Genomic DNA, 56,740 nt, shown 5'->3' on the forward strand with positions numbered 1-56,740 from the left:
GGTGCGGATCCCAGCGCGCGTGAAGTCGATGTCCTTGGTGTGATCCTCGCCGTCGAGGCGTGGGGATAGCAGCCGAACGAGGTGCATGACCGACGGGCAACCATAGGAGGCGAGTTCCTTGAACATCGGATCCTCGCGTCGCTCCTCCGGGACGAGTTTGCCCATTTCGCGCACGACGTGCCTGAGCCGATGCAGTTGCTCCTGGCGGGCGACGTGGCTTCTGCCACGGCTGGCGTATTGGAGATCTTTCTGCCGCCCCATGACTTGCCATATCGATTTTGGCTCGGAGCCCCGCGGCTGCCACATGTTGACCGCGAAGATCAGCGCATCGCGACGCGGTCGCGCGTCGAGCACGACCTCTATCGGGGTATTGGAATAGACCCCGCCGTCCCAATAGGGCTCGCCGTCGATGCAAACCGCCGGAAAGGCCGGCGGCAAGGCGCCCGATGCCATGATGTGGGCCGCCGACAGCGGCATCTGACTGCTGTCGAAGTATCTGAGTTCGCTGGTGTTGACGTTGACGGCGCCGACTGTCAATCGCGTATGGCGCCGGTTGAGATAGTCGAAGTCGACCAGGTCGCCGAGTGTCCTCTTCAGAGGATCCGTGGAGTAATAGGAGGCGTTCTCAACGCCCACTTCCCGGTTGATCCCGAACAGCGCGCTCGGGTTGGGTTCGAAGAAGCCCGGTATCCCTCGCATCAGCGTGGTCGTATTGGCGAAGATGTTGCTCGGGACCATCATCCGAAAGAACTCGTCGATTGGGCTGCTCCGGCTGACGCCTTCCCAGAATTCCCGCAGCCTGGGGAGTCGATCTTGCGGTTCGTTCCCGGCAATCAGCGCGGCATTGATGGCGCCGATCGACGTGCCGATGACCCAATCCGGTTCGATGCCGCCTTCGACGAGCGCCTGGTAGACGCCGGCCTGATAGGCACCAAGCGCACCGCCGCCTTGAAGGACAAGCACGGTCTGGCGTTTGGCCTCGCCTTGGCTTGTGACCTCGACTGCCGGCTCGGAAACGGGCTGGTTTCGCGTGAACTTGTTCATGGCTTTCGCTCCTCGTGCCGGTCTAATGAGCTGTCCAGCCGCCTTCGATCGGCATGATGGCGCCGGTGATCGAGGCCGCGTCGTCCGACGCCAGGAAAAGGCAGAGCGCTGCGACCTGCTCCACCGTCACGAACTGCTTGGTCGGCTGCGCAGCCAACAGAACATCCTTGATCACCTGCTCTTCGCTGATCCCGCGGGCCCTGGCCGTATCCGGGATCTGCTTTTCGACCAGCGGCGTGAGCACGTAGCCGGGACAGACGGCATTGACCGTTATGCCCTGTTCGGCAACCTCGAGCGCGACCGTCTTGGTCAGGCCGGCCATGCCGTGCTTGGCGGCGACATAGGCGGATTTGTATGGCGAGGCGACAAGGGCGTGGGCGGACGCGACATTGATGATGCGGCCCCATTTGCGCGCCTTCATCGCCTGCAGAGCACGGCGGATCGTGTAGAAGGACGAAATGAGGTCGATCGCCACGACCGCTTCCCACTTCTCGATCGGGAAATCATCGATCGGCGCCACGTGCTGAATGCCGGCGTTGTTGACCAGGATGTCGACCGCGCCGAATTCGGCGATGGCCTTGTCCATCATCGCGGTAATCGCCGCGCCTTTGCTCATGTCGGCATTGTCGTAGCGCACGGTCACCCCGTGGTCGGCGGCGAGCCTCGACCGAAGCAGCTCGATCTCGGCGGCATCGCCGAAACCGTTCAGAATGACGTTGCAGCCCTTGGCCGCGAAGGCCTCGGCGATGCCTTGCCCGATGCCGCTGGTCGAACCTGTGATGAGAGCCGTCTTTCCTGTGAGCATCATCGTTTCCTTCTGTCGAAGCCGTGGCCGCAGTGAGCTGCCACCGGTTGCGAACGACGGACGGCAAGCCCACCGTTCGTGGTTCTCGCGATCAGTATGGCGAGCCTCCCGAAGCTGCGGAAATGCCGTTGAGACATGGATTCGATAGCTGGCGGTGTGATCGGCGTGGCCACGAGGCAGCTCCGCAAGCTGGGTTGTTTGACCTTGGGGCAGCTAGTAAGATCGCCCGGCAACGCGGGCCGTGCGGCAAGCACGTTCCAGGGGAAGCGTGCAGTGGAAATCAGCCAGGTCAGATATTTCTTGGCCGTCGCCAAGGAGCTGAATTTCACCAGGGCGGCCGAGCAGTGCAACGTCACGCAGCCGGCGCTTTCGCGCGCCATCAAGCTGCTGGAGGATGAATTCGGCGGGGCGCTTTTCCACCGCGAGCGCCGCTTCACCCATCTCACCGAGCTCGGCCGCATGGTGGAGACGTATCTCGAGGGCGTGTTCGAGAACTCCCGCCAGGCAAAGCAGATTGCCGAGCAGTATGTGAACCTGAAAAGGATGCCGCTCAGGCTTGGCATCATGAGCACGATCGCTCCGGACGAAATCATCGAACTGATCGCGGCTGTTCGTGGCCATCACCCCGGCGTGGAACTCCACCTTTGCGATTCAGACGCCGCGAGCCTCCGGCGAAGGCTGCTCGAAGGCGATCTCGAGGCCGCCATCTACGCATTGCCTTCGGACGTTCCCGACGAGGAAGTGCACGCGCTGCCGCTGTTTCGCGAGCAGATGGTGATGGCGGTCCATCTGGCTCATCGTCTGGCCAATCAGCGGGTCGTGCGGGTGAAGGACATGAGCAATGAAAGCTACATTCACCGCAACAACTGCGAATTTGCCGGCTACGCTGATGCCATCCTTGCCCAGCAGGGCGTCACGGTCAGCCCCGTCTATTGGAGCGACCGCGACGACTGGACACTCGCCATGATCGCGGCCGGACTCGGTTTCGGGTTCATGCCCGAGCACACCGCCAAGCACCCGGGCGTAGCGGCATTGCCGATCACCGAGCCGGAATTCTGGCGCGACGTCAATCTCGTCACGGTGCGCGGCCGCAGGCATTCGCCGGCGGTCGGCGCGCTGGTCCGCGAAGCCACCCAGAAGAAATGGTTCGGCGAGCGGGCAAAGGCATTATCCGCCGCCGAGTGACTTCGCCGCGCGATACAGGCAGCCTCGCAGGGTTCGAAGGACTTCCAGCGCGTCGCGCCGATCAGTTTTTCCTGATCGACGAGGTCACGGACTGAATGACCTCGGTCGCCATTTTGAACTGCGCACTGCGGTCGGTGATGCCGTGCCGTTTAGCAATCCAATCGAAATCGCTGTAGGCGGCGTAAACCGCGCCGTTTCCGGTCTGGTAGACCAGCACGCGCACCGGCCAGTCCAGGCCGGCCTCGGGATTCGAGGTGATGAAAGTCGTGCCGAGCGCCGGATTGCCGAACATCACGAGCCGCGACGGCTTGACGTCGTTGCCGGCTTTGTTGCCGAGCTTTGCCTGGTCGATCACGCCGAAGAACATGAGGCCCTTCTTGAGGACGTCCTTCTTGATGCGGGCGACGGTCTCGGCGACGGAATAGTCGCTCTTCACCGTGACGACGCCGTCCGAGGCGGCCGCCGGGAGGACGACCGCCATCAGCATGGCGGCACCGGTGATCAGGGTTTTCAGGTAGGTAGTCATCTCAGTCTCCGTTGGGGTCAGTGGTTGGCTAGTTCATTGAGATTCTTTGCGCGATCTCGCCAGAGCGGATGGCCTCACGGCCGATCGCTTTCCGATCGTCATGTTGTTGGTGTCTTCAGTGCCCGCGCGACCGCAATCGCGGCCACAAGGACTGCCGCCAGCGCGGCCACGCAGGCCGTCCAGCCAATCCGGTCATAGATCTGTCCGATGACGAAGCTGCCGGCGAGCCCTCCCGCATAGTAGGACGCGAGATAGATCCCGCTTGCCGCGGCGCGGTCGCGCGATGCCGTTCGGCTGACATGTCCGGTGGCGATCGCCTGCGCCAGGAAGGTGCCGATGGCGACCAGCGCCATCCCGGCAAGGACAATGGGAAGTTTGGGTGTGAGCAGCAGAAGCAGGCCGGCAATCGCCAGCCCAAGCGTTGCGCCAACCCCTACCCTCGGACCGAGACCCGAGGCCACACGCCCGGCGAGCGGAGTGGTCAGCATCGACGGCAGGAAGACGAAATAGACCGCGCCCAGCGCCATCGGAGTCAGCGACAAAGGCGCCGCAACCAACTGGAAGTTCACATAGGTGAAAGTTCCGATGAAGACGAACAGAATGAGGAAACCGATACCGAAGCAGGCGCGCAGCTCGGCGTTTGCCAAAAGGCCTTTCCAGGCACTGCGTGAATGGCCGCCGTCGACGCTCGCGCGCATCATTCGGGAAGTCTTTTGCAGCGTCGCCCAAACAAGCGCCGCGCCGATCAGGTTGAGGGCGGCGAATGTGAGGAAATTCGTGGAGATGCCGAACGTGTCGGCGACAGCGGCGGACATAAGCCGCCCAAAGAAGTTGCTCGCGACATTGCCGGTCACATAGGCGGCGAGCGCGCCTGTTGCCTGCCGCGACGAGAAATGCTCGGCGAGATAGGCCATCGTCAGCGTGAAGGCGGTCGACATGCACAGGCCTTGCGCCACGCGCAGCAGGGCGAAGACGACGACGCTGTCGGTCTGCGACAACAGCGTCGTCGGGACAGCCAGTGCCACGAGGCTCATCCAGATGCCGTTGCGGCGATCGAGCCCTTGCCCGAAAAGCGCGACTGCGATGCCGGCGAGCGCCATGCCGAACGTGCTGGCGTTGACGGCAAATCCCATGGTGGCGCGGCTGACGCCGAACCTGACCACCAGCGAAGGCAGAATGGCCTGGGTGGCGAAGAGATCGACAAGCGTCAAAAATGCGATCATCGCAATGATGCCGAAACGCCAGCCGTCTGCGGCTGCCATGCGCAGCGCTGTCGGTTCGGTGTGTTCGGTTGTCGTCATGGCAGCACTCCGTTTCGCCACGTCCCCAGGCGATCGCCCGAGGACGCGCTTTCGATTGCGGTCGGGAAGAGTTCGCCCAAGGCGGGGATCACATCATGTGATCGTTGTGCATCGCAGGCGGCAGGATGTCGGCGGAATAGAGCACGGCCGGAACCTTGCCGTTGTTCTTCCACCAGTGGGCGAGCTGACCGAACTCGGCGGTCACGTCGCCGGCCGCATGCTCGATGCCGACCTTGCAGGTGCTGGCGTACTCAGTGATCGAGCCTTCGACGACGATGATGTTGGCGGGACGAACCGTGTGCTCATGCCACGGCACGACGCCGCCCGGCTGAACGACGAGCTTGCGCAGACGCAACATGTTGCCCTTCCAGGCTTCGCCGTTCGAGCTGAGATCGATTGCGGAAAGGACCGTATCGGTCACGCCGACCGGCTTGCTGGGATGGTCCTGGATGTCGGCCGTAGCGGCCTGACCGGCGGGGCAGTCGCCGGCGGAAGCCGGGGCTGCGGAAAACGCAGCGGTCGCGGTAAGAAGCCCGAGTGTCAGCGCCAGCTTCAGCGGCGCCTGCAATGCAATAGTCCTGGAAGCCATGTCTATTTCTCCTTTTTCGGTGCCCAATCGCGGGAGGCGGGGCATGGCAAGGAGAGTGACTGGAGCCTCGGAGAAAGAGAAATGCTGACTGGCTCTTAAATCGATACCTGAAAACTATAGCGGGTGACCGCACCAACGCGATCATCTCCGCAACGAAGTCAGTCGCGGATTTGGACTTTCACTTCGATCTGCTAAAGCGCGTCGCGATCCTTCGGATTCGCTCCCCGCTTTAGGCTTTTGATTTTGCGCATGCTTTGTCCCGAAACCGGTTCCCACTTTCGGGAGACATGCTTTACGCAGCGGTCTTCCTGACCGACAGGTCGATGCCGCTTTCCGGCCAGCTGTGCGCCTTGACGCTGTTCACGAAAGTCGACGTCGCCGGCGAGAACCGGCGCCCCGCCACGACGACCAGCGAGACCTCCCGCCAGACTTCAGGATCGATGACGGGCCTGATTTGCAGACCTGGGATAACGGCGCTGAACTCCGGGATGAAACAAATCCCGAGCCCGCCGGAAACCATGTTCTGGATCCAGTCCTCGCGTTCGCTGGCGTAGGAAATCCTGAGCTTCACGCCACGCTCATTGCAGAGGCCGGCAAGGTAGTCCCGATACTCGCAGTTCAGGCGTCTCAGATAGTTCTCGCCGTCGAGCTCGGAGATGGCGACATTGTCGTTGCGGGCCAGCCGATGGCCGTTGGGGAAGGCCAGAACGAACCGCTCCCGATAGAGCGGAGTGACGTCGAAGCGTTCCGGAAAACTGTTGCTGGACGCCATGATGGCAACATCGATTTCACCCGCTTCCAGCAATTGCGACAAAGAGGCTGGCACGCCTTCCACCAGTTGCAACTGAATGCCCTGCTGGCGCCTGTTGAAGTCCGCCAGCAGACCGGTGAACCGACGCGGGCCAATGGTGCACATGACCCCGACCTTCAGATTTGCGTTTTCCAGGCACAGGAACCTCGATGCCTCCTGCCGAACGCCGGTCACCTCGTCGAGTATCTGCTGAAACCGTGGCCGAAGAAGCGCACCCAGATCCGTCAGATGTGTCAAGTTTCTTTCGCGGCGAAACAGCAAGCCGCCGACTTCATCCTCCAGCTGTTGGATTGCGCGAGACAGCGCCGGCTGGGTGACGTTGCACTTCTCGCCGGCGCGCGTGAAGTTTCGTGTCTCGCACACGGCCAGGAAGTAGCGGATGTGATGAATGTCCATGCGGGTCGTCCCTCAACTGCATCGGTGCATCTGCTGGCTCGAACCCTGCCGCAATGCATTCCATCACGCCAATGCAGGGGGGCTATAAAGTCGATAGCGTTTCGTCATGACAGATGGCGGAACAAGAGACCCGCCATCGAAGCGTCCGATAATGGTCACCGTCCGGGAGTATCAGCTGTGGTGGCCGAGGGCGAAGAGCTGGGCGCAGAACTGGGCGTGCGGTTTGCTCATGGCGGCGTCGTTGCATTCCTTCATCATCGCGTCCTGGGTGGTCTTCGGCGTGGCTTTCCACGCGACCTCGAAATCGGCACTCGACTTCATCGTCTGCATGCCGGAATCGGTGAAGAAGGGCTGCATGTTGGACGGCTCGTCGAGCGCGCCGGCGAACGCGACGCCGCCGAGCATGGAAAGTGCAAATGCGCCGATGCAGATAGCTTTGATATTCATGGTTGGATCCTTCTTAGGAGTTGTGCAATCGCCCCTTTGACGACCGCGCTGATGACCGGCAGCATTTTTGAACTCTATTGTTCCCGCTTGCCGAGATGGACTTTGCTTGACCCGGCGCTCAACTCGCCAATGCCATCTGAGAATGGAGTTTATGCCGGGTCTGCATTCCGAGGGTGCTCGGCGAGCACCGCTAATTGGCTCCGCCCAAAGCAAGCACATTGGCGCAAAACCGGGCGTGGGGCTTGCTCATCGCCGGGTCGTTGCACGCCTTCGTCATCTTGACGCGGTCGTGCTTCGGCATGGCGAACCAGGCCTTCTTGAACCCAGTCATAGGTTTCATCGTCTTCATCGCGGCGTCCGTGTAGAACGTCGGCAATGCGGCAAGATCGCTGAAGGGGTCGGCGGACGCCGGATTTGCGCCAAGACTCATGGCAAGCGCCGCCATGCAGGTGAGTTTTGCTCTCATCATTTGTCCTCCGGTTCCAGGCCGCGGCTCCAGCAACGGCGCCAAAGCAACGTTCATCGTCTGGCCTGATCGGAGGAAGAGTGCGGCGCGCGAGGACCGGCAGCCAATGCAATCTGCCTATGGACTTCATGCCACCTTGGCATTTCGGCTGAACAAGAAGATGCGGCAGTCTCTCTCCAGTCGCCTTGTCGACGATCTTGGGATGGAGACCAAACGATGCTTACCCAGCCCGCAATGAGAACAGACCAGGCCATCGCGTCAGTCGCGGATCTTGGTGTGGAAAACCGGACGATCGACATCGTGCTGGCAAACGATGCACATGGCGCTTTCGTCTGGGGCGTGCTCGATCGCCTGCTGGACGAGCCGAGCTGCAGCGTCAGCGGCGTCACCGCGTCGGGCTTTGCAGCGATGGAGGCGGCGGTCTTTGCCTATGGCTTGAGCGTCGGCGGCAGGCGCGGCGCGCGGACGGCACTCGCCAATTTCTGGCGGCGCGTCAGCCACGCCTCGATTTTCGCCGACGGCAGAGCCAGCCTGCTTCGATCCGTCCTGGAACAGTCAATCGACCTCGAGCAAATCCGTGACGAAGACTGCCCGGTGAAACTTGGCGTCATGGTCGTCAACGCGCGCACGGATGCGATGAAGGTATTCACAAGCGACCAGTTGTCCATCGATGCGATCGTGGCGGCGGCTACGATCCCCTTCCTCTCGCTGCCTGTCGAGATCGACGGCGACATTTATTGGGGTGACGGCGACGTTTTGCAGTCGCCACCTGTCCTATCACCTGAAGCTCGCCATCGCCTGGTTGTCACCGGCAGACCGTCCGTGTTCACCACACCGTGTCCGGACCGCAGCCTCGCAGCCAGTCATTGCGTGACCAAATGTGCGCCGGTTCACACCATATTCGACAGTCGATACCGTGCCGGAGCTCCGCTGCTCCTGCGGCCGTGGATCGACTGGGGCGAACTGACCGACATGCGCGACAGGGGGCGGCAGCGTGCAGCAGACTGGCTTGCCGACGATCCCCTCCGCACCGATGCAACCTCGGCCGCAGGCTGCGAAAGACGATACGTCTAGGCGCCTCGCTCCCGCCTAGCCGCGCCTGCTTCGCATACTCCCGAATGCAGGCGCCAAGCCCTCCGGTGTCTCCCGCCGGAGGGCTTTTTCGCGTCGCCTCCCGGGACATAGTGACTGCGTATCAATTCCATGCCGAGACAGCATTTCAGCTCGGCATCGCGATCGGAGAGACTGATTTTGCAGACAGGCCCGAAGGCCGGTCTTTCCCTCGAAACGCCAACCAGGAGACAAGCCTGTGATCAACACCAAGACCCTCATCGGATCGGCCCTCGCGGCCGCCACTTCGCTTGCCGCGACGGCGGCCTATAGCGGCCCCGCCGCCAAGCCCAGCTTCGCCTTCGAGAAGTGCTACGGCGTCGTCAAGGCGGGCCAGAACGACTGCCAGACCGCGACGCATTCCTGCGCCGGCACCGCGACCGCCGACAACCAGCCGGATTCCTGGCTCTACGTGCCCGCCGGCAGCTGCGCCAAGATCGCGGGCGGCAGCGACAAACCGAAAGCCTGAACGATCCAGACTTCTTGCCAACCCTCCAGAATGGAGCAGACCGATGTCCCGTGCGTTTCAGCCCCTCGCGATCCCCGCATCGGCGGGCATCGGTCTTCGCTCCCCCCACATCAACGAAATGCTGACGCGGCGGCCCTCGGCCGGCTGGCTGGAGGTTCATGCCGAGAACTACATGGGGGACGGCGCGGGCGTCGAGGCGCTGGAGCGGCTGCGCCAGACCTATCCGCTCTCGGTGCATGGCGTCGGCCTGTCGCTGGGCAGCGCGCGAGGCTTGGACCGCGATCATCTGGAGCGACTGCGCAGGGTCTGTGAGCGCTTCCAGCCCGATCTCGTTTCCGAGCATCTGGCCTGGAGCGTCGCCGACGGCGCCTATCTCAACGATCTGCTGCCTCTGCGCTACGACGAAGAAGCGCTGGAGATCGTCGCGCGCAATGTCGATGCCGTCCAGGAAACGTTGAAGCGGCAGGTGCTGATCGAAAATCTGTCTGCCTATGTCGCGTTTGCGGACTCCTCGATGAACGAGGCCGAGTTCCTGGCCGAGCTCGTTGAGTGGACCGGCTGCGGCCTGCTGCTGGACGTCAACAACGTCCATGTTTCGGCGCACAACCTGCAGTATGACGCCAAGGCCTTCATCGACGCGCTGCCTGAGCAGGCTATCGGTGAAATCCATCTCGCCGGCCATGCGACCAACCGGGTCGGGGCCGACACGGTGCTCATCGACGACCATGGCTCTCGCGTTCCACCGGTCGTTTGGGCTCTCTATGAGCACGCCATAGATCGGCTCGGGCCGCGCCCGACGTTGATCGAGTGGGACACCGACGTTCCGGTTCTCGATGTGCTGCTTGGCGAAGCCATGTGGGCCGACATGCTGACCGCTTCGATCATGTTCAATCGCAGGCAGGCAGCAAGACAGGCCGCGGCAGCCACGCCCCGACCGGTGTCCCCCACTCCCTTTGAAAACGTGACGACCAGCATGCCTGTTCTCGCGGCATTCGCTGCCGCCAAGGCCGGACCTGCCATGTCGAACGCCTTAACGCCGATAGAGGGAAGATACGATGTTGCCGCTTGAATATCTGCAGACCACCATGGCGCGCTCGGTGCTTGCCACCGAACCGATAATTTTCGCGAAAATGCTGACTGCCGGCAAGGCCGATCCACTGGCGCGCCTGCGCATCTACCAGAACAACACGCGCAGCTCGCTCACCGCGGTGCTGATGGCGGTGTTTCCTGTCACCGTTCGCCTGGTGGACGAACGGTTCTTCCGCTATGCGGCGAGCGAGTTCATTCGACGCCATCCGCCGGTTGAATCGCGCCTTGCGCGCTATGGCGCCGGCTTCCCGCGCTTCCTCAAGACGATCGACACGCTGTCCGACATGCCGATCGTCGCCGAAACGGCAAGGCTCGAATGGGCCATCGCCGAGGCGCTCGATACGGCTTCGCTGCCGGCCCGCAGCCTCGCAGAATACGACAACACCGACCTCGGGCTCTCGCCGGATATCCTGCTCCAACCCTCGCTGCGCCTGATCGTCTCGCACCGGTCGATCCTGTCGGTATGGATGGCGCATCAACAGGAGACGGCGGTCGACGAAACCATCACCTGGGTAAGGCGCCCCGAACGCGTGGCGTTGTGGCGATCGGGAAACTACGTGCGGCTTTTTCTGCTCGACCGCGCGAGCTTCGCCTTCTGGCATTCGCTGAAGCACGGTTTGGGCCTCGAGCATGCCACTGGCCGCGCCTTGGCCCTCGACCCGGCCTTCGACCTGGTTTCGGCCCTTGTGCGTCTGTTCCGCGACAGGCTCGTCACCGACGTGCGGGTCGCCTCGAATTCCCCCTCAAACTGACGGAGACGGTCATGACCGCAATATCGGAGCAATCCTCGTCCAACCCAGCCGGCTTTGTCGGCCTCTACAGGCGTATCATCAAGCTGCCCGAACACATTCCGTTCTCATTGGTTCAGCTCGCCGCGCGCGTGGCGGTGGCCCATGTCTTCTGGCAATCGGCGCAGAGCAAGCTGGCATCCTGGCCGGTGACGCTGCAGCTGTTCGCCAACGAATACAATCTGCCATTCATCGATCCGTCGATCGCGGCGCCATTGGCGACCGCCGCCGAACTCACGGGCTTGGTTCTGGTCTTCTTTGGGGCCTTCTCGCGTCTCGGCGCGCTGATGCTGATCGGCGTGGTCTCCGTCATCCAGATCTTCGTCTATCCAGAGAACTGGGCGGAGCATCTGCTGTGGGCGTCGCTGCTGCTTCTGGTGCTGGCACGCGGCGCCGGTGTCTTCTCGCTCGACTATGTCGCCGAGCGAGCCCTTTCGGCATCCAGAAAATGAACATTCCGACCGGGTGGGAAAAGCACGGTGCGCATCTTCATCGTCCACGCCCACCCCGAGCCCGACAGCTTCAATGGCGCCCTGACCCGCGCCGCGCAGGAGGCGTTGTCCATGGCGGGACACGAGGTCGTCGTCTCCGATCTCTACGCCATGGGCTTCAATCTGGTATCGGACCGCCGCAACTTCACGACCGTGCGCGATGCGAACTACTACCGCCAGCAGGCCGAGGAGGCGAATGCGGCTGCCCACGACGGGTTCGCTCCAGACATCCAGGCGGAGATGGACAAGCTTTTCTGGTGCGATGCGTTGATCCTGCAGTTTCCGCTCTGGTGGTTCGGGGTGCCGGCGATCCTCAAGGGCTGGGTCGACCGGGTGTTCGCGTCAGGTGGCCGCATTTATGGCGGCGGCAAATGGTATGACCGCGGCGTCTTCGCAGGAAAGCGCGCCATGTGCTCCGTCACGATCGGCGGACCGCCGCCGATCTATTCCAGCCGCGGCCTGAACGGCCCAATCGCCGAGATCCTGTTCCCAATCAACCACGGCATGCTCTACTTTGTCGGCTTCACGGTGATCGAGCCGTTTCTGGTGCACGCACCAGCGCGCATCGGCGACGATGAGCGCCAGACGTGCCTCGATCGCTACCGTGAACGCGTCCTCAGCCTCGCTCATGCTCCGACCATCGCGTATCCGAAGCTTGCGGAGTTCGATGATATGCATGTTTTGAAGTCGACGTGAAAAGGCTCTGTCCGGTTCACCAAGCGGTGCGCCGCACGCCGGCCGTGGCCGCGATTTCAATGGGATAGGCTGGTGCTGCGAGAGAGGATTGAACTCTCGACCTCTCCCTTACCAAGGGAGTGCTCTACCACTGAGCTACCGCAGCCTGCGATGGCGGCGCTTCTGCCATAACGAACCGGCAAGCGCAAGGCCAAGAAAACCTTAAAAACGACGCATGTCGTTGTCGCAAAACCGCCGCGCGGTTTCGGGCGGCATGCATCGAACGCCACAGCTGTGGAGCCCGCTTCCAGGCAGTCTTCCATGACATGGCGGCGCCACAATGATAACTATGCCTGAACCAGAGCCGGCTATACGCCGGCGGGGACGGACGATGAACGACAAGGCAAATCCACCGAAAAAGGGCGGCGGCGAGCGCAAGGACCGCCTCGCCGAAGCGTTGCGCGCCAACCTGCAGAAACGTAAGGCGCAGGCGCGCTCCCGGCGCGCCGGGGAGGCTGACAAGCAGCGCGCCTGCGACACTGACAAGCAGCGCGCCTGCGATCCCGATCAGTGGCCGGAGGGCCTGCCGTCTGCAGGAAAAATGCAGAAAAAGTAACTCAAATCAGCCACACTGGCCGGCCACACTTGGTCCACAGATGGGGAAATCCTATTTCTTGAACCGCGCCGGCCAATAGTCTAGAGCCGGACATACTCAACCGATTGAAACCGGCCCGTCCGGGCCGAGGGGACGTTCTTTCATGGATCGCATCAGAATTGTCGGCGGCAATGAGCTTGCCGGAAGCATTCCGATCTCGGGCGCCAAAAACGCGGCGCTGCCACTGATGATCGCCTCGCTGCTCACCGACGATACGCTGACCTTGGAGAACGTGCCGCATCTGGCCGATGTCGAGCAACTGATCCGCATCCTCGGCAATCACGGCGTCGACTATTCCGTCAACGGCCGGCGCGAGAGCCAGCAGAAAGGCTATTCGCGCACCATCAATTTTTCCGCCCGCAACATCGTCGACACCACCGCGCCTTACGAGCTGGTGTCGAAGATGCGGGCTTCCTTCTGGGTCATCGGGCCGCTGCTTGCCCGCATGGGCGAGGCCAAGGTGTCGCTGCCCGGCGGCTGCGCCATCGGCACGCGCCCGGTCGACCTGTTCCTCGAGGGCCTGCAGGCACTGGACGCAGAGCTCGACGTCGACAACGGCTACGTCATCGCCAAGACGAAGAACGGCCGTCTCCACGGCAATCGCTACGTGTTCCCGAAAGTGTCGGTCGGCGCCACGCATGTGCTGATGATGGCGGCCTCGCTCGCCAAGGGCGAGACGGTGCTCGAAAACGCCGCGCGCGAGCCGGAGATCGTCAACCTCGCCGAATGCCTGATCGCCATGGGCGCCAAGATCCATGGCGCCGGCACCTCCACCATCACCATCCAGGGCGTCGAGGCGCTGTCCGGCGCCCGCGTGCGCGTCATCCCCGACCGCATCGAGACCGGCACCTATGCCATGGCGGTGGCGATGACCGGCGGCGACGTGATGCTCGACGGCGCGCGGCCCGACCTGCTGCAGAGCGCCCTCGACGTCATCGCCGAGACGGGTGCCGAGATCACGCCGACCAATGAGGGCATCCGCGTCAAGCGCAACGGCGCCGGCATTGCGCCGGTCGATGTGACCACCGCGCCTTTCCCGGCGTTCCCGACCGACTTGCAGGCGCAGTTCATGGGCCTGATGACAATGGCCAAGGGCAAGTCCCGCATCACCGAGACGATCTTCGAGAACCGCTTCATGCATGTGCAGGAGCTTGCCCGCCTCGGCGCCCACATCACGCTTTCCGGCCAGACGGCGATCGTCGACGGCGTCGCCAAGCTGAAAGGCGCGCCAGTCATGGCGACCGACCTGCGCGCCTCGGTATCGCTGGTGATTGCCGGCCTCGCCGCCGAAGGCGAGACCGTCGTCAACCGCGTCTACCACCTCGACCGCGGCTTCGAGCGGCTGGAGGAGAAGCTCTCCGGCTGCGGCGCGGTGATCGAGCGGATTTCGGGCTGACGCTTCGCCGCATCCGTTTCGGGCGAGTTGCACCGGCGGAAAAGACCCACTAGAGCGTGATTGATCTCGATTTTGTCGAGTTCGACACGCTCTAGAATTTTGTTTGAGCATGATCTTTGCCGAACCGCAGGTCCGCGAAAAGCAAAAACCGGTTTCCTCTTTTCGGGATCATGTTCTAACAGAAGCTTGAACCGTCAACCTTCAGGTGTGCATACCGCATGGCCGCTCTCAAGCTCATCGCGCTCGACGACCAGGACCTGAGCATCGTCTCGGCCCATGTTCAGGACGCCGTGATGAAGGTCTCCGACCTCGAATACCTGCCGGCGGCCAAACGCTTCGTGCTGAGCATGAACCGCTTCGTCTGGGAGGCGAAGTCCGGCTTGTTCCGCCAGCACAACGAGCGGCGCCAAAGTGTTTTGCATTTCGACCGGGTGCTCGGCGCCAAGACCAGCGGCATCGCCCGTGACAAGCCGGCCGAGGTGCTTTCGCTGCTGGCGATCAGCTTCGTTGCGATCAGCAAGCCGGCCGGCATCATCGAACTGGTGTTTTCCGGAGGCGGCACGATCATGCTCGACGTCGAGTGCATCGAGGCCCGGCTCGCCGACATCGGCGGTGCCTGGGAAGCCACCTCACGCCCTGTTCACAGGACCTGAGCGCAGACAATGGCCATCACGCTTAGCCAAACCGACGCCGATTTCGAGCAGCGCTTTTCGGCATTCCTCACCACCAAGCGAGAGGTGTCGGCCGATGTCGAGGCGGTGGTGCGCGACATCGTCGCGCGGGTGCGCGCCGAGGGCGACAAGACCCTCATCGACTACACGCTGAAATTCGACAAGGCCGATCTCGGCAAGCTCGGCATCGCCGTGTCCAGGGACGACATCGCCAAGGCCTATGCCGCGGCCGACCCCGCCACGGTCGAAGCGCTTGAATTCGCGCGCGACCGCATCCGCTCGCATCACGAGCGGCAGAAGCCGAAGGACGACCGCTATACGGACGCGGCCGGCGTCGAGCTCGGCTCGCGCTGGACGGCGATCGAGGCCGTCGGCCTCTATGTGCCGGGCGGCACGGCGAGCTATCCGAGCTCGGTGCTGATGAATGCCGTGCCTGCGAAAGTCGCGGGCGTCGAGCGCATCGTGATCGTGGTGCCAGCCTCCGGCGGGGTCATCAATCCGCTGGTCCTGGTCGCGGCCGACCTTGCCGGCGTTTCGGAGATCTACCGCATCGGCGGGGCGCAGGCGGTCGCCGCGCTCGCCTACGGCACCGAGACGATCAAGCCGGTCGCCAAGATCGTCGGACCGGGCAACGCCTATGTCGCGGCCGCCAAGCGCCAGGTGTTCGGCACCGTCGGCATCGACATGATCGCCGGGCCGTCGGAAGTGCTGGTCGTGGCCGACGCCGAAAACGATCCGGACTGGATCGCCGCCGATCTGCTGGCGCAGGCCGAGCATGACGCGTCGGCGCAGTCGATCCTGATCACCGACAGCCCGGAGTTCGGCAAGGCGGTCGAGCACGCGGTCGAGCGCCAGTTGAAGACCCTGCCACGCGCCGAGACGGCCGCGGCGAGCTGGCGCGATTTCGGCGCGGTGATCCTGGTGCCGGAGATCGAAGCCTCGCTGCCGCTGGTCGACCGCATCGCGGCCGAGCATGTCGAGCTCGCCTTCGACGCGGCCGAGGACTTCCTCGCCAAGATGCGCAATGCCGGGGCCGTCTTCCTCGGGCGCCACACGCCGGAAGTGATCGGCGACTATGTCGGCGGCTCCAACCACGTGCTGCCGACGGCGCGCTCGGCGCGTTTCTCCTCGGGCCTGTCCGTGCTCGATTTCGTCAAGCGGACGTCGATCCTGAAGCTCGGCCCGGAGCAGCTCAAGGCGCTGGCACCGGCGGCGATCGCGCTCGCCAAGGCGGAAGGGCTCGACGCACACGCACGCTCCGTGGCGATCAGGCTGAACATGTAGCGATGTCCGGCCGCCACCAAAACCGCGACAGGCTGATCGACGTCGAGCTCGACGAATCGATCGGACGTTCGACGCCCGATGTCGAGCATGAGCGGGCGGTGGCGATCTTCGACCTGATCGAGGAAAACAGCTTCCGGCCGGTCAATGACGACGGCGCCGGCCCATACAGGCTTAAGCTGTCGCTGGCCGAGCAGCGCCTGGTGTTCGCCGTCAGCCGCGAGGACGGCGCCGACGTGGTCACGCACATCCTGTCGCTGACGCCGCTGAGGCGCATCGTCAAGGATTACTACCTGATCTGCGAAAGCTACTACGAGGCCATCCGCTCCTCGACGCCCAGCCATATCGAGGCGATCGACATGGGGCGGCGCGGGTTGCACAATGAAGGCTCACAGACGCTGATGGACCGGCTGGCCGGCAAGATCGAGATCGACTTCGACACGGCGCGGCGACTGTTCACGCTGGTCTGCGTGCTGCACTGGCGGGGCTAGATCAGGATGACGTTTCGTTGAGTCGCCATCCTGATCTAATTCTTTGTTGGAGCATGGTCTTCTCCGAAAACCGGTTCCCACTTTTTGCGTTCGCTGACCTCCGGTTCGGGACCATGCTCTTTAGTCGGAGCACGGTCTTCTCCGAAAACCGGTTCCCACTTTTCGGGACCATGCTCTAGTGCCGGCCGCACTGCCGCATTCGATCCTGTTTTTGTGCGGCATGAACGCCGTTCGCTCGCCGATGGCGGAACAGCTGGCGCGACGGTTCCTGCCGGCCACCACCTTCGTCGCTTCGGCCGGGGTGCGCAGCGGCGAGCGCGATCCCTTCGTCGACGCCGTGCTTGCCGAGGAGGGTCTGACGCTCGGCGAGCGGCAGCCGAGAACGCTGGACGAGCTGGAGGACGACTATTTCGACCTGATCGTGACGCTGGCGCCGGAAGCGCACCACGCCGCGCTCGAGCTCACCCGCTCGCTCGCCGTCGAGGTCGAATACTGGCCGATGCCCGACCCGACCGACACCGGGGGCACGCGCGAGCACATCATGGCGGCCTATCGCGACGTGCGCGAACGGCTGAAAGCGCGCATTGCCAAGCGTTTCGCGCCGCCGGAGTGAAAAATGCGCTGCCGATTAAGCATGTTCACAAGCGGGCGATTATCATATAGGTTCCGCCGCAAATTCCGGCCGGAGCCGGATGATTTCCGGTTCGGCTGGAAATCATCCGACTCCGGATCAAAGAAGTAGAGCATGATGTCGCCCGAAAACCGCTTGACACTTTTCGGCATCATGCTCTAGGCGCCGGAACCGCCATCCAAGCAAAGGTATCGAATGCCGAAGGAAGAAGTCCTCGAGTTTCCGGGCGTGGTCACGGAACTGCTGCCCAATGCGATGTTCCGGGTGAAGCTCGAAAACGAGCACGAGATCATCGCCCACACGGCCGGCCGCATGCGCAAGAACCGCATCCGCGTGCTGACCGGCGACAAGGTCCTGGTCGAGATGACGCCTTACGACCTGACCAAGGGCCGCATCACCTACCGTTTCAAGTAACAGTTCGGCGCGAACCCAGAGCCCGATGATCTCAGGTCTGTTCGACCTGAAATCATCCGGCTCCAAACCAGGGAGTGGAGCATGATGTCGTCCGAAAACCGCTTCACACTTTTCGGCATCATACTCCCATGAGCATCCTGCAGAAGCTGGTGCTTGCCTCGGGTTCGCCGCGCCGCATCGAGCTGTTGCAACAGGCCGGCATCGAGCCGGACCGCATTTTACCGGCCGACGTCGACGAGACGCCGCTGCGCGCCGAGCATCCGCGCTCGCTGGCCAAGCGCCTGTCCAAGGAAAAAGCCGAGAAGGCGCTCGCCTCGCTGAAAAGCGAGGACGACCATGCGCCGGCCTTCGTCCTCGCCGCCGATACGGTGGTGGCCGTCGGGCGCCGCATCCTGCCCAAGGCCGAGACCATCGACGACGCCGTGAACTGCCTCGGCCTGCTTTCCGGCCGCTCGCACCGCGTCTATTCCGGCATCTGCCTGATCACCCCGGGCGGCAAGCTCAGGCAGCGGCTGGTGGAAACCAGGGTCCGCTTCAAGCGGCTGCCGCGCGAGGAGATCGACGCCTATGTCGCCTCGGGCGAATGGCGCGGCAAGGCCGGCGGCTATGCCGTGCAGGGGCTTGCCGGTTCCTTCGTCGTCAAGCTGGTCGGCTCCTACACCAATGTGGTCGGCCTGCCGCTTTATGAGAGTGTGGCGCTGCTTTCCGGCGAGGGCTTCAAGGCGCACAAGAACTGGCACGTCGCGCGGCCATGAGCCCGGACGACAAGGTCACGCCGCTCCGCCCGAAGCGACCCTGCCCCGAATGCGGCAAGCCTTCCGCGCGCGAGCACTATCCGTTCTGCTCGGCGCGCTGCAAGGATATCGACCTCAATCGCTGGCTGAAAGGCGCCTATGTCATCCCCGGCCGCGACGACGAGGAGGAAGAAGACGACGGCCCGAAGCAAGGCCCTTCGCCCAAAGACGAGGCGTGAATGCGCGTGGCAATCGGCCATTTCCCGCGATTTTTCTTTATCAACACCTAAGCGCTGGACAGGCGAAATTCCCATGCTATAACCCACGCGCTTTCCAGGGGCGCCGCCCGGCGCCCTGGTGAAACCCGGCGGGCGATCCCGTTAGCCGGCACAGGCCCAGATAGCTCAGTTGGTAGAGCAGCGGACTGAAAATCCGCGTGTCGGTGGTTCGAATCCGCCTCTGGGCACCAACGCCTCTTGTCCCGCCCCTCCCTTTCGCCGAAGCTTCTACGCTGCAGTTTCTGCAAAGCCCTCTGCCAAGCCAAGCTGTGAATATCCTGACGCAGCTCAAGGAAATGTCCGGCGTTGGAACGTTGCTCTTTCCAAGTGTGCTGTCACCCTCCCGTCCGATTTCCGACAACACATTGAACACCGCCTTACGTCGTATGGGCTACAGCAAGGACGAAGCGACGGCCACGGGTTTCGAGCAACCGCATCTACTCTGCTAAAAGAATGCGGCAAGTGGCATCCGGATGCCATAGAGCGGCAACTGGCCCACATCGAGGACAACGACGTTCGTCGCGCCTATGCGCGCGCAGAGCACTGGGAAGAGCGCGTCAAGATGATGCAATGGTGGGCCGACTATCTAGATGAACTCGAAGGCAAAAACCCGCAGCTGATCTCAAATCGGGGTACGCGGCAAGCCTGCTACCCACAAGCCATCACGACGGTCTACTTTGAACCCATCAACGACGGTTCACCACAGGCCGAGACGAACTTCCTCAGCGATTGAGCACGATGTAAATAGATAAATAGATAGATATATCAGCTTCATTGCCGAGGTTTTCTATGAGCGAGCAAAATCGATGTTCCTGGCGGGAGCGCATGACGATCCTCGGCGATATCGAGGTGGCGTCCTTTCTTCCGTGGATCGAGCGTCATGCCGCCAAGCTCGGGCTCACGCATGCAATATGCCTTGCCGGTCCCGACCGCATTGAACTCGACATTGCCGGTCCGGCCGAACTCATCGACATGATGGAGATGGGGTGCTCTCTTGGACCAATCGATGTCTGGGTCGAGACTATCCGCCGGGCGCCGGTCGAGAGCGAATCGGGCTAGGTTTCTGGGCCAGCGGCCCTCTGCCTGCCGAGGCGGCATGCACCTTTTTTAGGCATTGTTGCCAGTGAGGAAATGTTGTGCAAACGTAACCCGGCATATTGGCATATCCTTGACCGCGAAGCTCGCTCGGGAAGATGCTGGTGCCGTTTTGAAAGTTGATGCATGCCGCCTTATTCCACCGGCTCATGGATGCCTGTTGCCCTCTCCGCGGACTTGCCGGCGGGAACCGTAATGCCGGCGCAATCCCCGGCCGGACCGGTTGCCCTTTGGCGAACCCGCTCCGGCCGTGCGGCGGCCTTCGCCGACAGATGCCCCCATCGCGGCATGCGCCTTTCCCACGGCTTCGTACGCGGTGAGACCCTGGCCTGCATCTATCACGGCTGGAGCTACGCCAAGGCGGGAAACTGCCAGCGCATTCCGGCCCATCCGGCATTGACGCCGCCGGACACGATTCGTGTCGCGACGCAGCACGTCGAGGATGGCGGCGGCATCATATGGATTTCGGTTGGCGAACCCGCCGCCGGGCCGCCGCGGTTCGAGGGTCTTGCGCCGCTCCGCTCCATGGTGGTGGAAGCGGGCATCGTGGCGCTGGAGGCGGCCGCGGGCACGAAGGCCGCTGGAGGCCTGCTCGACTACACCCACGATGAACAGGCCGTCTGGCTGCTGCTTGCTCCCGATGGGCAGGCGCGCACACTGATGCATGTTTTGGTGGACGAGGACAGCAATCCGGACGAGCGTATCGCCGCGTCGAGGGCCGCCGAGGCGCTGCGGCGGGCGGCCGAGGATATTGCACGCGCCGGGATCGCCCGATGACCCGCAACACGATGATCGACGGATGGTACCCTGTCAGCCTTGCTAGCCAGCTCGATGCGCATGGGCGCAGGACGGCCCTGATGGGCGAGCCGATCATGGTGAGGCGCGGCGAAGACGGAAACGCGAAGGTCACGGGCGGTAACGGACGTGACCTGCCGGCCTGCATCCGCTACGGCCATGTCTGGTCATCGCTCGGTGATCCACAAAAGCCGCTGTTTGCGATCCCCGAGGCCGATCAGCCGGGCCGCCGGCTCGTCGATGTCGGGGTGGTGCGCGTGCGCTGCTCGCCATTGCGTGCGGTGGAGAACTTCCTGGACATCGCGCATTTTCCTTTCGTGCATACCGACATACTGGGGGCCGAGCCGCATACGGAGGTGCAGAACTACAAGGTCGAGATCCGAGAGGACGAAGACGAGGTTTGGGCCACTCAGGTGAAGTTCTACCAGCCGCAGGCCGCAAAGTCGGCGGAAGGTGGCATCACCACGGAATACATGTACCGCGTGCCCGCGCCGACCTGCTCGGTGCTCTACAAGACCTGCCCGCCTCGCCCAGCGGAATGGGACGTCATCACACTTTTCGTGCAACCACTTGCCGAAGACCTGTGCGACGTCTGGCCATGGATGGCGCTGTTCGATGACGAAACACCGATGACCGACCTGATCCATTTCCAGCAGACGATCTTCGTTCAGGACCGGTCGATCCTCGAAAACCAGATTCCGAGGCTGCTGCCGCTCGATCCCGGCATGGAGATTCCCACGCGCGCCGACCTTACCTCGGTTGCCTACCGGCGCTGGCTGAAACGCCACGGCTACACCTACGGCGCGCAACTGGTGGCGCAATGAAGCTCTACGACTACGTGCTGTCGCCGAGCTGCTACAAGGTGCGCCTCATGGCTGCGTTGATCGGGGTGACGCTCGACATCCGCCCTGTCGACTTCCATCCCGGTTGCGAGCATCGCGGTCCTGAGCTCATGGCGCTCAATCCGGCGGGGTCGATCCCGATCCTTAAGGATGGCGACCTCGTGCTGACCGAATCCTCGGCCATGCTGGTCTATGTAGCCGCGAAGGCGGCACCCCAATGGCTGGGCAATGATACGGCCGGGCAGGCGGCGCGCGTCCAGCAATGGCTGTCCTTCTCGCACCGGCTGACCTCGAGCCTTGGGGCGGCGCGCTTGCACGAGATGCTGCTGCGTCCGGGCAATATCGCCGCCCTTCAGGAGCAGGGAATAGCGGCCCTGCGGGAGCTGGAAGCCGGCCTCGTCGAACAGCATATCCGCAGCCAGCGCTTCCTCGCGTCGGATCGACCGACGATCGCCGACATTGCCTGCTTTCCCTATGTTGCGCTGGCGCCGGACGGCGGCGTTTCGCTCGACCCCTATCCCGCGATCCGGCTCTGGTTACGGGCGGTCCGCAGTCTCCATGGCTTCATCGAGATGCCGGGCATCCACCGGCTGCACGAACTGACACCCGCGCCGGTCCTCGAAGTCGGCGAGGCCTGACGTGGCGGGCTATTTGCTGAAGGGCTGCGCGGCGGTCATCGTGGACGAGGGCAACGGTCCGGACATCCGACGCAATGTCGATGTCTTGACCGACGGCCCGGCAATACGGGCCATCGGCGCGGGCCTCGACAAGGCAGAGCTGCCCGTTGGAACAGTCACGCAGGACGCCGCTGGCTGGTTCGTCTATCCCGGCCTCGTCAACACCCATCACCACTTCTTTCAATGCTTCGTGCGCAACCGCGCCGATCTGGACTGGACGAAGCTGTCGGTCATCGAATGGCTCGACCGCATCTATCCCATTTTCTCGCGGCTGACTGAGGAATGCTTCTACCACGCATCGGTCACGGCGATGGCCGAGCTGATAAAGCACGGCTGCACGACGGCATTCGACCATCAGTATTGCTTTCCGCGACAGGCGGGCAAGCGGCTGATCGACCGGCAGTTCCAAGCAGCCGAACTGCTCGGCATGCGCTTCCATGCCGGACGCGGCGGCAACACGCTGCCCAAATCGGAAGGCTCGACCATCCCCGACGCCATGCTGGAAACGACCGACGAATTCATCGCCGACTGCGCCCGGCTGATCGACGCCTACCATGATGCCGGTCCCTTCGGCATGCGGCAGGTCGTCGTCGCGCCTTGCCAGCCAGTCAACTGCTATCGCGACACCTTCGTGGAATCGGTGGCGCTGGCGCGCGACCGCGGGGTGCGCATGCATACGCATGTCGGCGAGGGCGAAAGCCCGGTAATCGAGGCCCTTCACGGCATGCGCACGGTGGACTATTGCGCGGACATCGGCTTCTGCGGGCCGGATACCTTCTATGCCCATTGCTGGGAACTGACTCACGACGAGCTGCGCAAGATGGCCGCGAGTGGCACCGGCGTCGCCCACTGCCCGGAACCGGTCTATCTCGTCGGCGCCGAAATCACCGATATTCCGGCGATGTCGGCCTTCGGACTCAGTGTGGGTCTGGGCTGCGACGGCGCCGCCTCAAACGACAATTCCAACCTGATGCACTGCATCCATTCCGCCTACATGCTGCAGTGCCTGTCGGCGTCGACGCGCGACCATCCGGTGCCGCCGCCGGCCGATTTTCTCGGCTATGCGACGACCGGAGGCGCGGCATTGCTCGGGCGCGGCGACATCGGCAGGCTGGCGCCCGGCATGGCCGCCGACCTTTTCGCCATCGACACGCGGCGCATGGACTATGTCGGCACGCGGCACGATCCGCTGAGCCTGCTGGCCAAGGTGGGCATAGGCGCGCCGACGGACATGACCATGATCAACGGCCGCATCGTCTGGGCCAAAGGCGAATTCCCGGGGCTCGACGAGGCCAGGCTGTTCGCGCAAGCCGAGGCGGCGCTTGCGACGGTGGAATTTTAGAAACCAAAACAAGGGGAACCGACATGCTGACAAATCTTACCCGCAGAACACTGATGAAAGGCGCGGCCGCCTCTGGGCTCGTCGCGGCGGTGGGCGGCCGCGCGCTTGCCGCCGACGAACCTCTGGGCATCGTGCTCGTGGTCCCGTCGCCGGTCGGCGATGTCGGCTGGGGCCGTGCGCTCGCCGACGGACTTGAGCCTGTGAAGGCTGCCTACGGCGACAAGGTGAAGGTAACCGTCATCGAGAACATACAGGAAGGACCCGATGCCGACCGGATCATGAACAAGGCGGTCGCCGACGGGAACAAGTTCCTGGTCGCCGGCTCCTTCGGCTATCAGAACGGCGCCCTGCAGATCGCGCGCCGCAATCCCGACGTAACCGTGCTGCACGCTTCCGGTTTCCAGGTGGCGCCGAACTTCTCGCCCTTCGCGGCTCAATATTCCCAGGGTACCTACCTTATGGGCATGGCGGCAGCCGCGCTTTCGAAGACTGGCAAGCTCGGCTCGGTCTCTGCCTTCGCCATTCCCGAGCTGATCACCTCCATCAACGCATTCACGCTGGGAGCGCAGGCGGTGAAGCCCGATGTCGAGGTTTCGGTCGTATGGGTGAACTCCTGGTTCGATCCGGCCAAGGAGCAGGAGGCCGCCAAGGCGCTGCTAGCGCAGAAATGCGACGTGATCTTCTCCAACGCGCAGGACACACCCTCCGTCGTCTCGGCGTGCGAAGAGGCCGGCGTCCCCGCCTTCAACCTCAACTCGTCGATGAAGAAATACGCGCCCAAAAACTACCTCGGCTGCGTGGCGACCGACTGGTCGCCCTTCTTCAAGGCCTCGGTCGACGCCCACATCGGCGGCACCTTCAAGGGCGCAAACGCTTTCCTGGGTGTCGGCGACAAGGTGGTCGAGGTCGTTGACTGGAACCCGGGAATCCCGGCCGACATGATGGCCAGGATCAAGGACGTTGAAGCCAAGATCGCCGACGGCAGCTTCTCGCCCTTTACCGGTCCGATCGTCAAGGCCGACGGCAGCGAGGGCGTGCCCGCCGGCAAGACGATGACCGGGGCCGAGATCGTTGCCATGGACTGGCACGTCAAGGGTGTCACCACGCCGCTGCCCAAGTGACCGTGACCGTCCCGCTCCTGTCGCTGCGCGGCATCTCGAAGAGCTACGGCCAGATCCATGCCAATCGAGACATCGATCTGGATGTGGCTCCACGCTCGATCCATGCGATCCTCGGGGAAAACGGAGCGGGCAAGTCGACGCTGATGAAGCTGATCTACGGCGTCGAGCAGCCGGACGCCGGAATGGCGACCTGGAAAGGAGACCCCCTGGCCCTCGCTTCCCCCGCGGATGCGAGGCGCAAGGGGATCGGCATGGTCTTCCAGCATTTCTCCTTGTTCGAAACACTGACGGTGGTGGAGAACATCCGCCTGGTCGTGCCCAAGGGCAAATCGGATCTCGCGGAATGCATCCGTGCGCTCGGCCGCGACTTCGGACTCGAGGTCGATCCGCTTGCCCATGTGCACGCGCTCTCGGTGGGAGAACGGCAACGGGTGGAGATCATTCGCTGCCTGATGACCGAACCCCAGCTCCTGATCCTCGACGAACCGACCTCCGTCCTGCCGCCGCAATCGGTGAACAAGCTATTCGAGACTTTGCGGCGGCTGCGCGACAGCGGCGTTTCGATCCTGTTCATCTCGCACAAGCTGGAGGAGATCCGGGCGGTTTGCGACCGAGCGACCATCCTGCGCGGCGGTCGCGTCACCGGCCATGTGGACCCGCGCGACCATGACGCGCACGACCTCGCCCGCATGATGATCGGCCGCGACATGCCGCAGCCCATGCCGGCCCTGGCGCATTCCGGCGGCGAAAAGCGCCTTGAAGTCGTGGGCCTGGACCACCAGCCTGACGATCCCTTCGCCGTGCCGCTTTGCGACGTCAACCTGACGGTGCGTGCCGGCGAGATCCTCGGCATAGCGGGCATATCCGGCAACGGGCAGAGCGAACTCGCGGCGCTGATCTCGGGCGAAACGGTGCTGCCGCGCGAAAAGTCCAATTGCATCTACATGATGGGAAAGGATGTCGGCGCGCTCGATACGGCCGCCCGCCGCCGGCTGGGCTTCGCTTTCGTTCCGGAGGAACGGCTCGGCCGCGGCGCGGTGCCGGAAATGTCGCTCGTCCTCAACAGCCTTCTGACCGCCCATCCGTTCGGCCTGGTGAAACGCGGCCTTGTCGACACAGCTCGGGCGAAGGCTTTCACCGAGACCTGCATCCGGCAATACGACGTGCGCACGCCCGGTTCCGAAGCGGAGGCCAACGCGCTTTCAGGGGGCAATCTGCAAAAGTTCATCGTCGGCCGCGAGATCATGCTGTCGCCGAAATTGCTGTTCGTGGCGCAACCCACCTGGGGCGTGGACATCGGCGCAGCCTCCGCCATCCGCCGGCGCCTTGTCGCCCTGCGCAACGAAGGCATGGGCATCCTCGTCATCTCGGAGGAGCTGGAGGAACTGTTCGAACTCTGCGATTCGATCCAGGTGATCCATCAGGGCTGGCTGAGCCCGCCGCTGGTGACGCGCGACACCAAACCCGAGGAGATTGGCCGCTACATGATCGGCGCGCATTCAACGGCCAGGAAGGTTCCGGCATGAGCGCTCTTTCCAGGCCGTTCCTTCCGGTTTTGGTTCGCCGGGAGCATGCCTCGCTTGCCGTGAAGCTGGTCGCCCCGCCCGTGGCGCTCGGCGTGGCGACACTCCTCAATCTCGGGCTCTACCTCCTGATGGGCCGCGATCCGGTCTCTATTTTCCACGCGATGCTTCTGGAGCCTTTCCTGTCCTGGGCCTCGTTCTCGGAAGTTCTGCTGAAGACGGGGCCGCTCCTGCTGATCGCGCAGGGGCTTGCTATCGGCTTTCGCGCAAAAGTCTTCAACATCGGCGCCGAGGGTCAGTTCATCCTCGGCGCGATCTTCGCATCCGCCATTCCCATCTGGTTCCCGCAGGCAACGGGTCAGTGGATCTGGCCATCCATGCTGGTCATCGGCGCGCTGGGCGGCGCGCTGTGGGCGTCGCTAACGGCCTTCTGGCGCGTGAAGCTCAACGCAAACGAGATTCTCGTGTCGCTCATGCTGGCGCTCGTTGCCGCGCAATTGCTCAACTATCTGCTTCTCGGCCCCTGGAAGGATCCGAATGGCTTCAACTTCCCGCAATCGGTGATGTTCCAGTTTGACGCGATGGTGCCGATCCTGATCCCCGGCACCCGCGTCAACGTCTCGCTGCTTGTCGCCTGCGCCTTCTCCCTCGCGGCCTGGGTGTTCATGCAGAGGAGTTTCGCGGGTTACAAGCTGCAGGTCGGCGGCCTCGCGCCGCGCGCCGCCGGATACGCTGGCTTCAACGAAGGTCGCGCGATCTGGCTTTCGCTCCTCGTCGGTGGCTTCGCGGCAGGCCTCGCCGGAGCGGCCGAGGTGGCCGGGCCGCTCGGACAGCTGCAGCGCTCCATCTCGACCGGCTACGGCTATGCCGCCATCATCGTCGCCTATCTCGGAGGCCTTCACCCGGTCGGCATCGTCTTTTCCGCGTTGCTCATGGCGGCCCTCTATATCGGTGGCGATAATGCCATGGTCTCGGCAAATCTGCCGGTCGCTGCGGTCAGGGTCTTCCAGGGCAGCCTGCTGCTTGCCTATCTTGTCGCCATCGCCTTCGTCCGCTATCGGCTCGAATGGCGCCATGCCGCCCACGGAAGCACGCCATGAACGCCGTGGAGTTCATCCTCGCCGGGATGTTGGCGGCGGCTACGCCGTTCCTTCTGGCGGCGCTCGGCGAACTGGTGGCCGAGCGCGCCGGGGTCCTCAATCTCGGTGTGGAGGGCCTGATGGCCCTCGGCGCAGTCATCGCCTTCATCATCGTCTATCAAGGCGGCGGGCATCTCCTGGGTTTCCTCGCCGCTGGTCTCGCCAGCGCCGCTCTTTCCCTTGTCTTTGCCGTCGCGGCGCTGGGATTCCGGGCGAACCAAGTTGCGACAGGCCTCGCCATAGGCATCCTCGGCCAGGGCCTGTCGGCGCTGTTCGGCAAGAGCTTTGAGAGCCTCACGGTCAAGGGGCTTCCGAAACTCTCATTGCCCTGGCTTTCAGATATCCCGGTCATCGGTGGCTTGTTCACCCAAGACATTGTCGTGTGGCTTTCGCTTGCTGCGACCGTCGCCATTTGGGCGATGTTCGCCTACACCAAGACCGGCCTCGTCATCCGCGCCGTCGGCGAGAATCCCAAGGCGGCCCGTGCGCTCGGCTATCCGGTAATCGCCGTGCGCTTCGCCGCGGTCGCTTTCGGCGGCGCGTTCGCGGGTTTCGCCGGTGCCTACGCGGCCGTGGTCTACACTCCGCTCTGGGCCGATGGCATGATCGCCGGGCGCGGCTGGATAGCGATCGCGCTCGTCGTCTTCGGCACTTGGCTTACCAGCCGTATCTTCCTTGGTGCTTGCCTCTTCGGCGCCGTGTCCCTCGCAAGCCTCGCGGCCCAGACAACTGGGCTCGACGTTTCCTCGCAACTTCTATCGAGCCTACCTTATCTCGTGACAATCGTCGTGCTGGGCATCATTTCTTCGAACCGGCGTCTGCTCAAGCTCAACGGCGTGGCTTCGCTGGGAGAGCCTTTCGAACAATAGTGTCGCTCGCCGCCCGGGCGCGAGCAAAGGCCAGCGGATTGACGCGATAGAGCGAATGGTCGTCGGCGCTCTTGATCAGCGTCTCGAATTTCGAGATGACGCGTGGGCTCCAGGCTCGCGCTTGCTCGACCTTGGTCATCTTGCTTTCGAGAAGGCGATCGTTGACTACCGTCACGCCGGTTCCTCAAACCTGCCTCGCGACAGGCTACTAAAAACCAGCGCGATGCGAATGGACTGACTTCCCATGTTGTACGACAGTCTTGACAGAGCAGTGCTGCCATCCGATGCCGTTATCCGTTTTCGAGGTTCCGAAGCTGGATGATCCAAGATTATGCTCCCATAAGCGTTGTGGTACCGATGGCCAATGCAAACCATCGGCGCAACGCTTGCCGGCATCCGCCGGCAGATCTACCTGGCACTGGATATAGTCGTAGTGGACGACGGGATCGAGGGACGGATCGGGTTCGACGGCCTATGCCAGGCGCAGGAGACTGTTTGAACGCAGCGTCCCTGAAAGCCGTTTCTTTGGCAGGAAATCGCCGGCTATGTTTCGGTACTCTTGTTCTACCTTCGAAGCAGGCGCGGGTAAGACGGCGTGGCGCATAGTCCCTTGGTTTCAATCGTGGTTCCTGCGCACAACGCCGAGGCAACGCTGGCGCGCGCACTCGATAGCCTGCTCGATCAGGAAATGGTGGATTGGGAGGCGATCATCATCGACGACGCCTCCACTGACCGCACGCCCGCGATCATCGCGGGTTATGTGGAGCACGATGCACGATTTCGGACATTGGGGTCTTGCGGGCATAGCGCCGCCGCCGGGCGCAATTGCGGGATTTCCACAGCGCGCGGTCGCTGGCTCATGTTTCTGGATGCGGACGATTGGGTGGATGCCAGCTTTCTTGCGAAAATGCTGGCTGCGCTGAAAACCGCTCCCGATGCAGTGGCCGCCTATTGCGGCTCTCGGCGCATGATGCCCGATGGCGAACTCACCCCGTCGAGCATCGCAACGGAAGTTGCGATCCAGCCCTTCGAAACATTCGCCCGCCGCTGTGCCGTCGGCACGCACGCGCTGCTGGTCGACCGGGAGACGATTGTCGAGTTGGGCGGTTTCGACGCGTCGCTGCGCACTTGCGAGGACTGGGACCTGTGGCAGCGCCTCGCGCGTCTCGGCAAACGTTGGCTGATGGTCGACGAGCCGCTCGCTTTCCATCGGACCGGCCCCAACTCACTCACCCGCAATTCCACGCAGATGCTGGTAGATGCGGAAATCGTGATCGCCCGCGGCTTTTCTCCTGATCCCAGGGTCAAGCACCCAGCATCGGCTCACGCCAATGGAGCGATCGAGGCGAACGGCACCGCTGCCGAAGCGCTCGCGTGGTTCGCGTTGTGGAACTCTGCGTCGGATTGTGGCCGCGGCTTGCGCTCGATCAACCCGCAGTTCCTGCGCGCGCTCCCGGCAGGACGTAAGTGGGCGCGTGAGATCGCCAGGGTGGTCTTCGATGGCCTTATGGTGGGAAGCCTGTCGGTGCCGACGCAACTGGCTGCCAGGTGGGACAGGTTCGCCGGCCCTCTCACCGAGTTGATTGCCGACCTCGGCAAGGTCTGGGACGATCCCGTAGCGTGCCGCCGCGTCCAGTATCACCTTGATCAAATGCTTCTCGACTGCGACGACCTTGCCGCGCCGCGCAGACTGGCGCGGATACTCGGAATTCGCGTCGACGCTCGAAATCCGACTCCGATCGAATTGCCAGAAGGAATCGATCAGATCTATGCCTATCTAACGATCGATGGCCGGATCGAGGCTCGCGTCCAGTTCGGCGCGCTCGGGAAGGTGACAAGGCGTCATTGGATCGAATTGATCCTGGATCTCGTGCCCCCTGAGCGGCTTGCAACGCAAGAGGGCGCCGCCTCGGAGATGTTTGCAGCCGAGGCATCGGCGTCCATGGCGGGACACCGGTCTGATCCGGACAGCCACTTCGGCGAGCTTGCGCGATTGGCAGCGGAAGCGCAGAGGCTTGTTCGCTCGAGCGCCGAACCGGCAGAGCCTCTTGCCGCGCCGCGCCGCAAACCGGCCGCTGACGACCGTGACGATGATCGCACGTCGTTTTGGGATCGCCATTTCGCGACCGAGGATCCATGGAAATACGGTTCGCCCTATGAGCAGGAAAAATATGAGCGCCAGCTCCAAATTCTGCCCGCCGGTCCCATCGGACGGGCGCTTGAGCTGGCCTGCGCGGAGGGCCACTTCACGCGGCAGCTGGCGCCGTGCGTCGGCCATTTGACCGCGACTGACATCTCCGCCGTCGCCATCGAGCGGGCGCGCGCGCGATGCAGCAATCTGCCGAATGTCGAGTTCGGCGTGCTGGATCTCGCTGCGGACACGCTGCCGGGTGAGATGAATCTGATCGTCTGTTCGGAAGTGCTCTACTACCTGGACGATCTCGCCGAGTTGCGGCGCGTCGCCAAGAAACTCGTTGAGGCGCTGGCGCCTGGCGGCAGTCTCATCAGCGCACACGCATTCGTGCTCCGAGACAATGTTGAAAGGACAGGCTTCGACTGGAACACATTCGGTGCACAGGCGATCTTAGAGACGTTGGCAGCGACCGAAGGCCTCGTCCTCGAGCAATCGATCCAGACCGAGCTCTATCGCATAGACCGCTTCCGGCGCCTGTCACCAGACGACGTTGCGACGGAACCGATGATTGATCATGTGCCAATCCGTGCGCCCATCGGTATTGGAGTCGCGCGAAATATCGTCTGGGGCGGAGCGCGGGCGTTGCGCCGCGACGTCGCACGTAGCGAGCGGCGGCAGCGTATCCCTGTCCTCATGTATCACGGCGTCTCCGAGGATGGTCCGGCCGCCCTCGCCCGTTTTCGGCTCACGCCCGCCGCGTTCGGCAGCCAGATGTCGTGGCTGCGCGCCAATGGCTTTCACGCGATTATGTCCGAGCAGCTGGAATCAGCCGTCGCCAATCGTCGCCCTTTCGTTGGCCGCCCAGTGCTCATCACATTCGATGACGGTTTCCAGAACTTTGCCGACCATGCCTGGCCGATCTTGCGCGCGAACGACCTGACCGCGGAGGTGTTCCTCGTGACGGACTTGGTGGGTGAAAGTGCACGGTGGGACGCCGACAGCGGTTCGCCGACGCCGCTTATGGACGCCGGGACGGTGCGACGCCTCGCCGGCGAAGGTGCGTTCTTCGGAAGCCATCTGGCGACGCATCGCGCGATCGATGGTCTATCGAGCTCTGACTTGGCCGCCGAGCTCCTGCGCTCTCGTATGTTCATCGAACGGTGGACCGGTCGACCAACCGCGGCCTTCGCTGCACCCTTCTCTGTCACCGACCGACGGCTTGGCCGACTGGCCAAGGAGTGCGGCTATCGGATCGGCTTCGGCGGCAGACATGGGCCGGCGGACCTCGATTGCGATCCCATCGACCTTCCGCGCATCGAGGTTCGCGGGGATCGCTCGCTCGATGACTTTGTTGCCCGTATCGAGGCCATGCTCGAAGAGCGGTAAATCTCTCAGCAGGGTGCGTGCTGCCACGAGCGTGCGGGCCTCGCCGAGGCCAATGTCTAGATTTGTGACAAATTGGTTCCGCTTTTCGTTCAGTGTCCCGCCCGTCACCTCGTCGCAGGTCTATGGCGCGACTTGCGACACCGCCGACATCAGCTCCTGTGCGCTAGGCGCCGCGAACATGTATCGCCCGCCCTCTGGAACCTCCGTGAAGCTCCAGCGGACGATGCCCTGCCGGTCTAGTAGGAACTGACCGATCAGTTGTCCGTGTCCCGTCGCCATCATCTGCTCGTCGGCTTCAGTCACCTCGTAATGGTCCCTCTTGTCGAGGAATTCGCTGGCCGCAAAAGGATCCATTGGACCGGGCAACTCGCCTGGTATGTCGACCCGCAAATCCTTTGCCGCTGCCATCGAAACCTTGTACGGCCAGTTCGTCTCGTTTTCGGTGAATTCGAGATTGGGCAGTCCAAAAGCGCGATGCGAAGCGCGTTCAGGGTCGGAGGCCGCAAGCAGATTGGGCATCGGATGGTAGCGGAAATAGAGACGCGCCCGCTCGATCGGCGTGTTGACCACCGTCAGGCTCCCCACGCCCTTTTCGCGCAGCTCCGGATCGAGCCGCGCCTGGGCGGCGATATGGCGCCGGCAAAACGCACAATGCAGACCTCGAAACAGGCCGACCAGCACGGGCTTTTGTCCGCGAAAGTCGTCAAGCGCGATCTTGCCTTCCTGGGTTATGGCGTCGAGTACCACGTTTGGCGCACGGTCGCCCGGTTGAAGCGGTACCAAGTCACTATGCGCGGACATTTCCAACCTCCCACCCGGTTAGTCGAGAAAAGGCAGCACCACAAGTCCTTCCGGGTCGAGCCCGTGCTGGGCGCATACACCCTGCGCCAAGGAAAAATAGCGCTCGGCCTCGGCCAGATTGTCGAGGTCGAGATTGAGCGTTGCGAGACCATCATAGCACGGAAACAGCAGTTGGGGTTCGCCCGTTTCGCGGGCTACGTCCAGTGCTTCGTGGAACAACCCAACCGCCAGTTCCGGACGGCCGTTGCACTGGTGGATCTGCCCAAGCACGATCAACGGCACCGGCAGATGCTCGCGCTGGTCGAGCGCGCGGTCGATCTCGATGGCCTTCTCGGCGGCAGGCACGCCCTCCGTCGGGCAGCGATCTGTGAACGTACAACAAGCGACCGCCAGATTGGCGAGGAGGCGCGCCTGGAACCCCAAATCACCAATACGGCGCGCCACTTCAAGACCGCGCCGACAGACCTCCATCGCCTTTGCCGGATCGATGGTCGTGTAAAGCACGCCGAGATTGGTGTAGCCGCGACAGGCCGTGCCCGGTAGGCCGGCGGCTTCGGCCAGTTCAATGCTACGTTCAATCTGACGCACGGCTTCCTGGCTTCGCCCAAGGCGAGCCAGCGCAACAGCCTTGGTATTGAGCGCCTCGGCGGTCACAAGGGTGGCATCACGCCCTACCTCGGAGGAATGCTCCGCTGTTAGAGAGCGTACGCAGTCCAGCGCCGCGTCTGCCCATTTTGCCGCGAGTGCGTGATCTCCGCCACGGAACGCCTGTCGGCCACGTTCTTGCCAGAGATGCGCTTGCTCGACCGGGGCATCCGCTCCGTCGAGAAGCGCTGCCGCTTCGGCGTAGCGCGATTCCGCGTTGTCCCGCTTGCCGACATCCCAGAACAGCCGACCGATCTTGCGCAAAACGCGCGCCGAAGCGACGCGATTGGCCGACTCGCGGTATGCATGCAACACCGTCTCGTAGTGCTGATGCGCGATCTCGCGGCGGCCTGCCGGGCCGCTCAAATCGGCAATGCGCTCCGCAATTGCCAGTTTGATCGGTGTTTGCCCGGTCGCGCCCAAAGCCGTCAGTGCTCGCTCGTAGAAACGAAGGGCGTCGTCGTTGGCATATATCATGCGAGCGCGATCGCCTGCCGCCTGCAGGTAATGCGCGCCCCTCTCCCGCTCGGCGCTTAGTGCGAAATGATGACCGAGCACGGTCAAATCCTCGAGCCGTTCGGGCTTGTCGCCGCACTGTTGCTCCAAGGCGGCACCGACGCGCCCATGGATGTCGGTCCTGCGTTGCAGAAGCAGATTCTGGTAGATCACGTCCTGCAGCAGCGTTTGCGTAAAGCGGTAGCTTTGCGACGAGACCGAGCCTGATCCGGCAACTTCCTCGATGATTTCCGCATCGCAAAGCAGTTCGCAGCCGGCTTCCAGGCGGCCGGGGTCGGTCGTCACGGCTTTCAGAAGTGTGGCATCGAAGCGCGGGCCGATTACCGCGGCTTCCTGGGCCAGCCGGCGCACCTCCTGGGGAAGCCGGTCGATGCGAGCAAGCAACATCGCCTGGATGGTGGCGGGAATGCCGGCTGCGACTTCGCCTGCCACCGTCCGCCATTGCTGGCCCTCGCGCATCAATACGCCGCGATCGATAAAGCCGCGAACGATCTCCTCTATGAAAAGCGGGTTGCCGCCCGCGCGCTCGAGGATCTGGTCGAGAAGCCCTCCTGCCGAGTTTACCCAGCTCTCGCCGAAAAGCGCCGCCAGCAGGCTGCGTCCGTCATCCCTGTTGAGCGGCGAAAGCCTGAGCGCTGTGTGACTGACACGGCTTGAATCGAGCTGGTCGTTGTGCGGCGCCGGACGATGCGTGACCAGCAACATCACCCGCGTGCGTTCCAGCCTGTCCATGACGAAACGAAGCGCCTCGAGCGACACGGCGTCGGCCCAGTGCAGATCTTCGACGACGATCAACAGCGGCGACAACGCAAGCCGCCGTTCGATGATCGTGCGGACTGCGTAGAGAATTTGCCGCCGCAACTGCTCGGGCTCGACATGCTGCAAGGTGGCGTCGGGGTCGCCAAGGCCCAGCACATGGTAGAGCAAAGGCATCAGCCGCTTCACCTCCTCGCCCTGCAGGCCGAGATCGGTAAGCAAGTCTGCGAGCTTGCTCCGCATTTCCTCCCCACTGTCGTTTTGCATCATCCCGGCAGCGCTGCGCACCACTGCACCCAAAGCGCCGAATGATTGTTCGCCAAGCGGCGAGCACGTGGCCTGTCGCACGGCGACGTTGCGAAAACGATCCTCGTCGCCGACGCGGGCGACGAACTCCTTCACCAGCCGCGATTTCCCGATACCGGCCTCTCCAACGAGGCGGACAAGTTGGGCCGAGCCGCCACACGCCTGATCAAGACTGGCCAGCATTCTGTCGAGCTCCGCACCGCGGCCTATCATCGGCGCGCTGAGGCCGAGCGCCTCGAGCCCACGCGCTGCACGCGGCGCCGCAAGCGGTCCATCCAGTCGGTGAACGAGCACGCTGCCAGCCTTGCCGCGAAGCACGACATCACCCAGCGACTCGTAAGCAAAGGCATGCCGGGTCAGCCTGTGAGTGAGCTCGCCAACCAGCACCTCACCCGGTGCGGCCAGCGATTGCAGGCGTTGCGCCGTATTCACCGTATCGCCGGTTACCGAATAGGATTTGGCGGTGCCGATGCCCAATCCCCCCGTGACGACCGGACCAGTGTTTATGCCGATGTGAAGCAACAGAGGCGAGCCGGAGTGGAAGGTGCCTTCGCCGAGCCGTGCCGTCCGGGCCATCATGTCGAGAGCGGCGCGAAGCGCACGTTCCGGATCGTCCTCATGCGCGACCGGCGCGCCGAACAAGGCAAGCAGTGCATCGCCGATGAACTTGTCGACGAAACCGCCAAAGTTTCGCACTGCCGCCGTCAATTCCTTGAACAGTTCGTTCTGCAGCGTTTGCATGACCTCGGGATCGAGCTGCTCGCTGAGTGTGGTGAAGCCGCAAAGGTCGGCGAATAGGACCGTCACCGTCCGGCGATCAGCGTCAGAGACGGGATGCCGCCCATCGCCTTCGATGTTCGGAAGCAGCGACGGAGTTCGAGAAGGCGACACAATGGTCCGGCTTGGTGTCGGAGCAGGCCGTTCGACGGCTTTTGCCGGCGCACCGACGCTGGCCCCACATTTCGGACAGAACTCGAAATCAGGTTGGCAGGGGTAGCCGCAATTGCCGCACGGCACGGGCTGGCGCTTGCCACACTTCGGACAGAAGGCGTAGCCGCTCTCAACCTGGAAACCGCAGCCCGAGCAGTCCATCGAACAAGACCTCACTTGCGGCCGTGACGGCGTGATGTCGCTACGCGCTTCACGGTCAGGATATTCCCAAGGATGAACCGATAGCCGTCGACCGGCAAGCGGCAGCACATATGGCATCGAACAATCGACGCGGGTCCGGTGGCAGAGCGCGCTCGATAGCCTGCTCGATCAGGAAATGGTGGATTGGGAGGCGTCGACGACGCCTCCACCGACCGCACGCCCGCGATCATCGCTGGTGTTCAGGTCGCCTTGATTCCTGCCTGGCCGATTTTGCGCCATCGGGCGTTTTCGCGAACCAGCTTCAGGTCGTCGGTCGTCTCGGCAAATGTCCGCAATCGGTATTGCCGAAGCAGGTGCGGGAAGAGCGCCCCTTCCGGCAGGCCGGCAAGCTGCTCGCGAACCGAGAGCTTTTCATCGATGACCCGCGTGCCCCAGGCATTTTCCCGAACTTGCAGTTCCGCGGCCAGATCGCGCTCTTCCGGCGCGTTTTCGTCCAGTACAGCCAGCAGGATCGAGTGGAAAAGCGCTACATAGCCAATCTGTCTCAGGCCGCCCACGACCCTTACCCGCGGCAAGATAGCGAGGACGAGGAACATCAGGAACAAGTTCGGCAGCAGCACGCCGCCGAGCAGCGCCTGCCTAAGATGCAGCCGCTCGAACGGGATGGAAAGACCATGCGGCCTGTCAGGCTCGATCAGGTGCCCGTTCTCGAGGACGAGCCTGCGCACGCGCTCCTCGCGGATGCCCCAGAAATAGTCCGTGGTATTGGGCAAGAATCTGCCGAATGGGCCCGATGCGGCCTCCTGCAAGGCTTGTTCGAGACGCTGCCGTCTTGCGGGTTGGATGAGAAGCCTGGAAAGAAGGCTGCCGTCATGTTCCAGATGCCGCGCCATGGCGGCGGCGGCGAGCCGATCATCGATGAAGACGGGAACGGTCATGCCGGAACGATCCCAATTGGCGACCAGAGCCTCGTTGAGGGCTGTCAGCCCGTCGGCGGCGGTTCCAAACACCTTGTCCTGACGGGCAAGCAGAGTGCCCAGCCAGCGGCTGGCGTCCGTTTCATCGCCCACCGCTTCGAGCGCGCGCTTGTTGAGGGAGACGGGACCGGCCACGCAGGCGCTTTTGCGGCACAGCTTGTGGCGCCCCATGCCAAAGAGGTTGACCTTATCGTCGCCGACATCGAGCCATCCCGGCCCCTCCCGGCCAACTGTTTCCATGGTCATCGTCGTTCCCATGAAATTGACGAAGGCCGACAGCCCGTTTTCGACCGCGCCGATCCAGGCAAGCAGGAGGGCATCGAAGGTGATCCGGTCCATCAGAAGCAGGCAGTGCAGGCCGGATTGAATCACCGGTCTGTGCTCGAACTCTTCGAGGGCCTTGCCGATCTCCTCGGGCTGCATAATCGCACCGAGGCGTTGACGCAGGACGTCGCGCAGGATCGAGCGGGCAGCGATTGCCGGGCCCGAGGCAGGCCTTGCCACCGGCCGCCACAGATGGCGGGCATAGTCGGAAACCGATGCATTCCAATTCTGCTCAATGTCGCGCACGACTTCCGGGCAGAGCAGCGACAGCACGGCCAGAATTTCCGTCGGAGGCGTAGGGGTTGGATCAGCGACGGCGGTCATTGGTCCCGTCTAGCCCCATGTGGTGCAAACGCCAAGGGAAACAGCGAATCTTAGAACCGCAGTCGTGCCATGCTCAGGAGGTCGTGGTACTGCCCGTCGGTAAAACCGGCCTTCACATGCCGACCTTCGATCTCGAAGCCGTGGCTTGTGTAAAGACGGATAGCCGGTTCGTTGTCGGCATAGACGGTCAATTCGACCCGCTTCAGGGCCCGCCAGTTGTCGGCCACGTCAAGCAGCGCGCCAAGTATGGCGGAGCCGATGCCCTTGCCGACAAAGGCATCGTCGACGCCGATATTGATCTCGCCGACATGCGAACGGCGCGGCGAGTCCTGTGCGACCAGGCTGCCATGGCCGACGACCCTGCCGTCCACCTCGGCAACGATCCAGGTGGTTTCCTGGCCGGACTTGGCGATGCGCCGCTCCACCTGCTCCACCCTTTCGAAGGGCATCCTGAACGTGCCCCAGCGGAAGCCCGGCATGTTGAAGATAGCGCAAAGCGCCTCCGCATCGCTTGACCGGACGGGTCGGAGCTGTGGCCGGATCTTCTCGGACGATGGCGAGGTCGTGCTGGTCATGGCGTTCCCGGCTAGAGCAATTCCAGGAAAAGTGTAAGCGGTTTTCCGCCCGGAATTGCGTCAGCACAAAGAGATAGAGCAGTTCGCCGTTTCCTTTGAAACGGTGAAATGCTCTAAGCAATCGGTCCGACACGATGCACCGGACCTCACCTGAAAATCCAGCCGTCTCTTTAACCTACGATGCCGGTTGCGAGCTGAAATATTGGGAGGCGGCGTAGAGCTTGAAGGCGCCGCTGATGCAGATCCAGCCGAAAAGGGCGAGCCAGCACAACGTCCCGGTCGCCGTCCAGTTGATCCGGTGCACCGCAGCGTCGGTGATGACGAGGCCAAGGATGGCAAGCAGGCCAACCAGAAACTGCGCCAGGCCCAGCACCAGCAGTTCCTCGCGCGGCGCGCTTCTCAAGACGAGATATATCCCGCCCGCACCGGCGAGGAAGATGGCGCTGTAGACCTGAGCGTGGAAGGCATCGACCGGCCATGGCCAGAAGCTGCTGAATGTCAGGGGAAACAGCAACAGGCCGATGCCATAGAATCCGAGGATCGCCAATTCCACCGGCATGTAGCTGCGCCATGCCGGGTTTAAGGTGACGCCCTTTGCAGAAGGACGGTCCCTGGCCCACCACAGGAACAGCCCGGACACCGCGACCGAGCCAAGATAGACCAAAAACCAGAGCCAGGGCGCTTTGCGCTCGAAGTTGAAATAACCGAGATTGATGAACGAAGCTGCCGACACGATGACGGTGAAGATGAAGGCCATGACGAGCACGAGCCTGCCGGGCGACCAGCGATTCCAGAACAGCAGCGCCGCCATCACGACCATTTCGGCGGTGTAGAAGCCGCCGAGGAAGCGGGCATTGAACGGGGTGACGGCCCAAGGCCAGCGCGGCTTGACCAGCATAGGCGCGAAAAACAGGCCCGCGCCCACGATCAGGACGATGATCACCACCACGGAGAAAAGGCGCAGAGTCGCGGGAAATGGCGGATTGTCGGATGTCGGCATGGGAGAAAGCCCCAAAGATGAACGCCCGTGGACCATCATAGTGCCGCTTGCGGCCGGTGAAAATCTGCCGGATGGAATTGAACTGTCACCAGGCTTGTCTATTCGAATGGCCGTACTGTCCGTTTCGAAGTAAAATGCAGCGGCCAGACCAAGGAGCGGTCCGGTCAACATGGCTTGGGCGCATTTTCGGAGCCTGCACGATGAACGAAGCTCAGGATCTGTTCTCGCTTCTGCGGCAATCACCAGATGTCGATCCACTGGCAATCGACGCGATCCAGCGAACCATCGCGGAAGGCGGGGACCGTGAGCTTTGCCGCATCAATGCGCTGGCCTTCGCCAGCAAGCATGGCCTTGATGAGGAGCGCGCCATAGGCGCCTTTCTCCATGCTGCGCGGGTTGGCATCTTCGACATTTCCTGGAATGTTCTGTGCCCCGGTTGTGGCGGCGTGCTCGACACCAACGCCACGCTGAAAACCCTGCAGAAGGACGAGTACACCTGCTCGCTGTGCGCCGAGGGCTATTCGCCGACCCTCGACGAGATGGTCGAGGTGACATTCACCGTCAGTCCTCGCGTGCGCAAGATTGCCGCCCACAATCCACACGAACTGCCGTTGGTGGAATATTTCCGCCAGATCTACTGGGCGTCCGGTGTCGATCTGCCGGAAGAGGATTTCGCCAAGACGATGGAAGCGTTCTCGCTGGAGGATATCGAGCTTGCGCCCGGCGAAAGGGCTGTTCTACCCGTGCAGCTTCCGTCCGAATTCATCATCGTCTTCGAGCCGGTCACCCATTCAGTGCAGTTCATCGACGTCAAGGGAGAACCGACAAGGGAGCGCCGAAGCCTCTCCTTGGTCTTCGACCGCGAGCATATCCAGAGCCAGACGCTGGAGATGCAGCCCGGCCCGTTGCGCATTTCGCTGGAAAACAGGACCGACACCCGCGTGCTGCCGACGGTCTTCATCGCCGGAAAGGAATTGCATGATCTCCTGGGAAAACGCCGGCCCTTCCTGACCGCCAAGCGCCTGCTCACCAACCAGACGTTTCGCGATCTCTATCGCACGGATACGCTCGACATCAACCAGCGCCTGAAGATCACCAGCCTGACCTTCCTGTTCACCGACCTGCGCGGATCGACCGAGCTTTATGAGCGGGTGGGCGACCTTTCAGCCTTCGATCTCGTGCGCGAGCATTTCCAGGTTCTGCACGAGATCGTCGCGGCGGAGGCAGGCGCGGTGGTGAAGACGATCGGTGATGCTGTGATGGCGACCTTCGCGACGCCTGATCGTGCGATTGCCGCGGCCCTCAGGATGCGCGATGCCATGCGTGCGCTCAATGAGAAGAGCGGGCGCGAGGACCTGTTGCTCAAGATCGGAGTCCATGCCGGCCCCTGCATCGCCGTTTCCATGAACGAGCGTCAGGACTATTTCGGCCAGACGGTCAACATCGCTTCGCGAGTCCAGAACCTTGCCAACGCACAGGCGATCTTCGCCACTCGTGCGGTGGTCGACGACAATCTCACCGCCGATCTGCTGCGCAGGAAAGCGCTGAAGCCGGAGCCCCACGAGGTTTCGCTGCGCGGCATCGAGCGAGAGATAGCGGTCTATACGATCCCCTGAAGACTTCTCGCCCCTCACACGCGCCTGCAGATAAAATAACGATCGGTGGGCACCGAGGGCGGCGGCGGGAGGCCTTGCAACTGCGGGTGATCGAGCGGCGTGCCGCTGACCGCGATGCCGCCGACGCGAAGCAGGCGCGCGGTCAGATCGGGAAGCCAGGTAGCGGTCACTGCATCGAGATCTTCATAGCCGGTGCCGATATCGGCGTGAACAAGAGCGGCGTCGATGCCAAAGAACCTGGTTGCCGTCTCGCGTATTTCGCCGAGCACGAGGTTTTCAGCTTCGGGAATTGAGCTGGCGTGTGCGGCAAGCGCGCGGTCGAACGCCACGATCCGGCGTCCGGGCAGGCGCTCGCGCAGATGATGAAACGTCCGGCCATTGCCGAGGCCGAGCTCGATGATGGGGCCCTCGATGTTCGCCACCTCCGCGCAGACTTGATCGAGAATGTCGCGCTGCGCGGTCAACCTGCGGATGAAACTCTCGAGGCGGCTCATATGCGTTTGTGTGTCCTGAACCAGCTCAAGAGATCGGCAATGCGCGGGACCAGGGTGAAACGCAACAGTGACGTGCTAGGCCCGATCCAGCCTCGCCGCATATAGAGGCGAACGGTGAACGCTGCAACAACCGAACAGGCCGCCGACAAGCCAGTTGGAGTCTGCGGCCCGGCATGCGGCGGAATGGAGATGTCACTTGTAGGGGTCCGCGGCATCCCGCAAGCCGTCGCCGAGGAAGTTGAACGCCAGGATGACGAGAATGACGGGGAGGATCGGCAAAAGCAGCCATGGATAGAACGCGATCACGCTGACGCTGCGCGCCTCGGTGAGCAGGATGCCCCAGCTGGTTATAGGCGCCCGCAGGCCGAGCCCCAGGAAGCTCAGCGCCGTCTCGCCCAGGATCATGCCGGGTATGGAGATCGTCGCCGTCGCGATCAGATGCGACATGAAGCCCGGAATGAGGTGCCGCCGGATAATGCGGCCGCTGCTGGCGCCCATCAATTGCGCGGCCAGAACGTAATCCTCCTCACGCAAGGCTAGAAGTTTTGAGCGCACGGCCCGCGCCAGTCCGGTCCAGTGGAGCAGCCCGAGGATGACGGTGATGCCGAAATAGATCAGGATCGGGCTCCAGGTTATCGGCATGATCGCCGCCAGAGCCAGCCATAGCGGGATGCTGGGAATCGATTGCAGAACCTCGATTATCCGTTGAACGATCAGGTCGAAGATACCGCCGTGATAGCCGGCCAGCCCCCCGATGACGATGCCGAGCAGGAAGCTGAAACCGATGCCGACAAGGCCGATTGTCAGTGAAATGCGTGCGCCATAGATGATGCGCGAGAGCACATCGCGTCCCAGCCTGTCGGTGCCGGCCAGAAAGAGCTGGCCGTTCTCGGCAGGGCAGACAAGATGCCTGTCGCCTTCGATCAGGCCCCAGAACCGGTAACTGTCGCCCTTGCAGAAGAAACGGATCCGCTGAACATCATCCTGTTTATCGGTGTAGTTTCGCTTGAGCGTGTCCATGTCCAGCGTCATCTGGCGGCCATAGACAAACGGCCCGACGAACTGGCCATTGTGGAACAGGTGCACCTGCTGCGGCGGCGAATAGATGTAGTCCATGTTGCGCGTGTGCAGATTGTAGGGCGCCAGGAACTCGCAGATCAGTATCCCGAGATAGAGCGCTACCAGGAATATGCCGGATATAAGGGCAAGCCGGTGCCGTCGGAATTTCCACCACATCAGCCGCAACTGCGACGCCTGAAAGACCTTCGACTGCTCCGCCGTCATCGCCTCGACCGACTGCAGGTCAAAGGGCGCGATGGATACGTAGTGTTGCAGCGGGGCACCCGGAGCGGGCAGCGGCGATTGCGTGTTCATTTGGTGCTGCCGCCCTGCAAGCGAATTCGCGGATCAAGCAGCGCCAGCGCCAGGTCGGAAATCAGGACTCCGATGACCGTCAGGAAGGCGAGGAACATAAGGAACGACCCTGCCAGATACATGTCCTGGCTCTGCAGCGCCCTGATCAGCATCGGCCCGGTCGTTTCCAAAGACAGCACGATCGCCGTGATTTCGGCGCCGGAGATGATGGCCGGCAGGATGGAGCCGACGTCTGAAATGAAGAAATTGAGTGCCATGCGCAGCGGATATTTGACCAGCGCCTTGAAGGGGTGAAGGCCTTTGGCGCGCGCGGTCACGACATATTGCTTGTGAAGCTCGTCGAGCAGATTGGCGCGCAGCCGCCGGATCATGCTTGCCGTGCCCCCGGTGCCGATGATCAAGACCGGGATCCAGAGATGGGCGAGGATAGACTTCGCCTTGGCCCAACTCATCGGTTCGCCGAGATATTGCTGGTCCATGAGATGGCCTATGGACGTGCCGAACCAGATGTTGGCGAAATACATCAGGATCAGCGCCAGCATGAAGTTCGGAATGGCAAGGCCTAGAAGGCCGAACAAGGTCAGGCCGTAGTCGCCCCAGCTGTATTGATGCGTGGCGGAGTACATGCCGATCGGAAAGGCGATGAGCCAGGTGAAGATGATCGTGACGAAGGAAACCAGCACGGTCAGCCACATTCGGTCACCGATGACATCGCGAACCGGCAGCTCATATTCGAAGGAATAGCCGAAATCGCCGTGTAGCATCCCGCCGACCCAGTAGAAGTAGCGAATGACCGGCGGCTTGTCGAAACCATACTCCTTGCGCATCATCTGGATGCGATCGGAATCCACCGCTTCGCCCTGAGCCCGAAGTTCGGAAACATAGCTGTCGAAATAGTCGCCTGGGGGAAGTTCGATGATCGTGAACACCAGCGCCGATATGACCAGCAGCGTTGGAACCATCACGGCGATGCGCCAGACAATATATCGAAGCACGCTCAGGACTCTCCAAGCCAGAATGTGTCCGGCATATAGACACCGAAATAGGCGGTCGGGTCGTAGCCGTAGAGCGCCTTGTCAGGCAGATTGCGCAGCCGCGAGGACGCCAGAATCGGCTGATGCGTTCCGTTCACCGTGCCGATCGAAAACACCTGGTCGGTGTAGATCGACAGCATTGAATTCCAGATTTCGGCGCGCTCCGTAGCCTTGGTCGATGCGTTCCAGCGCTTGAGCAAAGCCATCAGCTCGACCACAGGCGGAAGGTCGGGCGCCTCGCCGACCGTGCCGTGAGACAGGTAGTGAGCGCCCCAGAGCGGCCATTGCAGCTGGTCGTCGATGGTGGGGGCCAACTGGTACGGGTTCATGTCGGCGGTCGGTACGCCATTGTCGATGCCCGACCAAATCGACATCATGATCTCGCCACCAAGCGCGCGGCTGCGGAAGATGTCTCGCTGCGAAGTCCGGACGAACAGGGCGATGCCGACCTGCCGCCAGTGATCGGTGATGAGTTCGAGCGCATCGGTTTCCAGCGTGCTTTCGCCGGCCGTTTCCACGATGACCTGCGCCGGGCGTCCATCGGGCAGTATGCGCAGGCCGTCATCGTCACGCGTCTGAAGCCCGACCTCGTCGAGCAGGGCATTGGCCTGGTCGGGATCATGGGCGACCCAGGCTTTCGCGAATTCCGGCCGGTAGAGTGGGCTCTCCGGCAGGACGGTATCGGCACTCTCCTGCGCCAATCCGTAGAACACGGCCAAATTGATTTCGCGCCTGTCGACAGCAAGCGAAAGTGCGCGGCGCACGCGCACGTCGCGAAGCAGGCCACGCCACACCTTGTCGGCACAATTCAGATTGGGCAGCAGCGCCAGCCGCGAACCCTGTGTGCGTTTCCAAAGATGCATCTTCACCGGGTAGCGCTTCTCCGCGTCCTTCAGGAAGGAGTAGTCGGCAAAGTCGATTCCCATGCATTGCAGGTCGCTCTCGCCCGCACCGGTCTTGGCGGAAATGATCGCCGACGAGCTGACATTCATGACGATCCGGTCGACATAAGGCAGTTGCCGACCGTTCTCGTCTACTCGATGAAAGAACGGGTTGCGCTCGAAGATGAACTGCTCAGCCGGCGGCTTGGTCCGGTTATGCCAAGGATCGAGAGTCGGCAGTTCCGGGTTCTCCGGGCGATACTGACGCGACATGCGGATATGCAGGAGCGTCCATTTCTTGGCCCTGTTCTCCTCCATCAGGCCGGCGAGCCGGAATGGATCCTGGTATTTCTTGTGGAACTGCTTGAGATAGGCGGCCGGCAGGACAAGCGATAGCGGCGAAGCAGCAGCGAGCTTGGGCAGGAAATCGGGATTGGGCGCATCCCAGCTGTAGCGGACCGTCAAAGGATCGACGATCTCGAAGCGTGGCGGCTTGCCGTCCGCCAGCAAGGCCGGGGCGAGCCCGCCTTGCGAAAGCTCATCGTTGAGCCAGACATCTTCCCAGCAATAGCGAAAATCCTCCGGCGTCAGCAGGCTGCCGTCGGACCACTTATGTCCTTCCCGTATCTTGAAAGTGAAGACGCGGTCATCCGCTACGTCGAAACTTTCGAGAATGTCGGGTTGCAGGTTGAGCTTTTCGTCATAGCCGACCAGGCGAGCATACCCATAGATCGTCATCAGCCGGATATCTTTCTGGCTGCCGATGATCGTGCGCAGCGTGCCGCCGTACTGGCCTGGCTGTCGGCCCATCGCAGCGAGATTCAACACGCGCGGGTTCTTGGGCAAGCGTTCGGCGAGCGCCGGTACCGCCAGGGCCTTCAGCAGCGGCTGAAGAAATTCCGGCTCCAGATCGCCGGCACGCAACGTGCCCGGCACAAATGCCGAAGCCATAAGTCCAAGGACGGTGCGCCGGCTGATCAATGGCGCAACTCGCTGACATTGGCCGAACGTCGGGCCAGCACGAGATGGCCGCCGCCAAGATCGAGCGGCGACAGCATATCCTCGCCGCCCTCGTCGCGGAATTGCGGTCCCCAAGCGCTCGTGTCGGAAGCGCCGCTGAGCTTCAGCGTCTTGAAATCCATCGGCCTGTCGAGATCGGGGAAAGGCACTGCGGCGACCAGTGAGCGCGTGTAGGGGTGGATCGGTTTCCTAAGCAGAATCTCGCGTGGCGCAAGCTCGACGATGCGCCCGCCGCACATCACCGCGATGCGGTCTGCCATGTAGTCCACCACCGCCAGGTTGTGGGATATGAACAGGTAGGTCAGGCCCAGTTCCTTCTGCAGGTCCTTCAGAAGGTTCAGGATCTGCGCCTGGACGGAGACATCGAGCGCCGAAACCGGTTCGTCGCAGATCAGAAGTTCAGGCCCCAGCGCCAACGCGCGCGCGATGCCGATACGCTGACGCTGCCCGCCGGAGAAACTGTGCGGATAACGCTTGATGAAGCGCGGATCGAGCCCGATTGCCTGCATCAGGCTCTTGACCATGGCGAGTCGGGACGCGGCATTGCCACGTTGATGGATTTCCAGCGGCTCGCTCAAGATGTTCTCCACCGTCATGCGAGGTGAAAGCGATGAAACCGGATCCTGGAAGACCATCTGGATTTTCGCGCGCAGCGTGCGCAAGGCCTCGCCCTCGCCTGCCAGGACGTCGATCGGTCCATCGCGGCCGTTGAAGATCACAGAGCCGCCGCTAGGGGTTACGGCCCGCATGAGAATTTTGCTGACGGTGGTTTTGCCGGAACCGCTTTCGCCGACCAGACCCAGGCACTCACCCCGCCTGATATCGAAGCTCACGCCGTCCACGGCGCGAACAGAGGTTTGATGATCCCCGCCGAACCATCCGGACTTGCGGATGGTGAAGGTCTTCTTCAGATCCCTGACCGACAGCAGGATGTCGTCCGGCCCCTTCGATGACGGCGCCGTCTGCTTGCCGAGCAGGTTGCCGACATTTACCGGCACCTCGCGCAGCGCCTTTAGCCTTTCGCCTGGCTTCAGTTCGAAATGCGGAACGGCTGCCATCAGCCCCTTCAGGTAAGGGTGGCCTGGCCGGCGGAATATCGCTTCGACAGGTCCCGCTTCCATGATCTCGCCATGATACATGACCACCACCTCGTCGGCGACATTGGCAACCACGCCGAGGTCGTGCGTGATCAGCAGCATCGCCATGTTCAGCTTGGTCTGAAGCCCGCGCAGCAATTGCAGGATCTGCGCCTGGATGGTGACGTCCAACGCCGTCGTCGGCTCATCGGCGATCAACAGGGCGGGCCGGCAGATAAGCGCCATGGCGATCATGGCGCGCTGGCGCAATCCTCCCGAAAGTTCAAAGGGGTACATGTCATAGGCGCGCTTGGGGTTGGGAAAGCCGACAAGGCTGAGCATTTCCTCGGTCCGCGCCTTGCGCTCCGCCCGAGTCATCGGCGTATGAATCCGCAGGGATTCGCTGACCTGGTTGCCGATCGTGTGCAGCGGCGACAGCGATGTCATCGGCTCCTGGAAGATCTCGCCGATGCGGCTGCCCCTCAACGCCCGGATTTCGGGTCCATCACGCGGCATCTTGAGGATATCCTGCGTCTTGCCGGGCTTTTCAGGATCGGAAAACAGGATGCGGCCGCGAACATGGGCCGAGTTCGGCAAAATGCCCATCACTGCCTGGCTGAGAACCGATTTTCCGGAACCTGACTCGCCCACGAGCGCGGTGACCTTGCCCGGCAGCACGCGAAGATTTGCGCGCCTGACGGCATGCAACGGCCCCCCGACAATGGCAAAAGAGATGCCTACGTCCTCGATCCGCAGCAGATCGACACCAGAATTCATTCTCGCACCAGCCCCACTCTGGCAAGTCCAGAAAGCGAGACTAGCGCATTGCCAGCCCAGAGCAACTTGGATTTCGAAACGGTCGCCAGTGGCGGAGCCGGCGACCGCACTGTTTGCCAAAAGCGTGGGGATCAGATCGTGGCAGCTATTGGATCTTGCTTGGGTCGCCCGCCGCCATGCGCGCGGCATCGCGATGAAGCAGCATGACCTGCTCGGCGTCCGATCTTCGGTCGTAAATCGGCTCCAGCGCACCGTCTTCATCGAGTGCGAGAGCGCCCGACAGATCGGGTGAAAGCACCGTCAGCTTCTGCTTGATGCCAGCCAGCTCCTCATTGCCGAGCGTCAGCCAGCTGTTGGCGCCGCAATAGCCGGCGAAGTCTTTGCTGGCGAGAACGCTGTGCGGATATTTCTTGGTCAGGGTCTGGAGGCGCTGGACCTCGTTTACAGCCGAACCGAAGACAGAGAATGTAAGCCGGTCGGTAAGCCCGACATTGCCGAACATCACGTTGCCGACATGCAGGCCGATGCCAAATTTTATGTCGGACAACCCCTGTTCCTTTCTGCGCAGATTGAGATCCATCATACGCGCGCTGGCCTTGTGGGCGGCCGCAAGAGCAGCCTGGCAGGCGGTCTCGGACTGCGAACGGTGCCTTTCGCAAGGGTAGATGGCAATGAAGCCATCACCTATGAAGCTCATGATCTGCCCACCGTTGCGATTGAACGGTGCAGCAACGGCGTCGAAAAACTGGTTCAGCGTATCGATATAGATTTCGCGACCGGAGGTTTCGGCAAGCCTTGACGACCCGCGCATATCCCCCATGACCAGTGCGGCCCGGATAGTATCTCCCTCGCCGCGCTTGATCTGGCCGTCAAGTACGCGCCTGCCGGCGTCGCCGCCGAGATAGGTGGTCATCATGTTGTCGGCGAGCTTGGTGAGCACCGCCATCTTGGTGGCGATAGCGAGATGGCTCTGGATGCGCAGCAGCGCCGAAATCATACTTTCGCTGAAGCCTGCGGCGCTGTCGGTGGACCACGACCCCATCATGCCCTGACTGGTGTTGCCGCTGAAGGGATGGACGAAAGCCATGTAATCGGTGACGCCCATAAGCCGCAGGTCATCGAAAACAGGAAACTCCGACAGCACCGAGGGGTCGAGCCGGCGTCGCAGATGGTCGAGCTTATTGCTGAGCAGATGGTAGTATGGGCTGGTCAGGAATCTTTCGGACGGCACGCCGGCCTGCTTGCGGAAGCCTTCCACTTCCATGCCCTGGCCGCGAACCCAGGTGAAGCCGAGCGCATCATAAAGCGGATGAAGCATCGAGAAGCTCAAATGCACCCGCTTCAGCGGCAGGCCGGCAGCAGCCAGCCGTTCGCAAAAGCCATTTACCAATGTTTCCAGGTCGTTGCCCGCCAGTGCCGAGTGGGTCAGCCAATCGGCAACCTTATCCATGAGAATGGCGGAAATTTCTGCTTGCGATGTGCTCATGCTATCTCGAAACCCGTCGAAGACGGAGCCATTACCCTCTGTTCTGCCATAACACAGTCCGCCAACGACGCCACGATAAGATACCCGAAGTCAACGAGGCCGGCCTCGGCGGCAAAAGCGGCGAAGCATTTCCCGGATCACTATCGTTGCAGCCAAGAAGAAGGCGTAAATGCATCTGTGTTCTGCTTGCGTTATGTGGCGAGGCAGCCGGCAGAGTGCAACCACGATCCTGACACTGGCAAAAATTCGCCGGCTCAGACGCCGTCAAGCCTTCACCACCGTCTCTCGGACCAGCCCGAGACGGCCAAAAACATTGCGTGTGTCGACGATCAGAAGGGCGTGATCAGCGATCGTCTGATAGTCGATCGCGTCGTGGTCGGTTGCAACGACGACAGCATCGAAATCCTTCAAGGCTGCCTTGGTCAATTCGACCGAGCGGCGCCCTTTGATCGCCATATGCTCCCGGGTGGTCGGGATCTCGGTAACATGCGGGTCATGGAATTCCGCCTTGCCGCCCCATTCCTCGATGAGTTCAATGAGCCGCAATGAGGGGCTTTCGCGGATGTCGGGCACATTCTTCTTATAGGCGAGCCCGATGATGAGAATGCGCGAGCGGCTGAGCGCCTTGCCGCAGCGCCGGTCCAGCGCCTTCGCGAGTTCATCGACGACATGACGCGGCATGGCCGTGTTGATCTCTGCCGCCAGCTCGATGAAGCGGGTCGGCAGTTCGTATTCGCGCGCCTTCCACGTCAGGTAGAAGGGATCGATCGGAACGCAGTGCCCGCCAAGTCCGGGGCCAGGATAGAAAGGCATGTAGCCGAAGGGCTTGCTCTTTGCCGCCTCGATCACCTCCCAGATGTCGATGCCCATCGCGCCGAGAACGACCTTCAGCTCGTTGACGAGGGCGATGTTGACCGAGCGGAAGATGTTTTCCGTCAGCTTGACCGCCTCCGCTGTCGCCGTCGAGGAAACCGGAACGACGGTCTTGACCACGCCCTGATAGAAAGCCTGCACGAGCGTCGCCGCTTCAATGCCGTCGCCTGCCACGACCTTGGGGATCGTCGCGACCTCAAAGCTGCGGTTGCCGGGATCCTCGCGTTCGGGCGAGAAGCCGAGGAAGAAGTCTATCTTCGACTGCAGGCCGGTTTCTTCCAGTATGGGCTTGATCACGTCGTCGGTGGTGCCGGGATAGGTAGTCGATTCCAGCACGACGAGCTGGCCGGGACGCAGATGTTTCGCAATGGTGCCTGCCGTGTTCCTGACAAAGGAGAGATCCGGCTCACGGTTTTTCGTCAGCGGCGTCGGAACGCAGATGATGATGACCTCGCAGACGGCCAGTTCGGCAAAATCCGCAGTGGCACGGAATCGTCCGCTCGCCACCTGGCCGGCAAGGGCTGTCGACGTCACCGCCTCGATGTAGGATTGGCCGTTATTCAGGCTCTCGACCTTCTGGGCTTCGATGTCGAAGCCGGAAACCGGAAAGCCGGCTCGCGCGATCGCAACCGCCAGCGGCAACCCGACATAACCCAGTCCGATCACGCCGACCTGCGCGGCGCGCGTCGAAATCCGGTTCAGAAGACGGTCATATATCGATCCTGAGGCGTCCAAAAATCTGCTTCCCGTCAATTCGGACAGGCTGTCCGCTCGCATGCCGAAGCTCACTTGGTCCCAAGACCATGGCCGAGGCATATTGCGGAAGATCGGTTTCCGCAAGCCGTCATCAAGCCGGCACCTTCGCCTTCAGGCTTGCGGCAGCCATCGCATAGCCGCCGGCCGCGCCATCGATGAAATGAAGGTGATCGCGCTGCAGCGGCGAAGCGACCAGGCATGTCATCAAGGCCGATTTCTGGCGGTGCAGGCCATAGTTGCAGATGCCCGCCTCTTCCGCCTGCTTCAGCCGGTTCTCGATCCGTTGCAACACATCCGCGTCAACGTCGATGGTCATCTTCAAGCCGTCGTCGAACTTCCGGAAATCCGAATTGCTGGCCACGTCGCGTTTGTAGACCTTCGGATCGAAACCGCCGATCGTCCAGCCAAATCGATCGGTGACAGCCGTAAGCGTCATCAGGAACATCACCCACAGCTTCGCCAGCCACCGCCGTCCTGCCGACGCCGTGGCCCGCGCCTCGATATCAAGACCGGCGGGTATCAAACTGTAGTCCGGCCCGTTCACCGGCACCGGGTGGCCATCGCGCTCCTGCCTGCCGGCTAGTGCGATGATGTCGGAAACCAGAAACTGAAAACCGCGCAAGTCGCGCGACGCCCCCGGGATTGCTATGATCGAGACGATTTCCCCGTGCCGGGCTTCGATCGGGTTCCATCGGCAGGAGAGGCCGGTCAGATCCGGCCGCGCGCCGGCGGGCGCAGGATCGATCCGGTAGCGCCCCGCTTTCATCTCGGCTTCCGCCCAACTGCTGCCGCCGCCGCCGAACATGGCATAGAGGACCGCTTCGGACGCCTGGAACCTCGCCACGCGAACGTCGAGGCCTTGCGCTCTTATGTCCTTTATCGGCACGATTGCGGCACGCAAGGTTAGGTCCAGTTCGTCCGCCACCCATCTCTGGACGGCCGCCAGCGCGTTGCGGGTGATCTCCAGCGCCGAGCCGGGAACCGCCACGAGCGCACCGTCGCCGCCGAAGACAAACGGAAGATCTTGCCGGTCCAGCGCATTGAGCAGCGCCGAAATGACGCTGGCACCGGCCATATTGACGGTTTTATAGCGCCCGGCCTTGATCGCCTTGGTCGAGCCGACGATGTCGGCGGTGGCCAGCGCCCAGCCATCGGGGAGAGGTCGGTAGTTGTCGATATCGGCGACGCTTTCGAACTTTGCGAAGACCGGCAGGGAAGCGACAAACGGATCGGACGCGGCAGCTGTTTCCATGAGCATCAGATAGCACATTCCCCTGCTTGAAGAGTGAAGTCGATCATGCTTCGAAATTGACTAGCGCCGGCTTTCCGATGATAGGGTCCGGCGATGCGAATTGCCTTCTATGCGCCGCTGAAGTCACCCAATCATTCCGTTGCCTCCGGCGACCGCCAGATGGCAAGGACGCTGATCAAGGCGCTGGAGCATGGAGGGCATAGCGTCGAACTAGCATCCGAACTACGCTTCTATCTACGCGAACCGGAGCCAAAAAGTTTCGATGCGCTTAAGATCGAAGCCAAAGAGGAAGCCGCGCGACTGACAAAGCTTTGGGATCGTGAGGGCAAGCCCGATCTCTGGTTTACCTACCATCCCTACTACAAGGCGCCCGACCTGATCGGGCCCGGGCTGGCGTCGGCCTTTGCTGTCCCCTATGTGACAGCGGAAGCTTCCTATTCGAGGCGACGCAACGCCGGTTTGTGGGCCGACACGCAAGCGTTGGTGGCACGGGCCGTCGAACAAGCGGCGCTGAACATCTGCTTCACGCAAAGGGATCGTCAGGGACTGGCAGATGCGATACCCGGCGCCGCTCTCGGCATGCTGCCGCCCTTCATCGACACGTCGTTATTCAGGGAAACACCGGCACGGGGTTGTCCGACGCGCCTCGTTACCGTCGCCATGATGCGCCCGGGCGACAAAGTCGCCAGCTACCGCATGCTGGCGCAAGCGCTCGGTTCGATCGGCCATCTCACCTGGACCATGTCGGTTGTCGGGGACGGGCCCGCTCGTGAAGAGGTCAAAGCGCAATTCGCCGGCTTGCCCGCCGACCGTATCGAATGGCTCGGTGCGATCGAGCCAGCCGCCGTGCCGGATGTCCTCTACAGTGGGGGAATTTACGTCTGGCCGGGTTATGGCGAGGCCTATGGAGTTGCCTATCTTGAAGCGCAGGCCGCCGGCCTTCCGGTGGTGGCTCAGGACATCGCCGGCGTGCCAGAGGTCGTGCGGGATGGCCAGGCCGGGTTTCTTACCCCGCCCGGCGATGTGGCGGCGTTCGCGTCTGCCATTGAAAGGCTTCTGGTGCGTAACGACGAAAGAACCATCATGGCCGCGGAAGCCAGACGTCTCATCCTCGAAGAACGTTCCCTCAATGCTGCAGCGGTGCGTCTGGCCGAACTTCTTGCGAAGATCCCAGTTTCATGACGTCCGATCAGATCTGGCAACTCTTGGTGGAAGAACTGGCGTGCTGGCAACGGGCGGACCGCAAGGCTGAGTTCTGGCTACGTGACGATGACGCCGTGGATCCGACGCCTGCGCTTGATCGACTGCTCGCCCTCACCTGTGAATCCGCGGTTCCGGTCACTCTGGCCGTCATTCCGGCCCTGACTGATGAGAAGCTTGTCGTTCGGCTTGACGAGGCGCCGCATGCCACGGTCGCCATCCATGGCTGGGCTCACCGAAATCATGCGCCGAAGGGCCAGAAAAAGCAGGAGCTCGGCGCGCATCGGCCACGCGAGGCGGTGCTCGATGATCTGGCTCGCGGGCTGTCGCACGTAACCGGCCTTCACGGCGCACGTGCCGTTCCGATGCTGGTGCCACCCTGGAACAGGATCGACGCCGGCTTGGTTTCCGACCTTGAATCGATAGGATTTGCGGCATTGTCGGTCTTTGGGCCGCCGAGGCCGGCTTCGCTGACGGTCGTCAACACCAATGTCGACATCATGGATTGGCATGGCACGCGCGGCTGCCGCGATCACGGCATATTGGTTCAGACCATCATCGCGCAATTGCGGAACGCATTCGACGGCGGCGAACCAGTCGGCCTGCTCACCCACCATCTCGTACATGATGAATCGGCCTGGCTTTTCCTCGAACGGCTGTTCACAGTCACCGCACAGACTGAAGCCTGCGCATGGCTTCCGATCAGGACATTGATCGGGCGTAGCGCTGCCAGAGGAAAATAGCTCAGCGCTTTTTGTGCAATGAGACTGGAAATTTGAGAGTCTGGCCATCCCGCGCGGCAAAAGCTCCGGCAAATCTCTCCTTGGCCAGTTTCTCGATCTCGTCCAGTTCCTTGTCGGTGCGTGCCGGATCGTGGTGAAACAGCGCAAGCCCCCGCGCACCGGCTGCCTCGCAGAGCTTGACGCCCTGTTGCCATGTCGAGTGCCCGTTACCGTGGCGGCGTTCCATTTCCTCCTCGGTGTACGCACAATCGTAGATGACGAGGTCGGCATCTACGATCAGGCCGAGCACCGCCTGATCGAGTTTGCCCGGCTCGTGCTCGGTGTCGGTGATCACCGCCACGACGCGGCCGCCCCATTCGACCCGGTAGCCTATGCAGCCGCCCGGATGGTTAAGACTGCCGGTTCGAACCACCACCCCTTCCCGCGGCCGAAGCACGTCTCCGGATATGAAATCCCGGCAGTCGATGCTTGCCTTGCAGATATCGAGCGTCACCGGGAACCACGGCGGCCGCATGAACTCATCGACCATCTGCCGGGTCGTCATGCGCCCTGCAAGATGGCCGGACCAGAGCCTGACTTTGACGCTCCGGTCGTAGATCGGCTTGAAGGCCGGCAGCCCGATGATGTGATCGTAATGGCAATGGGTGAAAAACAGGTCGAAATCGGTCACGCCCGACGCCCGAAGCGCCCCGCCGGCAGGTCGCAGGCCGGAGCCCGCGTCGAACAGAAGCGTGTGCTCGCCGCATCGCATCTCAATGCAGATCGTGTTGCCGCCATAGCGGGAGAATTCTGGCCCCGATACCGAAATGCTGCCGCGCACCCCCCAAAACCTGACCAGGAAAACGTCGTCCTCCATGCTGCTCCTTCGCGGTCCAGTCACCCATGCTAGCCGGCGTCGTCACGACGGCGAGGATTAGGCGCGCGGCGCTGGTTACTTGGCGCTCCGTGCGTCGATCAGATCTGCGGTAGTATGGCTCAGGCGATCGGCGAGGACCCGCACCATCTCGATGGTCATGTCCGGGAACTCCCTCATAAGCCTTAGGAAATGATCTTTTCGGATTCTCAAGGCTTCCAGCGGACTCGCGGCTCTGACGGTGGCGGTGCGACTGCTGTTGCACAATATGGCGATCTCGCCAACGATCGAATTTGGCACCAGTTCGGCAACTTTTATCGGTCCGCTGTCGGAATCGACCAAAATATCCGCCTTGCCTGAAAGGATGACATAGGCGGCATCTCCCTCGTCGCCCTGCCGGAAAAGGATCTGGCCGGCACTGTAGCTTACGCGATCGGATGTGAACGCAAGCAGCTTGAGTTTTGCCAGCTCTATGCCGGAGAACAAGGGAACGCGTTGCAGCATTCCAACCTCATCCTTGAGCAGCATTGTCGCAACCTTCCCAACATTTACGTCCGCGAGACTAGAACAACCGACGCCCAGATGGAATCAATTCTGCTTGCGGATAGCGGGACGAACCACGCGAAACGTGGCGAGCCCGATCCGTTGGAAACCTTAATCCCTTGACCTCGCGGCAAGTTCCCACCGGCAGAATGATCCCATCTGAGTGTCCAATGCTCTATGACAGCAGTTCCTTGAAAATACCGTCCCCTGTCAAAAGTCCCTCGTGTGTTCCGTCTTCCACCAAACGACCCGAGTCGAAGACGACAACGCGATCGAACATCATCGCCATTGCCGGATTCGTCACGACCCACACAATTGCCGGCGAACGGCCGTCGCGTCTTGCTTCCTCGAGCACGTTTTGCAGCACCTTGTCCTGTACGCGCTGGTCGAGCGCCGACAGCGGCCGGTTGAGAATGAGAAAATCGGGACGCTTGAGCAAGGCCCGGGCAACATCGAGCTTCTGTCGCTGTCCACCGGTCAACCGCCTGCCGCCTGCGCCGACGTTGAAGTCCAAACCGACATCCAGCAGTTCGGCGTAAAGCCCCAGTTCATCAAGAATGTCATAGACGATCGAGCGTATGCGGTCCGGCGCGTCGGGATGATTGCTGCCCAGACGCCCGAACAGGACATTGTCCATGACGGTAGCCGCGGCAATGTATTTGGCAGGATCGTACCGTTCGACCGCGTTTTGCAGCTCGGGCGGCAGGTCTTCATAGAACTGGTTGCGCGCGGCGACGATTTTGTTCATCAGCTCGTCGCTCAGCAGGCCGAAGCGGTGCCGGGGTTCGATATAGGCGAAGCTCAGCGTGACGATCATGGCGCGGTCGTTTTCCGGAACCGCCTCGTAGGGGCGGTTCTTGAGCCTTTGCAGCAAGGTCTCGTAGGCGGGTATCTCTTCGGCGCTCATGAAGGTGAGTTGCTGGAAGAACTGGTGGTCGGGCGGCAGGTCGGCAAACAGCTCGATCGCCTGTTCGGCGATCTCCATGCCCATTTCGTAGAGCGTGCGATCGAGGCCGGATTGCCTCAGCACGGAAGCAAAATAGGGATTTGCCGCCAGCCCCCTGTCGGCCAGCTCCGGGCCGGCGGCCGCGCCGAAGAGCAGGTTCTGGCCGATCGTTGCTTCCTTGTTGTAGGCGCCTGGTTCGAAAGGAACCACCAGCCCGCTCAGCCCTTCGTGTTCCAGCCGGGCTCGCAGCGCCGCGCGCAGTTCGACGATACGCCTGGCAAGCTCCGTGTGACGCTTGAGGTCGGCCGTGGAGCGCAAGCCAAGATCCAGAATGTCGCGCGACAGAACAACCGCGTCGAGCACGCGGCGTACAGCTTCAAAGAGGTCGTGCGGACCGGTGGCGCCTGCGGAAGCATAGTTGATCCAGTCGCTGTTGATATCGATATCCGAATTGCCCGACCGGCGCGCCTCGTTGATGTTCCAGCGGTGCTGGTCTGCCGCGGCACCGTCATAAGTCACCGATGTCAGCGGCGCATGCTTCAACCCGTAGAGCAGATTGTCGCGGAGGCTTGCCTGGAACAGGAAAACATCCGACGACGCATAGGACATGCGCCGTCCAGTCACTGCCTCGGGGAGTTCAAGCAGGTCGTCGGCGCCCGAAGCGACCCTTCCGCTTTCCGGCCAGTTCAGCCGCGCGAAAGCCTCCGCAAGCGCCTCCGCCCCACCTGTTGCGGTACTGACCAGCGCCACCGTCTCGCCCGGCTTGACCTGGAGGGAGATACGGTCGAGGAGCATTGCACCGCCATCGTCTGCCATGGACAGGCTGATCGCCGA

54 protein-coding genes, 2 tRNA genes and 2 pseudogenes (2 of these 58 only partly in view) are annotated in these 56,740 nt (G+C 62.4%); 32 read left to right on the forward strand and 26 right to left on the reverse strand.

The window, feature by feature from the left end:
- Positions 1-1,044, reverse strand: the 5' portion of a protein-coding gene (locus QAZ22_RS31060) for a patatin-like phospholipase family protein (protein WP_278204719.1). Its footprint begins 108 nt before the window's first position; only the first 1,044 of its 1,152 coding nucleotides appear in the window; its start codon is at positions 1,042-1,044; its stop codon lies beyond the left edge, outside the window.
- A gap of 22 nt (positions 1,045-1,066) precedes the next feature.
- Positions 1,067-1,849 carry a 3-hydroxybutyrate dehydrogenase gene (locus QAZ22_RS31065; protein ID WP_278207998.1) on the reverse strand — a complete coding sequence of 261 codons (783 nt, stop codon included), beginning with the start codon at positions 1,847-1,849 and terminating at the stop codon, positions 1,067-1,069.
- Between the two features lie 273 nt (positions 1,850-2,122).
- Here QAZ22_RS31065 and QAZ22_RS31070 point away from each other — a divergent pair, with 273 nt between their 5' ends.
- Positions 2,123-3,034: a LysR family transcriptional regulator gene (locus tag QAZ22_RS31070; protein WP_278075414.1), complete on the forward strand. Its 912-nt coding sequence runs from the start codon at positions 2,123-2,125 to the stop codon at positions 3,032-3,034.
- A 61-nt stretch (positions 3,035-3,095) separates the two neighbouring features.
- Here QAZ22_RS31070 and QAZ22_RS31075 read toward each other — a convergent pair whose 3' ends face one another.
- The 6 genes from QAZ22_RS31075 to QAZ22_RS31100 all read right to left on the reverse strand — a co-directional run bounded on the left by QAZ22_RS31075 (position 3,096) and on the right by QAZ22_RS31100 (position 7,549).
- Complete coding sequence (locus tag QAZ22_RS31075; protein ID WP_278204720.1) at positions 3,096-3,560, reverse strand: DUF302 domain-containing protein; 465 nt, start codon at positions 3,558-3,560, stop codon at positions 3,096-3,098.
- 98 nt (positions 3,561-3,658) lie between these two features.
- Positions 3,659-4,861 (reverse strand): MFS transporter, encoded by a 1,203-nt coding sequence (locus tag QAZ22_RS31080; protein ID WP_278204721.1) that lies wholly within the window; start codon positions 4,859-4,861, stop codon positions 3,659-3,661.
- A gap of 88 nt (positions 4,862-4,949) precedes the next feature.
- On the reverse strand, positions 4,950-5,450 hold the full coding sequence (locus tag QAZ22_RS31085; protein WP_278204722.1) for a cupin: 501 nt from the start codon (positions 5,448-5,450) through the stop codon (positions 4,950-4,952).
- 292 nt (positions 5,451-5,742) lie between these two features.
- Positions 5,743-6,657 (reverse strand): LysR family transcriptional regulator, encoded by a 915-nt coding sequence (locus tag QAZ22_RS31090; protein WP_041002773.1) that lies wholly within the window; start codon positions 6,655-6,657, stop codon positions 5,743-5,745.
- A 171-nt stretch (positions 6,658-6,828) separates the two neighbouring features.
- Positions 6,829-7,104 (reverse strand): hypothetical protein, encoded by a 276-nt coding sequence (locus tag QAZ22_RS31095; protein WP_278204723.1) that lies wholly within the window; start codon positions 7,102-7,104, stop codon positions 6,829-6,831.
- Positions 7,105-7,294: 190 nt separating this feature from the next.
- Positions 7,295-7,549 carry a hypothetical protein gene (locus QAZ22_RS31100; protein ID WP_278204724.1) on the reverse strand — a complete coding sequence of 85 codons (255 nt, stop codon included), beginning with the start codon at positions 7,547-7,549 and terminating at the stop codon, positions 7,295-7,297.
- 237 nt (positions 7,550-7,786) lie between these two features.
- Here QAZ22_RS31100 and QAZ22_RS31105 point away from each other — a divergent pair, with 237 nt between their 5' ends.
- The 6 genes from QAZ22_RS31105 (at position 7,787) to QAZ22_RS31130 (ending at position 12,213) form a co-directional block, all read left to right on the forward strand.
- Positions 7,787-8,644 carry a hypothetical protein gene (locus QAZ22_RS31105; protein WP_278204725.1) on the forward strand — a complete coding sequence of 286 codons (858 nt, stop codon included), beginning with the start codon at positions 7,787-7,789 and terminating at the stop codon, positions 8,642-8,644.
- A gap of 235 nt (positions 8,645-8,879) precedes the next feature.
- Positions 8,880-9,149, forward strand: a complete 270-nt coding sequence (locus tag QAZ22_RS31110; RefSeq protein WP_278204726.1) for a DUF2282 domain-containing protein — start codon at positions 8,880-8,882, stop codon at positions 9,147-9,149.
- Between the two features lie 43 nt (positions 9,150-9,192).
- Positions 9,193-10,218 carry a DUF692 domain-containing protein gene (locus QAZ22_RS31115; protein ID WP_278204727.1) on the forward strand — a complete coding sequence of 342 codons (1,026 nt, stop codon included), beginning with the start codon at positions 9,193-9,195 and terminating at the stop codon, positions 10,216-10,218.
- A complete protein-coding gene (locus QAZ22_RS31120; protein ID WP_278204728.1) occupies positions 10,205-10,990 on the forward strand; it encodes a DNA-binding domain-containing protein in 786 nt (261 codons plus the stop codon). Before QAZ22_RS31115 ends, QAZ22_RS31120 begins: the two co-directional genes overlap by 14 nt.
- Before the next feature lie 11 nt (positions 10,991-11,001).
- Entirely contained in the window at positions 11,002-11,478 is a 477-nt protein-coding gene (locus tag QAZ22_RS31125) for a DoxX family protein (RefSeq protein ID WP_278204729.1), read from the forward strand.
- Between the two features lie 27 nt (positions 11,479-11,505).
- The gene (locus QAZ22_RS31130; RefSeq protein WP_278204730.1) at positions 11,506-12,213 is read left to right on the forward strand and encodes an NAD(P)H-dependent oxidoreductase; all 708 of its coding nucleotides are present in this window, start codon (positions 11,506-11,508) and stop codon (positions 12,211-12,213) included.
- A 70-nt stretch (positions 12,214-12,283) separates the two neighbouring features.
- Here the strand turns inward: QAZ22_RS31130 and QAZ22_RS31135 are convergent.
- A tRNA-Thr gene (locus QAZ22_RS31135) sits at positions 12,284-12,358 on the reverse strand.
- Between the two features lie 225 nt (positions 12,359-12,583).
- Between QAZ22_RS31135 and QAZ22_RS31140 the strand changes: the two genes are divergently transcribed.
- The 20 genes and pseudogenes from QAZ22_RS31140 to QAZ22_RS31235 all read left to right on the forward strand — a co-directional run bounded on the left by QAZ22_RS31140 (position 12,584) and on the right by QAZ22_RS31235 (position 28,146).
- Complete coding sequence (locus QAZ22_RS31140; protein ID WP_278204731.1) at positions 12,584-12,808, forward strand: hypothetical protein; 225 nt, start codon at positions 12,584-12,586, stop codon at positions 12,806-12,808.
- Between the two features lie 142 nt (positions 12,809-12,950).
- Positions 12,951-14,243, forward strand: coding sequence for a UDP-N-acetylglucosamine 1-carboxyvinyltransferase (gene murA / locus QAZ22_RS31145; protein WP_278075426.1), 1,293 nt, complete (start codon positions 12,951-12,953; stop codon positions 14,241-14,243).
- Between the two features lie 218 nt (positions 14,244-14,461).
- The gene (locus tag QAZ22_RS31150) at positions 14,462-14,896 is read left to right on the forward strand and encodes a DUF2948 family protein (RefSeq protein ID WP_278204732.1); all 435 of its coding nucleotides are present in this window, start codon (positions 14,462-14,464) and stop codon (positions 14,894-14,896) included.
- Positions 14,897-14,905: 9 nt separating this feature from the next.
- Positions 14,906-16,198, forward strand: a complete 1,293-nt coding sequence (gene hisD, locus QAZ22_RS31155; protein ID WP_278204733.1) for a histidinol dehydrogenase — start codon at positions 14,906-14,908, stop codon at positions 16,196-16,198.
- 2 nt (positions 16,199-16,200) lie between these two features.
- A complete protein-coding gene (locus QAZ22_RS31160) occupies positions 16,201-16,686 on the forward strand; it encodes a UPF0262 family protein (protein ID WP_278075429.1) in 486 nt (161 codons plus the stop codon).
- A 220-nt stretch (positions 16,687-16,906) separates the two neighbouring features.
- On the forward strand, positions 16,907-17,299 hold the full coding sequence (locus QAZ22_RS31165; protein WP_278207999.1) for a low molecular weight phosphatase family protein: 393 nt from the start codon (positions 16,907-16,909) through the stop codon (positions 17,297-17,299).
- Positions 17,300-17,512: 213 nt separating this feature from the next.
- Positions 17,513-17,731, forward strand: a complete 219-nt coding sequence (gene infA / locus QAZ22_RS31170) for a translation initiation factor IF-1 (protein WP_006200926.1) — start codon at positions 17,513-17,515, stop codon at positions 17,729-17,731.
- Positions 17,732-17,859: 128 nt separating this feature from the next.
- Positions 17,860-18,486: a Maf-like protein gene (locus QAZ22_RS31175; protein ID WP_278204737.1), complete on the forward strand. Its 627-nt coding sequence runs from the start codon at positions 17,860-17,862 to the stop codon at positions 18,484-18,486.
- Positions 18,483-18,704 carry a DNA gyrase inhibitor YacG gene (gene yacG / locus QAZ22_RS31180; RefSeq protein WP_278204738.1) on the forward strand — a complete coding sequence of 74 codons (222 nt, stop codon included), beginning with the start codon at positions 18,483-18,485 and terminating at the stop codon, positions 18,702-18,704. The genes QAZ22_RS31175 and yacG overlap by 4 nt, the downstream gene beginning before the upstream one ends.
- Positions 18,705-18,858: 154 nt before the next feature.
- Positions 18,859-18,934, forward strand: a tRNA-Phe gene (locus QAZ22_RS31185).
- 54 nt (positions 18,935-18,988) lie between these two features.
- Positions 18,989-19,495, forward strand: a pseudogene (locus tag QAZ22_RS31190) (site-specific integrase); the annotation flags it as partial.
- A 73-nt stretch (positions 19,496-19,568) separates the two neighbouring features.
- Positions 19,569-19,802, forward strand: a complete 234-nt coding sequence (locus QAZ22_RS31195; RefSeq protein WP_278204739.1) for an acylphosphatase — start codon at positions 19,569-19,571, stop codon at positions 19,800-19,802.
- 162 nt (positions 19,803-19,964) lie between these two features.
- Complete coding sequence (locus QAZ22_RS31200) at positions 19,965-20,615, forward strand: Rieske 2Fe-2S domain-containing protein (protein WP_278204740.1); 651 nt, start codon at positions 19,965-19,967, stop codon at positions 20,613-20,615.
- Positions 20,612-21,457 carry an aromatic ring-hydroxylating dioxygenase subunit alpha gene (locus tag QAZ22_RS31205; protein WP_278204741.1) on the forward strand — a complete coding sequence of 282 codons (846 nt, stop codon included), beginning with the start codon at positions 20,612-20,614 and terminating at the stop codon, positions 21,455-21,457. The genes QAZ22_RS31200 and QAZ22_RS31205 overlap by 4 nt, the downstream gene beginning before the upstream one ends.
- Positions 21,454-22,113, forward strand: coding sequence for a glutathione S-transferase family protein (locus QAZ22_RS31210; RefSeq protein WP_278204742.1), 660 nt, complete (start codon positions 21,454-21,456; stop codon positions 22,111-22,113). Before QAZ22_RS31205 ends, QAZ22_RS31210 begins: the two co-directional genes overlap by 4 nt.
- 1 nt (position 22,114) lies before the next feature.
- Positions 22,115-23,494 carry an amidohydrolase gene (locus QAZ22_RS31215; protein ID WP_278204743.1) on the forward strand — a complete coding sequence of 460 codons (1,380 nt, stop codon included), beginning with the start codon at positions 22,115-22,117 and terminating at the stop codon, positions 23,492-23,494.
- A gap of 26 nt (positions 23,495-23,520) precedes the next feature.
- A complete protein-coding gene (locus QAZ22_RS31220; protein WP_278208000.1) occupies positions 23,521-24,615 on the forward strand; it encodes a BMP family ABC transporter substrate-binding protein in 1,095 nt (364 codons plus the stop codon).
- A gap of 2 nt (positions 24,616-24,617) precedes the next feature.
- The gene (locus tag QAZ22_RS31225; RefSeq protein ID WP_278208001.1) at positions 24,618-26,141 is read left to right on the forward strand and encodes an ABC transporter ATP-binding protein; all 1,524 of its coding nucleotides are present in this window, start codon (positions 24,618-24,620) and stop codon (positions 26,139-26,141) included.
- Positions 26,138-27,238 carry an ABC transporter permease gene (locus QAZ22_RS31230; protein WP_278204744.1) on the forward strand — a complete coding sequence of 367 codons (1,101 nt, stop codon included), beginning with the start codon at positions 26,138-26,140 and terminating at the stop codon, positions 27,236-27,238. The genes QAZ22_RS31225 and QAZ22_RS31230 overlap by 4 nt, the downstream gene beginning before the upstream one ends.
- Positions 27,235-28,146, forward strand: coding sequence for an ABC transporter permease (locus tag QAZ22_RS31235; protein WP_278204745.1), 912 nt, complete (start codon positions 27,235-27,237; stop codon positions 28,144-28,146). Before QAZ22_RS31230 ends, QAZ22_RS31235 begins: the two co-directional genes overlap by 4 nt.
- A gap of 1 nt (position 28,147) precedes the next feature.
- Here QAZ22_RS31235 and QAZ22_RS31240 read toward each other — a convergent pair.
- A pseudogene (locus QAZ22_RS31240) lies at positions 28,148-28,321 on the reverse strand (adenylate/guanylate cyclase domain-containing protein); the annotation flags it as partial.
- Positions 28,322-28,510: 189 nt separating this feature from the next.
- Between QAZ22_RS31240 and QAZ22_RS31245 the strand changes: the two are divergent.
- Both QAZ22_RS31245 and QAZ22_RS31250 read left to right on the forward strand, forming a co-directional pair.
- Positions 28,511-28,645, forward strand: coding sequence for a hypothetical protein (locus QAZ22_RS31245; RefSeq protein WP_278204746.1), 135 nt, complete (start codon positions 28,511-28,513; stop codon positions 28,643-28,645).
- A 111-nt stretch (positions 28,646-28,756) separates the two neighbouring features.
- Entirely contained in the window at positions 28,757-31,666 is a 2,910-nt protein-coding gene (locus QAZ22_RS31250) for a trifunctional glycosyltransferase/class I SAM-dependent methyltransferase/polysaccharide deacetylase (RefSeq protein ID WP_278204747.1), read from the forward strand.
- 120 nt (positions 31,667-31,786) lie between these two features.
- Here the strand turns inward: QAZ22_RS31250 and QAZ22_RS31255 are convergent, their stop codons facing one another.
- The 5 genes from QAZ22_RS31255 to QAZ22_RS31275 form a co-directional block, all read right to left on the reverse strand.
- Positions 31,787-32,467: a redoxin domain-containing protein gene (locus tag QAZ22_RS31255; RefSeq protein WP_278204748.1), complete on the reverse strand. Its 681-nt coding sequence runs from the start codon at positions 32,465-32,467 to the stop codon at positions 31,787-31,789.
- An 18-nt stretch (positions 32,468-32,485) separates the two neighbouring features.
- Entirely contained in the window at positions 32,486-35,782 is a 3,297-nt protein-coding gene (locus QAZ22_RS31260) for an adenylate/guanylate cyclase domain-containing protein (protein WP_278208002.1), read from the reverse strand.
- 239 nt (positions 35,783-36,021) lie between these two features.
- Positions 36,022-37,407, reverse strand: coding sequence for a hypothetical protein (locus tag QAZ22_RS31265; protein ID WP_278204749.1), 1,386 nt, complete (start codon positions 37,405-37,407; stop codon positions 36,022-36,024).
- A 50-nt stretch (positions 37,408-37,457) separates the two neighbouring features.
- Entirely contained in the window at positions 37,458-37,982 is a 525-nt protein-coding gene (locus tag QAZ22_RS31270; protein WP_278204750.1) for a GNAT family N-acetyltransferase, read from the reverse strand.
- Between the two features lie 175 nt (positions 37,983-38,157).
- A complete protein-coding gene (locus tag QAZ22_RS31275) occupies positions 38,158-39,153 on the reverse strand; it encodes a hypothetical protein (RefSeq protein ID WP_278204751.1) in 996 nt (331 codons plus the stop codon).
- Positions 39,154-39,182: 29 nt separating this feature from the next.
- Between QAZ22_RS31275 and QAZ22_RS31280 the strand changes: the two genes are divergently transcribed.
- The gene (locus QAZ22_RS31280; protein WP_278204752.1) at positions 39,183-40,598 is read left to right on the forward strand and encodes an adenylate/guanylate cyclase domain-containing protein; all 1,416 of its coding nucleotides are present in this window, start codon (positions 39,183-39,185) and stop codon (positions 40,596-40,598) included.
- Between the two features lie 14 nt (positions 40,599-40,612).
- On the opposite strand, the gene QAZ22_RS31285 is transcribed toward QAZ22_RS31280, so the two are convergent.
- The 8 genes from QAZ22_RS31285 to QAZ22_RS31320 all read right to left on the reverse strand — a co-directional run bounded on the left by QAZ22_RS31285 (position 40,613) and on the right by QAZ22_RS31320 (position 51,639).
- Entirely contained in the window at positions 40,613-41,092 is a 480-nt protein-coding gene (locus tag QAZ22_RS31285) for a class I SAM-dependent methyltransferase (RefSeq protein WP_278204753.1), read from the reverse strand.
- A gap of 192 nt (positions 41,093-41,284) precedes the next feature.
- Complete coding sequence (locus tag QAZ22_RS31290) at positions 41,285-42,466, reverse strand: ABC transporter permease (protein WP_278204755.1); 1,182 nt, start codon at positions 42,464-42,466, stop codon at positions 41,285-41,287.
- The gene (locus QAZ22_RS31295; RefSeq protein ID WP_278204756.1) at positions 42,463-43,461 is read right to left on the reverse strand and encodes an ABC transporter permease; all 999 of its coding nucleotides are present in this window, start codon (positions 43,459-43,461) and stop codon (positions 42,463-42,465) included. Before QAZ22_RS31295 ends, QAZ22_RS31290 begins: the two co-directional genes overlap by 4 nt.
- 2 nt (positions 43,462-43,463) lie before the next feature.
- Positions 43,464-45,362, reverse strand: coding sequence for an ABC transporter substrate-binding protein (locus QAZ22_RS31300; RefSeq protein ID WP_278204757.1), 1,899 nt, complete (start codon positions 45,360-45,362; stop codon positions 43,464-43,466).
- On the reverse strand, positions 45,359-47,254 hold the full coding sequence (locus tag QAZ22_RS31305; RefSeq protein WP_278204758.1) for an ABC transporter ATP-binding protein: 1,896 nt from the start codon (positions 47,252-47,254) through the stop codon (positions 45,359-45,361). The genes QAZ22_RS31300 and QAZ22_RS31305 overlap by 4 nt, the downstream gene beginning before the upstream one ends.
- A gap of 145 nt (positions 47,255-47,399) precedes the next feature.
- A complete protein-coding gene (locus tag QAZ22_RS31310; RefSeq protein ID WP_278204759.1) occupies positions 47,400-48,740 on the reverse strand; it encodes an adenylate/guanylate cyclase domain-containing protein in 1,341 nt (446 codons plus the stop codon).
- A 264-nt stretch (positions 48,741-49,004) separates the two neighbouring features.
- Positions 49,005-50,348: a nucleotide sugar dehydrogenase gene (locus QAZ22_RS31315; RefSeq protein WP_278204760.1), complete on the reverse strand. Its 1,344-nt coding sequence runs from the start codon at positions 50,346-50,348 to the stop codon at positions 49,005-49,007.
- 112 nt (positions 50,349-50,460) lie between these two features.
- Positions 50,461-51,639 (reverse strand): DUF3095 domain-containing protein, encoded by a 1,179-nt coding sequence (locus QAZ22_RS31320; protein WP_278204761.1) that lies wholly within the window; start codon positions 51,637-51,639, stop codon positions 50,461-50,463.
- A 75-nt stretch (positions 51,640-51,714) separates the two neighbouring features.
- On the opposite strand from QAZ22_RS31320, the gene QAZ22_RS31325 reads away from it, so the two are divergent.
- Together QAZ22_RS31325 and QAZ22_RS31330 are read left to right on the forward strand one after the other, a co-directional pair.
- A complete protein-coding gene (locus QAZ22_RS31325; RefSeq protein ID WP_278204762.1) occupies positions 51,715-52,803 on the forward strand; it encodes a glycosyltransferase family 4 protein in 1,089 nt (362 codons plus the stop codon).
- The gene (locus QAZ22_RS31330) at positions 52,800-53,564 is read left to right on the forward strand and encodes a polysaccharide deacetylase family protein (RefSeq protein ID WP_278204763.1); all 765 of its coding nucleotides are present in this window, start codon (positions 52,800-52,802) and stop codon (positions 53,562-53,564) included. The genes QAZ22_RS31325 and QAZ22_RS31330 overlap by 4 nt, the downstream gene beginning before the upstream one ends.
- A gap of 1 nt (position 53,565) precedes the next feature.
- Here QAZ22_RS31330 and QAZ22_RS31335 read toward each other — a convergent pair whose 3' ends face one another.
- From QAZ22_RS31335 to QAZ22_RS31345, 3 genes are all read right to left on the reverse strand, one after another.
- Positions 53,566-54,420, reverse strand: coding sequence for an MBL fold metallo-hydrolase (locus QAZ22_RS31335; protein ID WP_278204764.1), 855 nt, complete (start codon positions 54,418-54,420; stop codon positions 53,566-53,568).
- A gap of 75 nt (positions 54,421-54,495) precedes the next feature.
- The gene (locus tag QAZ22_RS31340; RefSeq protein WP_278204765.1) at positions 54,496-54,945 is read right to left on the reverse strand and encodes a cyclic nucleotide-binding domain-containing protein; all 450 of its coding nucleotides are present in this window, start codon (positions 54,943-54,945) and stop codon (positions 54,496-54,498) included.
- A 190-nt stretch (positions 54,946-55,135) separates the two neighbouring features.
- Positions 55,136-56,740, reverse strand: partial view of an ABC transporter ATP-binding protein gene (locus QAZ22_RS31345; RefSeq protein ID WP_278204766.1) — the 3' portion only. Its footprint extends 1,110 nt past the window's final position; only the last 1,605 of its 2,715 coding nucleotides appear in the window; its start codon lies off the right edge, out of view — the gene reads right to left on this strand; its stop codon occupies positions 55,136-55,138.

The sequence above is a fragment of the Mesorhizobium sp. WSM4906 genome (assembly GCF_029674625.1).
Classification (GTDB): domain Bacteria; phylum Pseudomonadota; class Alphaproteobacteria; order Rhizobiales; family Rhizobiaceae; genus Mesorhizobium.

Bases quoted from the DNA above. Each gene is read 5' to 3' on its own strand.
- QAZ22_RS31065 (WP_278207998.1), bottom strand. From the start codon at position 1,849: ATGCTCACAGGAAAGACGGCTCTCATCACAGGTTCGACCAGCGGCATC.
- QAZ22_RS31075 (WP_278204720.1), bottom strand. From the start codon at position 3,560: ATGACTACCTACCTGAAAACCCTGATCACCGGTGCCGCCATGCTGATG.
- QAZ22_RS31080 (WP_278204721.1), bottom strand. From the start codon at position 4,861: ATGACGACAACCGAACACACCGAACCGACAGCGCTGCGCATGGCAGCC.
- QAZ22_RS31085 (WP_278204722.1), bottom strand. From the start codon at position 5,450: ATGGCTTCCAGGACTATTGCATTGCAGGCGCCGCTGAAGCTGGCGCTG.
- QAZ22_RS31090 (WP_041002773.1), bottom strand. From the start codon at position 6,657: ATGGACATTCATCACATCCGCTACTTCCTGGCCGTGTGCGAGACACGA.
- QAZ22_RS31095 (WP_278204723.1), bottom strand. From the start codon at position 7,104: ATGAATATCAAAGCTATCTGCATCGGCGCATTTGCACTTTCCATGCTC.
- QAZ22_RS31100 (WP_278204724.1), bottom strand. From the start codon at position 7,549: ATGGCGGCGCTTGCCATGAGTCTTGGCGCAAATCCGGCGTCCGCCGAC.
- QAZ22_RS31105 (WP_278204725.1), top strand. From the start codon at position 7,787: ATGCTTACCCAGCCCGCAATGAGAACAGACCAGGCCATCGCGTCAGTC.
- QAZ22_RS31115 (WP_278204727.1), top strand. From the start codon at position 9,193: ATGTCCCGTGCGTTTCAGCCCCTCGCGATCCCCGCATCGGCGGGCATC.
- QAZ22_RS31120 (WP_278204728.1), top strand. From the start codon at position 10,205: ATGTTGCCGCTTGAATATCTGCAGACCACCATGGCGCGCTCGGTGCTT.
- QAZ22_RS31125 (WP_278204729.1), top strand. From the start codon at position 11,002: ATGACCGCAATATCGGAGCAATCCTCGTCCAACCCAGCCGGCTTTGTC.
- QAZ22_RS31140 (WP_278204731.1), top strand. From the start codon at position 12,584: ATGAACGACAAGGCAAATCCACCGAAAAAGGGCGGCGGCGAGCGCAAG.
- murA (WP_278075426.1), top strand. From the start codon at position 12,951: ATGGATCGCATCAGAATTGTCGGCGGCAATGAGCTTGCCGGAAGCATT.
- QAZ22_RS31150 (WP_278204732.1), top strand. From the start codon at position 14,462: ATGGCCGCTCTCAAGCTCATCGCGCTCGACGACCAGGACCTGAGCATC.
- hisD (WP_278204733.1), top strand. From the start codon at position 14,906: ATGGCCATCACGCTTAGCCAAACCGACGCCGATTTCGAGCAGCGCTTT.
- QAZ22_RS31160 (WP_278075429.1), top strand. From the start codon at position 16,201: ATGTCCGGCCGCCACCAAAACCGCGACAGGCTGATCGACGTCGAGCTC.
- QAZ22_RS31165 (WP_278207999.1), top strand. From the start codon at position 16,907: ATGAACGCCGTTCGCTCGCCGATGGCGGAACAGCTGGCGCGACGGTTC.
- infA (WP_006200926.1), top strand. From the start codon at position 17,513: ATGCCGAAGGAAGAAGTCCTCGAGTTTCCGGGCGTGGTCACGGAACTG.
- QAZ22_RS31175 (WP_278204737.1), top strand. From the start codon at position 17,860: ATGAGCATCCTGCAGAAGCTGGTGCTTGCCTCGGGTTCGCCGCGCCGC.
- yacG (WP_278204738.1), top strand. From the start codon at position 18,483: ATGAGCCCGGACGACAAGGTCACGCCGCTCCGCCCGAAGCGACCCTGC.
- QAZ22_RS31195 (WP_278204739.1), top strand. From the start codon at position 19,569: ATGACGATCCTCGGCGATATCGAGGTGGCGTCCTTTCTTCCGTGGATC.
- QAZ22_RS31200 (WP_278204740.1), top strand. From the start codon at position 19,965: ATGCCGCCTTATTCCACCGGCTCATGGATGCCTGTTGCCCTCTCCGCG.
- QAZ22_RS31205 (WP_278204741.1), top strand. From the start codon at position 20,612: ATGACCCGCAACACGATGATCGACGGATGGTACCCTGTCAGCCTTGCT.
- QAZ22_RS31210 (WP_278204742.1), top strand. From the start codon at position 21,454: ATGAAGCTCTACGACTACGTGCTGTCGCCGAGCTGCTACAAGGTGCGC.
- QAZ22_RS31230 (WP_278204744.1), top strand. From the start codon at position 26,138: ATGAGCGCTCTTTCCAGGCCGTTCCTTCCGGTTTTGGTTCGCCGGGAG.
- QAZ22_RS31235 (WP_278204745.1), top strand. From the start codon at position 27,235: ATGAACGCCGTGGAGTTCATCCTCGCCGGGATGTTGGCGGCGGCTACG.
- QAZ22_RS31245 (WP_278204746.1), top strand. From the start codon at position 28,511: ATGCAAACCATCGGCGCAACGCTTGCCGGCATCCGCCGGCAGATCTAC.
- QAZ22_RS31255 (WP_278204748.1), bottom strand. From the start codon at position 32,467: ATGTCCGCGCATAGTGACTTGGTACCGCTTCAACCGGGCGACCGTGCG.
- QAZ22_RS31260 (WP_278208002.1), bottom strand. From the start codon at position 35,782: ATGGACTGCTCGGGCTGCGGTTTCCAGGTTGAGAGCGGCTACGCCTTC.
- QAZ22_RS31265 (WP_278204749.1), bottom strand. From the start codon at position 37,407: ATGACCGCCGTCGCTGATCCAACCCCTACGCCTCCGACGGAAATTCTG.
- QAZ22_RS31270 (WP_278204750.1), bottom strand. From the start codon at position 37,982: ATGACCAGCACGACCTCGCCATCGTCCGAGAAGATCCGGCCACAGCTC.
- QAZ22_RS31275 (WP_278204751.1), bottom strand. From the start codon at position 39,153: ATGTTGACCGGACCGCTCCTTGGTCTGGCCGCTGCATTTTACTTCGAA.
- QAZ22_RS31280 (WP_278204752.1), top strand. From the start codon at position 39,183: ATGAACGAAGCTCAGGATCTGTTCTCGCTTCTGCGGCAATCACCAGAT.
- QAZ22_RS31285 (WP_278204753.1), bottom strand. From the start codon at position 41,092: ATGAGCCGCCTCGAGAGTTTCATCCGCAGGTTGACCGCGCAGCGCGAC.
- QAZ22_RS31290 (WP_278204755.1), bottom strand. From the start codon at position 42,466: ATGAACACGCAATCGCCGCTGCCCGCTCCGGGTGCCCCGCTGCAACAC.
- QAZ22_RS31305 (WP_278204758.1), bottom strand. From the start codon at position 47,254: ATGAATTCTGGTGTCGATCTGCTGCGGATCGAGGACGTAGGCATCTCT.
- QAZ22_RS31310 (WP_278204759.1), bottom strand. From the start codon at position 48,740: ATGAGCACATCGCAAGCAGAAATTTCCGCCATTCTCATGGATAAGGTT.
- QAZ22_RS31320 (WP_278204761.1), bottom strand. From the start codon at position 51,639: ATGTGCTATCTGATGCTCATGGAAACAGCTGCCGCGTCCGATCCGTTT.
- QAZ22_RS31325 (WP_278204762.1), top strand. From the start codon at position 51,715: ATGCGAATTGCCTTCTATGCGCCGCTGAAGTCACCCAATCATTCCGTT.
- QAZ22_RS31330 (WP_278204763.1), top strand. From the start codon at position 52,800: ATGACGTCCGATCAGATCTGGCAACTCTTGGTGGAAGAACTGGCGTGC.
- QAZ22_RS31335 (WP_278204764.1), bottom strand. From the start codon at position 54,420: ATGGAGGACGACGTTTTCCTGGTCAGGTTTTGGGGGGTGCGCGGCAGC.
- QAZ22_RS31340 (WP_278204765.1), bottom strand. From the start codon at position 54,945: ATGCTGCTCAAGGATGAGGTTGGAATGCTGCAACGCGTTCCCTTGTTC.